The following is a 57,671-nucleotide window of genomic DNA, read 5'->3' as shown; positions in this document are numbered from 1 at the left end:
CATTCGGAGTCTCGAGCCGCGCCGCGGCGATTGACGATATCGCCGGCGCCGTAGCAAAAAGCGCCGGCGCCCCGCTCTATCCCGCGAGTCTGCGCCAAATGCCCGAACCGCACGCATGATCGACCTGCGCCGCCACTTCAAACGCCTTCTGACAGCGCCGGCGGCTGTCGGCGGCCTCGCCGCGTTGATCTTCACAGCACTCTCGGCGACCGATCTCGGCGGCGTCGCGAGCGTGCTGCGCGAGCGCGCGATCGACGCGATTCAGCGGGTCGCGCCGCGCGCGACAGAGGGCGCCGGCGTATTGGTCGTCGATATCGACTCGGCCAGCGTCGCCCGCGCCGGCGGCTGGCCGCTCCCGCGCGAGGACATGGCGCGGCTCGCGGCGCGTATTCTCGAAGGGCGCCCGACGGCGCTCGCTTTCGATATTTTCTTCGATGGACCCGATCGACATTCGCTGCGCGCCCATCTCGAGGGCGCGTCCGATCCACGGCTGCGCGTCGCGCTCGCGCCTTTTCTCGCCGAGGCGCCCGATCCAGACCATGCCTTCGGGGAGACGCTCGAACGCGGCCAGACGATTCTGGCTGCGCTGGCCGGCGGCGAGGCGCGCCCCGCCGCGTTCAACTTTGTGCGCGCCGAAGGACAAACCGGCGCGGACATGGCGCGGCCGATCTCCGGCGCGCTCGCGCCTTATGAGCCGCTCGCGGCCGAGGCTCTAGCCCTCGGCGTGTCATCGCTGTTCGGCGAGGACGGCGGGGTGGTGCGCAAGGCGCCGCTGCTGCTCTCGATCCGCGGTCAGCTCGTTCCGGGTCTCGCGCTGGAGGCGACGCGCGTCGCGGAAAATATCGCCATGCTCGCCGTCGACGCGAGCGGCCGCCTCGAGACGGGAACGCGCAGCCTGCCGCTGAGCGAAGGCGGGGCGCTGCGCCTGCGCTGGTCCGACTCCGCCCATTGGGCGCTGCGCACGCTTTCCGCCGCCGACCTTCTCGAGGGGCGCGTCGCGCCCGAGCGTTTTGCGGGACGCGTGGTCATCGTCGGTGCCAGCGCGCCGCAGGCTGGAGCGCTGCGGCCGACCTCGCTCGGCCCGCTGACCCCGACCGTGCAGATCCACGCCGAAGCAGCCGAGCAGATCCTCGCCGGAACCGCGCCGCTGCGCCCGCAATATGCGCTTCCGGTCGAAGTCGGCGCGGCCCTCATCCTAGCCGGCGCGGCCGCCGCCGTCGCCGCGCGCGTCGGGCCCACGGCCGCCTTCGCCGTGCAACTGGCGTTGTCCGCGCTCTGGATCGCCCTCGCCGCGGCGGCGCTGATCTCGCGCGATCTCGTCCTCGATCCCGCCGGACCGCCGCTCATCGTCTTGCTCTCCGGCAATATGGCCGCAGCGGCGGCCTTCGCCCGCACGCGCCAGATGAAGGCGTTCATCTCGCGTAAATTCGAGCAATATCTGTCCGTCGATGTCGTGCGCGAGATCATCGCCCACCCCGAGCGTCTGCGGCGCGAGGGCGAGATGCGCGTCATCACGGCGCTCTTCACCGACATCGAGAATTTCACCCCCATGACGCGACGCCTCGCGCCGCGCGACCTCATCGCCCTGCTCGACATCTATCTCGGCGGTCTCGAGCGCATCGTCACCGATCACGGCGGCATGGTGGACGGCGTGACCGGCGACGCCATTCACGCCTTTTTCAACGTGCCGCTGGAGCGCGCCGATCACGCCGACGCGGCCATCGCCTGCGCCGCGGCGATCGTCGAATTTTCGGAAAGCTTCCGCAAAGAGCCGCTGGCGGCGCAGGCGGGCTTCGGACGCACGCGAGTCGGCGTCGAGACGGGGCCGGCGATCGTCGGCGATGTCGGCGGCGCGCGTCGATTGAACTACACTGCCTATGGCGACGCGGTGATCGTCGCAGCGCGGCTGGAGCAGGCGAACAAGCAGTTCGATTCGCAAATCTGCATCGGACCGGGCGCGGCGGCGGTGGCGCGGCGCGATTTGGCGCCGCTCGGCATGTTACGGCTCAAAGGCCTGCCAGAAGACACGATGATCTTCACGCTCGAGGGCGACTGATGCGGCGCGTCAGCGGACGGAGCCGAGCGCCTCCGCGATGCGCTCTGCGCCCCATTTTTTCACCGGACCCTGCTCCGGCGGACCACTGTCGAGCAGTCCGGGCAGGACGATCACGCGAGGCGGCGCGAAATCGACGCCCTCCCCGGCCATCAGCCGCACGGACCCTGTCCGCGTGACGACGTCGACGACGCCTTTTTGGACGAAAACGCCGAATGTCCCGCGGCTGGGGCCGGCGAAAAACACGGTGCCGCGCGCCGACAAAAGCCCGTACGGCGTCTCGAGCTCGAAGCTTTTTTCGGCCCCCTTGGAGCGGTCGATCAGAACTGCGCCCTCTTCCAGCGTCGATCGGGCGGAAAGTTTCGCGACGAATTTGTCGACTTTCAGCGACGCATTGGCGCCGAGCCGCAGTCGCGTCGCGGCGCCGAGCTTGAGATCGAGCCGCGACGCCTCCCCGGTCGTGGCGCGATCGTTCAGCAGGACTGCCGCGCCCGCCTCCGCCGACGAACGCCCGTCGGCGCGCTCCAGTGCGGCTTCCCCACGCGACGCGACCACCGAGCCGACCGGCTCCGCGCGCGCAGACCCGAGGCAACCGACGGTGGCGACGACCGCGGCGACGATAGCGAAGTGACGGTTGGACATGACGCAGCTTCCCTTTCGCCGCACTTTGCTGCGGTGACGGGCGAGGCGCAAGCCCTCCGGCGGAGGCGGGGCGCCGTTCCGAAGTCCATCGAAGGGTTGCTGTGCTATTTTTTCCGGATCGCCGCGCGTTGGGGTCCGACATTTCGTTGGGATCAGGCAGCGAGCACCGCACTCCAGATTTTAGGCGCAGTTGTCCCAACGGCTCCAAATTTGCTCAGTGCAAATTGACCCTTCCTGATGCGATGCATGAGTTCGACGCAGGCGATGGCGATCGCCGCATGCCGGAATCGCTTGAACTCGAGCATAGGTCGCAGACGAGCGGCCCTTGATATTGACGTAAGTCTCCTCGACGCGCGATCCGCCGACTCGGCGCGCGAAGCGGTTCCACCGCTTTTCGAACTCGGGAACGTAGCGCTGAACCCAGCGCATGATGGTCGTGTGGGATAAAGGTTTGCATCAGAACCGTCGTGGCGAACTATGCTCCGCAGGAGGGACACCGAAACTCGAACTCTCGTTATCGCGTCGACGCATCTAACGCCGGCTCGACAATGTCCATTGGCGCGCCGCTCCGGTGACGGGGAGAACGCGCGCCCCGCATAAATCGCATTCTAAGCCGATCGACGAAAAGAAAGACGACCGGCGTCGTGTAAAGAGTCAAAATTTGGCTGACCAGCAAGCCGCCGACGATGGCGATGCCGAGGGGCCGGCGCGTCTCCGCGCCTTCGCCGGCGCCGAGCGCCAGCGGCAACGCGCCGAACAGCGCAGCCAAGGTCGTGATGAGAATTGGACGAAACCGCGCAACGCAAGCCTCACGTATCGCTTCATGGGAAGCGAGCCCGCGCCGCCCCGCCTCGAGCGCGAAGTCGACCAGAATGATCGCATTCTTCTTGACGACGCCGATGAGCAGAAGCACGCCGATCATGGCGATGATGCTGAGCTCGGTTCCGCAGGCGAGAAGCGCTAAAAAGGCGCCGACGCCGGCCGACGGCAGCGTCGAGAGTATGGTGAGAGGGTGTAAGAAGCTCTCATAGAGGATTCCGAGCACGATATAGACGGCGGCAAGCGCCGCGGCGATCATCAGCGGCTGATTGGCGAGCGCATCCTGATAGCCGGCGGCATTGCCGGCGAAGACGCCTTGCAGCGTCGCCGGTGCGCCGGTCTTCGCCATCGCGTCCTTTATCGCCTCCGCCGCATCTCCGAGCGACTTGCCGTCGGTGAGATTGAATGAAATCGTGACTGCCGCAAAATGGCCCTGGTGATTGACTTGCAAAGGCGTGACCCCGTCGCCGAATCTCGCGAAGGTCGAGAATGGAATCATCGGCGACGCGGCGGCGCTCACCGCATTCGCGACGCTCGTGACGTCCCGCGGCGAGTAGGGGCGCGGCGCTGAGCCCGCGCCGCCGCTTATATAGAGGTCGTCGAGCGCGTTAGGCGTCTCGCGAAAGCGCGGCTCTGTCTCCATCACCACATGATATTGGTTCAACGGCTCGTAGATCGTGGAGACCTGTCGTTGTCCGAAAGCGTCATAGAGCGTATTGTCGATCATGCTCGCGGTCAGTCCGAGGCGTGAAGCTTTCGCGCGATCGATGATGACATCGCTACGTAAGCCGTTGTCCTGTTGGTCCGAACTGACGTCGACAAGGGTTCCGCCGCGGCGCAGAGCCTCGATTATCCGCGGCGCATAGGCGCGCAGCGCCTCGAGATCGTCGCACAGCAGCGTATATTGAAACATGGCGGCGCCGGTGCGCCCGCCCATGCGGATGTCCTGCACCGATTGCAGGAACAGGCTCGCCCCGGAAACACGCGCGAATTTGGGGCGTAGCCGCGCCATGATCTCATTCGCGGAAGCCTTGCGTTCGGCGAGCGGCTTCAAGGTGACGAGGAGATCGGCGACATTGATCGAGCCGCCGGGACTGAAGCTCCCCCCGATCGCTCCTGTGGCGGTCTCGATGCCGGGATCGGCTTGCAAAATCGCGATGAACTGCGCGAGCTTCTCCTTCATCACAGGGAAGGAGACGCTCTGATCGGCGATTATGGCGCCGCGCATGCGGCCCGAATCCTGGACCGGGAAAAATCCCTTCGGCACGAGCGCGAACAGATAGAAGTTGAGCGCTATCGTCGCGAGCAGCACGCCGAGCGTGATCCCCGGCCAGCGTAGCGCCGAGTCGAGCGTGCGCACATAGGCGCCGTGTAACGCGGAAAATCCCGCCTCGCTCCAGCGAAGCAGGAAAAACCGCGGCGGTCCGGCATGGCTGCGCAGAACGCGCGAGCACAGCATGGGCGTCGCCGTGAGCGACAAAATAAGCGAAACGAGGATCGCCACCGATAACGTCATCGCGAATTCCCGCATCATTCTCCCGACGATCCCGCCCATGAAAAGAATAGGCAAAAACACGGCGACCAGCGAGAGGCTCATGGAAACGACCGTCGACGCGACCTCGCGCGCGCCCGTGAGCGCCGCGGAACGAGCTCCTTCTCCGGCTTCCATGCGCCGCGTTATATTCTCTACGACGACGATGGCGTCGTCCACGATGAAGCCGGTGGCGATGGTGAGCGCCATCAGCGACAGATTGTTCAGACTGTAATCGAGGAGATACATGGCGCCGACGGCGCCGATCAGCGAGACAGGCACTGCGATGCTCGGGGCGATCGTCGCGCGCGCGTCCTTCAGCGACAGATAGACGATGAGCACGACGAGAAGAACGGTGACGAGAAGCGTCGTCTCGATCTCCACGAGCGAGGAGCGAATCGTCAATGTGCGATCCTGCACGATACGCATTTCGGCGTCCGCGGGCAGGGCTGCCGCGAGCGGCGTCATCAGCGCCTTGATGCGGTCGACGACCTCGATGAAATTGGCTCCGGGCTGGCGGAAAATCTGTATCTGCACGGCGGTGCGGGAATTGCTCATTCCATAATTGCGCGTGTCCTCGACCGAGTCGACGACATTGGCGATGTCGCGCAATCGGATCGGAGCGCCGTCGCGATAGGCGATGACGAGGCCCTCATAGTCGGCGGCTCGGCGCGACTGATCATTAGCGTAGAGCGTGAGGCGACGCTCGCCTTCCTCTATCGCGCCCTTCGGGCTGTTGAAATTAGTTGCAGCGAGCGCGGCGCGCACATCCTCGAGGGCGAGGCCATGAGAAAACAGCGCGTGCGGATCGAGCTCGATGCGCACCGCGGGAAGCGAGGAGCCACCGACGAGCACCTGTCCGACGCCCTCGAGCTGCGCGAATTTCTGCTGCAAGACATTGGAGGCGATCTCGTATAACCGCCCCGGCGTCATGCGTTGTGAGAAGAGAGCGATAATGACGACCGGCACTTCGGCGGGATTGGAGGTGCGAAATGTCGGATTATTGCGCAGCGACGCGGGGAGATCGGCGCGCGCGGCGGCGATCGCCGCTTGAATGTCGCGCTGCGCTCCGTCGATGTTGCGATCGAGATCGAATTGCATCGATATGCGCGTCGCGCCGAGAGAGCTCGACGAGGTCATTTCCGTGACGCCGGCAATTTGTCCCAATCGACGCTCGAGCGGCGTCGCGACAGAGGCGGCCATCGTCTCCGGGCTCGCGCCCGGCATTGTCGCGGACACAGAGATGACGGGATAGTCGATATTGGGAACCGGAGCCCTCGGGAGTAGGAGAAGCGCCGCCAATCCTGCGAGCGCGAGCCCCAGCATCAAAAGGCTCGTCGCCACGGGGCGCTCGATCGCTCTCGCCGTGACGTTCATGCGGCCTCGCGTTCTCGGATCTCAGCTGTCCGTAGGCGTAAGGATTTGGCTAGCGCATCGAAGGCGAGATAGATGACGGGCGTCGTGTAGAGCGTGAGAATCTGACTGAAGATCAGCCCGCCGACGATCGCGACGCCGAGCGGGCGGCGCAGCTCTGCCCCTTCGCCGGAGCCGAGCATCAGCGGCAGCGCGCCGAGCAGCGCCGCGAGCGTCGTCATCAATATGGGACGAAACCGCAATATGCACGCTTCATAGATCGCTTCGCGCGGAGAGAGGCTCCCGTCGCGCTGCGCTTGAAGAGCGAAGTCGATCATCATGATCGCGTTCTTCTTGACGATGCCGATGAGGAGAATGACGCCTATGACGCCTATGACGCCGAAATCCTCGCCCGCCATCATCAAGGAGAGCAGAGCCCCTATGCCGGCGGATGGCAAGGTGGAGAGGATCGTCAACGGATGGACATAGCTCTCATAGAGCACGCCGAGCACGATATAGACGGTGACGATCGCGGCCAGGATCAAGAGCAGCGTCGAGACGGATGAAGCCTGGAAGGCGGCGGTTGCGCCCTGGAACACGGTAATGACGCTCGCGGGCGTCTCGAGCTCCTTTTGTGCGGCAGCGATCGCATCCATCGCCGAGCCGAGCGAGTGGGATGGCGCCAGATTGAAGGAGATCGTCGTCGCCGGAAATTGTGCGAGATGGTCGATGGAAAGCGGCGCGGAGATCTCTTTTACTTTCACGATCGAGGCGAGCGGCGCCTCTCGTCCGCTATTGGTGGGAATACGCAGATCGGCGAGCGTTTCGCGCCCGGAACGGTCACGCGCCGCAGTCTCGAGAATGACGCGATACTGATTGGTCTGCGTGAACAAGGTCGAGACGATGCGCTGGCCGAATGCGTCATAGAGAATATTGTCGATCGTCGCGACGGAAATGCCGTAGCGCGCAGACGCGTCGCGATCGATCTCGACATAGAGCGCGCGTCCGCCGTCTTGCGCGCTGCTCGACACGTCGCGAAATTGCGGCGCGTTGGACAATTTGTCGACGAGGCGGCGTGCGTAATCGGCGAGCGTCGCCGGATCGGCGTCCTGCAATGCGAAATAATATTCGCCGCGCGCGACGCCCGCGTCGATGGAGAGGTCTTGCGCCGGCTGCAAGAAAAGCGAGCCGATCGCGCTATGGCGCGCCGTGTCTTGCAGCCGGCGCGTGACGGCTGAGATCGTCTCGGCGCGCTCCGATTTCGGCCTCAGCCGGATGAGCAGCCTGCCGCTGTTGAGCGTACGATTGACTCCGTCCACGCCGAGATAGGACGAAACGCTCACGACGGCCGGGTCGCCGAGCAGGATTTCGACCAGCGCGAGCTGCTTGCGTCGCATCGCCTCATAATTCAGCGATTGCTCGCCCTCGAAGAAGCCCTGCACCAGCCCCGTGTCCTGCACGGGGAAGAAGCCCTTGCCGATGGCGGCGTAGAGGGCGCCGGTGATCGCGAGCGTCGCGACGAAGCTCGCGAGCGTCGCACGAGAATGAGCGAGCACGAAGCGCAGCGTGACGCCATAGGCGTCGATGATGCGGTCGAACCAATCCCGGGCGCCCTTCGATTCATGCGTATGAGCGTCCTGCGCCCGCAGGAGCTTGGCGCAGAGCATAGGCGCGAGCGTTAGCGAGACGACGGCGGAGATCACGATCGTCACAGCGAGCGTCACCGCGAATTCGCGAAACAGGCGGCCGACGACGTCACTCATGAAGAGGAGCGGAATGAGCACTGCGATGAGCGAGATGGTCAGCGAGACGATGGTGAAGCCGATCTCGCGCGCGCCTTTGAGGGCTGCGGAAAGCGGCGTCTCGCCGCGTTCGATGTGGCGGGCTATGTTCTCGATCATCACGATCGCATCGTCGACGACGAAGCCGGTGGCGATGGTGAGCGCCATCAGCGTCAGATTATTGAGGCTGTAGCCGAGCAAATACATCGCCGCCAGCGCTCCGACGAGCGAGAGAGGCACGGCCACGCTCGGAATGATCGTCGCGCGCGGGCTGCGCAGAAAGAGAAAAATCACCGCGACAACGAGGCCTATGGAAAAGAGCAGCTCGATCTCGACGTCGTGGATGGAGGCGCGGATTGCTGTCGTGCGGTCGGTGAGCACGGCGAGATCGACAGCCGCGGGCAGCGATGCGACGAGCGCCGGCATCAACGTCTTGATCTGATCGACGACGGCAATGACATTGGCGCCCGGCTGACGTTGCACATTCACGATGATGGCCGGTTCGAGGTCGGTCCAGGCGCCGAGCTCGCGATTTTCTGAACCGTTCATCACTGCGGCGACATCGAATACCCGCACGGGTCCGCCGTTACGATAGGCGACGACGAGCCCTTCATAATCGGCGGCGTTGCGCAGCTGATCATTAGCGTCGATCGCGAATTGCTGCGCGCGACCGTCTATATTGCCCTTGGGTAGATTGACGTTGGCGTTGGAGATGACGGCGCGCAGATCTTCGAGCGACAGTGAATGGGCCGCGAGTTTGGCCGGATCGGCGCGCACCACCACCGCCGGCCTATTGCCGCCGGCGACGCTGACGAGACCGACGCCGGAGAGCTGAGATATCTTTTGGGCGATACGGCTGTCTGCGAGGTCCTGAATCTCGGTGAGCGGCAGCGTCTGAGAACGCAGCGCAAGTGTCAGAACCGGGGCGTCGGCAGGATTGATCTTGGCGTAGATTGGCGGGGCCGGAAGATCGTTCGGCAGAAAGCTCGTAGCGGCGTTGATCGCCGCCTGGACTTGCTGCTCAGCGAAATCGAGCGATAGCTTCAAGCTGAATTGCAAGGTGATGATCGATGCGCCGCCGGAGCTCGTCGAGGCGATTTGCGTAAGACCCGGCATTTGCCCGAGCTGGCGCTCGAGTGGCGCGGTGACCGTCGCCGCCATCACTTCCGGACTGGCGCCAGGATAGAAAGTGCGCACCTCGATCGTCGGATAGTCGATCTGCGGAAGAGCCGAGACCGGCAGCAGGCGAAAGCCGATGGCGCCGGCGAGAAAGATCGCCGCCATCAGAAGAGTGGTGGCCACTGGGCGTTCGATGAATGGGCGCGAGATATCGACGGCGCTCACGGGATCGGGCTCACTGCGTCGCGGCCTTTATTGGCCGCGCTGCGCTGCTCGGTGGAAACGCCCTTGTTGGCGTCCTTCTTTTGCGTCGGATCGGCTCCGCGCGCGAGCGTGATCTTCGCGCCATCGCGCAATTTATCGACGCCTTCGACGACGACGCGCTGGCCGGGTTCGACGCCATCCTCGATCACCATGCGCTCTCCGTCGCCAGGGCCGAGCCGAACGGGCCGGACGACGACTTTGTCGTCGGAGTCGATCGCATAGACGAAGGGTCCCTTCGCTCCGCGCTGGATCGCCGTGGCGGGCGCGAGAACGACGCCTTTCAACGTCTCCACCGTCAATTCGGCGTTGACGAATTGATTGGGATAGAGTGTCTCGCCTTCATTGCGAAATTCCGCACGCAACTTCACCGTGCCCGTGGTCGGGTCGATCTGATTGTCTATCGCATAGAGAAGGCCGCGCGCCGGCTCGTCCGAATGTTCCCGATCATAGGCGAGGACCGCGAGTTTCTCGCCCGAGCGGAAGCGGCGAAGCACGCTTCGCAGCTTCACCTCGGGGAGGGTAAAGATCACGGTGATCGGCGCGACTTGCGTGACCACGGCTATGCCGTTTGCGTCATTGGTCTGCACGATGTTTCCGGGGTCGACAATTCGAAGGCCGATGCGGCCGTCGATCGGCGCGGCGACGCGCGTGTAGCTCAGATTCAATTCGGCCTGGCCGAGCAGGGCCCGATCCATTTCCACCGCTGCGCGATATTGGCCGATCAGCGAGCGCTGTGTATCGATCTGTTGCGCGGAGACGCCGTCTTTGACTTTGGTTCGCAGCGCCTCGTAGCGGGAAAGGTCGCGTTCTGCGTTCTGGAGCAATGCGTCGTCCTTTTGGAACTGCGCCTTCGCCTGCGCGACGGCGAGGTCGAAGGGCCGCGGATCGATCTCGGCGAGTATGTCTCCGGCTTTTACTGTCTGTCCTTCCGTATATTTCACTTGCAAGAGCGGTCCAGAAACTTGCGCTTTCACCACAGAAGTGGCGAGTGGGGTGACCGTGCCCAGGCCAGTGAAGATAACGGGAAAATCGCCGCGGACGATCTCCGCCGCCGCAACAGCGGTCGCTGTTCCGCGTCCGGCGCCGGGAGGTGGCGTCGGCCCTCCCGCGCGATACCACCAGGCGGCGATCGCGAGCGCGCCAATGAGCGCTGCCGTGATCCATCTGGCGAGATTGCGGCGCGGCAAAAATCGCCTGGCCGCTCCGAGGAAGGGAGGGGCGGCTTCGGTAATGTCGGAACTCATCGGATGAAACTCCGCGCGGATCGCTGGTCGCGACGCGCAACGGTCGCGTCGTCGGCCGATTGTCGAAAACGTCGTCATTTGCCGGCGCGCTGCGACAACAGATAATTAAATATATAATATAACTAGGAATAAGCAACGGCTGTTTCGATGGGCTGGACGCCTGCCGCGATCAGCGGGGGACGCAGTCCAGGTCGATGAGATGGCCGGCCTTGTCGCGTTTGGCCGCCAAATAGCGGAGATTATGGGTGTTCCTGCGGCCGAGAATGCGCTCGGCCTCGACGGCTTCGAGCCCCGCCTCCGCGAGCGCTCTGATCTTCTCGGGATTGTTGGTCAGCAATCGCACATGGCGCGCGCCGAGCGCCTTCAGCATCTCTGCGGCGAAGGCGAAGCGACGCTGATCGGGGCCGAATCCGAGCGTTTCGTCAGCATGGTAGGTGTCCAATCCTTGCGCCTGGAGATCGTAGGCGCGGATTTTGTTGGCGAGCCCGTTGCCGCGGCCCTCCTGATCCAGATAGAGCAGAACGCCGCCGCCGCTCTCGGCCATGTGACGCACGGCATAGCGCAGCTGATCCCCGCAATCGCATTTGAGGCTGCCGAAGAGATCGCCGGTGAGGCAGGCCGAGTGCAGCCGGACCGGGACAGGGGCCGCGAAGTCCGGAGCGCCGATGACGATCGCGACTTGATCGCGGAGCCCCTCGCCGCCGCGGAACACCACGAATTCGCTGTCCGGCGCGCCTTCGAGCGGAACGCGCGCGCGCGACACGATGCGCAAGGAGGCGTGCCGGGCGAGAGAAAAAGACTGCACATCGTCGAGAGCCACGCCGAGCAGATTGGGAAAAATCGCCTTCGCGCCATCGCCGCGCCCGACGATGGCCGCAGGCAGCACCTGCGCCAGCCGCATCAGCTCGAGCGCTCCCTCTTCGAGAGGGGCGATCAGCGCCACGGGCGCGTCGAGTCGCGCCGCTGGATCGAAAGCGAGCCCCTGCGCGCGCGCAATGTCGACAACGGGCAGCACGATGGCGCCGGCGTCGCGGCGATCCGCGCCGAGACACCGCAGCCGAGGCGCGGGCAGCGCCAGCCGCGCTTCGCCGCGCGCCAGAAGGTCGAAGCGGGCGGCGAGATCGCCGTCGAGCGCCTCGCAAGCGAGAGCGACGATTGGCTCTGCTCCGTCACGAAGAATGATCGGCCGCCCGCTCCGGATTTCGGCGATCGCGCGCTCCACGTCGACGGCGCCGGGCGCATCGCGAAAGCCCGGCCGCAAGGAAGAAATCGTCACAAAGCCTCCGACGCTCTCATCAGCACAAACTCGACAGATATAGTTCTTTTATTCGATCCGACAACAGAATTATTGCGCCGGGGCGGCGGCGGCTCGCGGGCGCCGAGGCCTGCACGGCCTGGCGGCCGCGAAGGACAAAGTCATCCAAAGTTCGTGATTTTAGAATGATCGCTTCTGTCGCAGCGTCGAACCGGGCAAGTTCGTCCTTATGTGCAGAATCTGACCTTTTTGCCATTTATCATAGCGATAAAGTATGAATATAATGGCGCCATCGCAGCGTGACGGGAGCGTCCGATGGCAGATTCGACGCATCGATTTCCACTCCGAATCCATATGAGAGCGGCTGTTTCGTCCGGTGTTCTCGTCGCCGCGGCGCTCTCGGCGACGGCGATTTGCGCGGTCGCCGAGCCCAGCGTCTATCCGACCGGGACGACGATCTATGATCCGGCGCGGGCGCAGAATTCCTTCGTCCTCTTTCCCGGCGGCGACGATGTCACGCGGCTCGTCGATCTCACCGGCAAGGTCGTGCGTGAATGGAAATATACGGGCCAGCCGGTCTCCTTCATCGATCCGGCGCTCGCAGGCGGCGCGCGCGGACATATTTTCGTCACGCTGGAAAGCGGCGAGGGCAAGGGCTCCGATCTGACGCCCGGCCGCGTTCAGACGCGCGTCCGCAAGATCGTCGGCGAAGTCGATTGGGACGGCAAGCCCCTGTGGACCTTCGGCCCCGCCGCGCCGGGCGGCGTCGCGCGCCAGCATCACGACATTTCGCGCCTACCCAATGGCAATACGTTGCTGCTCGCCAATATCTCCTACCCGCTGCCAGGCTTCGCCGCGCCGCAAGTGCTGGACGACGTCGCTTATGAAGTGAATCCCGACGGCGAGATCGTCTGGACTTGGGCGGCCTCGGACCATCTCGACGAGATCGGCTTCACCGCGGACGAATTGAGGCTCATCAAAGGCTCGAAGAATCCGGACTATCTCCACGTCAACGACCTGAAGCCTGTCGGCCCCAATCATTGGTATGACGAAGGCGATCAGCGATTTGCGCCCGACAATCTGATCTTCGATTCGCGCAACGGCAATTTCATCGCCATCATCGACCGCAAGACGCGCAAGATCGTCTGGACGCTCGGGCCGCATTTCCCACCCGTGTCCGAGGATGGGTCGACGACCGCGCGCAAGGTTCCGCGGCCGGTCGATCAGATCTCCGGCCAGCATGACGCACAGATCATTCCCAAGGGCCTGCCGGGCGCCGGCAATCTACTCGTCTTCGACAATCAGGGGGAGGCCGGCTATCCGCGCGCTTCCGTCACTTACACGGGCGGCTCGCGCGTGCTGGAGATCGATCCGGTGAAGAAGGAGATCGTCTGGCAATATACCGGCGCGAGCTCGGGCAATCCCGGCTGGACCTTCCGCAGCACGCATATCAGCAATGCGCGCCGCCTGCCCAATGGCAACACTTTCATCGACGAAGGGCAGATCGGGCGCTTCTTCCAGGTCACGCCGGAGGGCGACATCGTCTGGGAATATCTCAATCCCTATCCGCGCCGCGGCAAGGACGCCGAGACCGGAAGGCCGACGATCAATTACAGCGTTTATCGAGCCGAACTGGTCCCTTACGACTGGGCGCCGGAGGGAACGCCGCACTCCGAGACGGCGGTCGCGCCGCCGGAGAGCGCGGCCTTTCGGCTGACCTCCAAATGACGCCCCGCATCGTCTGGCAGAATCCCGTGACGCCCCTCATCAGCGCAACTCGCTTCGCTCGCATTATCGTCGAAGGCCGCGTGCAGAATGTCGGCTATCGGGTCTTCGTCGCTCGCGAGGCGGGACGGCTGCAACTTTCCGGCTGGGTACGCAACCGCGGCGACGGTTCCGTCGAGACGGTGGTCGCCGGGCCGGTCGCCATCGTCGAGGAATTTCTCGCGCTGGCGGCGAAAGGTCCGGCGACGGCGCGCATCGATTCTTATCGCGTCGACGAGGCCGATGCTCGCGCCCTCGCGGAAGGCGGCGGCGAGAGCGGTTTCGTCGCCGCGCCGGCGGTGTGAACGCCGCTTATGCCCGCGGACGAGAGACGCGGTCTTCCTCCCGAAAATCGGCGCGTCTTTCACGCGCCGTCGAATAACTGCTTTGATCCACGGAAGAGAGGTTGTCATGTCGATACGCAGTTTCAAGACGATCGCTGGCCTGGGCCTGACGGCCTCGGTCTTCGCGGGAGCGGCGCAGGCCGCCTCGCTGCAGGAGGCGGCGACGCTCGCTTCCGCCGCCAGCGTCAAGACGCTTGAAATCGCAGGCTCCGGCCACTGGTTTCAGTTCGGCCAGGCGCCCGTTCCGGGCGGCGATTGGCCGAAATTCGACGTCTCCGCCTATAGCGCGGCGATCGATTTCGACAAAGCCGCCGAGCGCGTGCTGATCACGCGTTCGCAGACGCCGGACGGCCGTCCGCGGCCGGCCCCCACCGAGCAGAAGCTCGAATGGTTCATCGCCGGCGACAAGGCCTGGAACGTCGCTCCGCCGCAGGGCGCGGCTCCCGGCGCCGCTCCGGTCGCGACGCCGGCGCCGGCCGCCGTCGACGAGCGCGTCGCCGAAATCTGGACGACGCCGCAGGGCTTCTTGAAAGCCGCGCTCGCCAATAACGCCAAGTCGGAGACGGTCGGCGCGGGAGTCGAAGTCTCCTTCGCCATCGGCGCTCGCCGCTTCGTCGGAACGATCGGCGCCGATAATCATGTCGCGCAGATCAAGACCTGGATCGACACGCCGGTGCTGGGCGATACTCTCATCGAGACGCATTTCTCGGGCTATAAGGATTTCGGCGGGCTGCATTTCCCGGCAGAGATTCATCGCAGCGAAGGCGGCCATGAAATTCTGCATGTCGCCGTCGCCTCGGCCAAGGCCAATGGCGCGGTCGATATCGCCGTTCCGGCCAATGTCGCGAGCGCGCCTGCGCCCGTCGTCACTGTCGCGTCCGAGAAGCTGGCCGACGGCGTCTATTATCTCACCGGCGGCACGCATCACAGCGTCGCCGTGGAAGAGAAGGATCATGTGGTGCTGATCGAGGGGCCGCTGAGCGAAGAGCGTTCGATCGCTCTGATCCAGAAGGTCGGCGAGATCATACCCGGCAAGCCGATCAAATATGTGGTCAACAGCCATGTGCATTTCGATCACTCGGGCGGTTTGCGCACTTTCGTCGACGCCGACGCGACCATTGTGACGCAGGACATCAGCAAGGCCTATTACGAAAAAGCCTGGGCGGCGCCGCATACGCTGCGTCCTGATCGCCTCGCAGCCTCTAAGAAGGCGGCGAAATTCGAGACCTATGATCATAAGCACGCGCTCGGCGACGCTCACGCGATCGAGATTCATCACATCGCCGGCAGCGGCCATTCGGATGATCTCGCGCTCGTCTATCTGCCGAAGGAAAAGCTCGTGATCGAGGCCGACGCCTATACGCCGGCCGCGGTCGGCGCGCCGCCGCCGGCGACGCCGAATCCCTTCTCGGTCAATCTCTACGACAATATTCAAAAGCTCGGACTCGACGTCGAGCGCATCGCGGGCCTGCATGGCCGCGTCGCCACTATCGACGAGTTGCGCGCGGCGATCGGATTGAAGAAGGCGGCTGCCAACTGAGCGAGGCCGGCCGTGGGCCCAGCCCACAATATGGACTGCAGCCGACGACGCCTCTGCGCCGTCGGCTTCAATCTCGCCAGGGCTATGGTGCAAATTTCATGAACGGCTATGAAGTTGGTTTCGGGCGTTGTTTGGATCAGGCGGCAACTGGGGATCGTTGGGACTCGCGAAGTCGAAGGCCGTGGTGAGGTCGCCCGAAATGGCGCGATGCTAGGGGCTGATGGCGTCCACCTTGATGCCGAAGCGCTTCTCGAGGAATCGACCGACCGACGTGTGGTCGAAAACCCGCGAATTGATCCAGCCGCCGGCTGTTCAGGACATTGCCGACGGTGTTGGAGAAATACTCATCGGCGAGCGGCAGCGTGGCCTTGCCCATCAGGTTGCCGGCGATGTCATACGACGGCGCCGCCGACGGCGGCAGGTGGTCGAAGAAGCCGTCGTTCTCGTCGAAGGTCAGGAGGAAGACGGTCTGGCTCCAAACCTCGGGGTTGGCGGTCAATGCTTGCAGCACCTGCTCGGTGAAATTGCAGGCGCGGGTCGGGCTTGCGATTGCTAGAGAGCTGATGGATCGACAGGGTGGTCGGATGTGGTGGAGGATACGCAGGGCGGCGGCCGACCGAACGCGGGACCGATTTGCGGAAAACGTAGTTTGAAGGTCGCACCCGCGCGATCGAGCAGTTACGCAACGCCAATCCAGGTCCCGGCGCGCCAAGTCCCGGCACATGCGCGTCCACCACCCCGCTCTTGTGGTTTCCACCGCCATGATGAGCATGGCGTCATAATCCACGGCACCCGCCGGCGATGCTGATGACATTGTCTTTCCGATGAGACGGTGTTCCCTGATGCTGTTGCGGCTAGCAGGATCCCCATCCCCTCCCGGCCACCGCTACGCCCTCATCGGGTCTGGGTAAACGTCGGGGCTGCCGCCGACATGTTAGCAACGTCGAAATTCTCGATGTCAAAGAAAAATATTGAGCGTCCTTGTGTTTTTGACAAGTTCGGCCTATGTTAATCCTGTCGATGAACGGCCGGATGATTTGGCCTTGTGCCGAGAAATACTCGCGCCGAGCTGACATTCTCCTCTCCTGAAAATGCGATTTCGACGGCTCACGGATTGGTGGGCAAGCAGAAACCTATGCTTACGAAAGGATTCTCCTCATGGCGACGGGAATCGTGAAATGGTTCAACGCCCAGAAGGGCTTCGGCTTCATCGCTCCGGATAATGGCGGCAGCGACGCCTTCGTCCACATCAGCGCGGTCGAACGCGCGGGGCTCAATGATTTGCGCGAAGGTCAGAAGGTGGGCTTCGAGCTCGTCGCTGATCGCAAGAGCGGCAAAATGTCGGCCGACAAGCTCGAGGTTCTGGTCTGATCGCGGCGCCGGCGTCCGTGGGTTCCATGGGCCGGCCAATGTCGATCGGCACAGTCGACCACGAATGTGCGGGCGACTTGAAACGAGCGATGCGGCAGAGCGTTCTGCCCGAGGTGGCGCCCGGCGCCGTTCCGGCCCCGCGCCCCATCGGGCGGCGGGGCCTTCTATTTCTCGCATCCATCGATCGACACGGCAGATCGGATCGGTCCAGGAGGACGTCATGGTCAAGGAACAGAGGCGCGGCAATCGGGAAACCAAGAAGCCGAAGAAGAAGCAGGAGCCTGCGACGGCGCCGATCGGGTTGATGACCAAAGGCTTGTCGGCTTCGATCGGAGCTCCGACGAAGAAGAAGTGAGGCGCCAGCGCATGATGGTCGGCGCCGAAGAAACGACGGTCCCGCTCGAACGCTTATTCGAGCCGGACTCTATCGACGGACCACAACTGGCGAGAATCTATAGGCAGTCGATCGACGAGGAGAAAAACCTCGGTCCTTCGTTTCTCGCGCGCCGACATTCAGCGACGGATGAGCGTTCGTAACGTCAGTCTCTCCCACACGAGAAATGGGGTAGACATGCTGGCGGCGGCGTTCCCGAGTCGGTCGCCTGCCGCCGACTTCCGAGGCGCGCCGGGAGAGCGTCCTCATACAAAACCTCCTCGAGTCCAGCTTCGCTCGCGTCGGCGGCCTTTCGAGAGCCGACATTGGCCGGAAAGGCCGCATGAACCCTTTTCTTCGCTTTGCTTTCAGGCGCCGCGGCGCCTCGTCTCTGTGGAGCGACAAGGCGCCGGTGAGGGAGGAGCTGTTCGGCGCCGAACGGCTGGAGCAGCATGCCGAAAGCCTCGCCGCCGCACAGCCGGTGACGACGAGACCGCCTGTCGTTCTCTCTCTGCACACACGTCTCGACGACAATGCCGCGGTCCTGCTCGCCGCCTATCGAGCGAGCGCCGCCAAGCTGGCGAACGGTCGGGGCGTGGTTCCCGCCGCAGAATGGCTGCTCGACAGCTATCATCTCGTCGAAGAGCAAATCCGCGAGATTCGTGACGATTTGCCCCCCGGCTATTATCGGCAGCTGCCGAAGCTGGCCGAGGGGCCCTTCGCCGGCTATCCGAGAGTATTCGGCCTCGCCTGGGCCTTCGTCGCCCACACCGACAGTCACTTCGATCCCGACATTCTGCGTCGATTCATCGTCGCCTATCAGCGCGTCCAGCCGCTCACGATCGGCGAATTATGGGCCGTCGCGATCACGCTGCGCATCGTTCTCGTCGAGAATCTGCGCCGGCTCGCCGACCAGATCACGGCCGGACGCCGCGCGCGCGAGGACGCGGATGCGCTCGCGAGCCGGCTGCTCGTCGCGGGATTCGCCCGATCCGCGCTCGAGACCGATATCGCCACGCGCTCGCCTTCGCCTTTGTCTGAGCTGTTCGCGGCGCAGCTCGCGCGGCGGCTGAGGGATCAGGACCCTAAGACGACGCCGACGCTCGCCTGGCTCGAGGAGCGGCTCGCGCGTCAAGGCGCTTCGATCGACGAAGTCGTGCAGCATGCCCAGCAGCGACAGGGCGCCTCCAATGTCAGCGTGCGCAACGTCATCACCAGCATGCGGCTGATTTCCGATATCGACTGGGTGGGGCTGTTCGAGAGCGTGAGCCTCGTCGACGAACGGCTGCGCGCAATGAGCAATTTCGCCGCGATGGATTTTTCGACGCGCAATCTCTATCGAAGCGCGATCGAGCAATTGGCGCGAGGATCGTCCTCCTCGGAGCTCGAGATCGCCGATCATGCGCTGGAGGCGGCGCGCGCGGCGGCGGCGGCGACGGATGATGCGGCGGAGGCGGCGCGCGTCGGCGATCCCGGCTACCATCTGATCGCCAAGGGTCGGCGCGCGCTCGAGCGGACGATCGCATTCAGGCCGTCTCCGCAACTGCAATTCAGCCGCTTCAACATCCGTCTCGGCATCGGCGGCTATGTCGGCGCCATTCTGCTCGTCGCCATGCTGCTGCTGGGCGCGGGGCTGTGGGCGCTGCCGATTCTCGGGCTCGACGCCGGCGCGCTGACGCTATTCGCCCTCATCGGATTTCTGCCGACGACGGGCGTCGCCATCGCGCTCGTCGATCGCGCCGTCACCTCGAGCTTCGGCGCGCGGACGCTGCCGGGACTGGAGCTCACGGCAGGCGTTCCGCAATCGCTGCGCACGCTCGTCGCCGTGCCGACGCTGCTGACCAGCAAAGCCGACCTGCTGGAGCAGGTCGAACGTCTCGAGATCCATCATCTCGCCGGCGCCGGAGGCGATCTTTATTTTGTCCTTTTGTCGGACGGGGTCGATGCGGATCAGGAGACGCTGGAGAGCGACGCCGGTCTGCTCGGCGCGGCCGCCGCGGCGATCGAAGAGCTCAATCGCCGTCATCCGCCTGGCCTCGGCGGGGACCGCTTTCTACTGCTGCACCGCCGCCGCCTCTTCAACGCCGGCGAGAACAAATGGATGGGATGGGAGCGCAAGCGCGGCAAGCTGCATGAGCTCAACCGTCTGCTGCGCGGCGCCACGGACACGACCTTCATGCCCGTCTGTGGGCGCACGCCGACCGCGCCCGCGGACGTGCGTTACGTCATCACGCTCGACGCCGACACGAAGCTGCCGCGCGATGCGGCGCTCCGGCTGATCGGCAAGATGGCGCATCCGCTCAATCGGCCGAAATTCAGCGATATCGAGCAGCGCATCGTCGACGGCTACGCCATTCTCCAACCGCGCGTCACGCCGTCCCTGCCGGTCGGCCATGAGGGCTCTCTCTATCAGAGGGTTTTTTCCGGCCCCGGCGGTTTGGACCCTTATGCGGCGGCCGTCTCCGACGTCTATCAGGACCTTTTCGACGAGGGCTCCTTCACGGGAAAGGGCATCTACGACGTCGACGCCATGGGCATGGCGCTCGCCGGACGCATCCCGGAAAACTCCATGCTCAGCCATGACCTCTTCGAGGGCGTGTTCGCACGCGCGGGCCTCGCCTCCGATGTCGAGGTCGTCGAGGAGTTTCCGTCTCGCTACGACGTCGTCGCCAAGCGCCAGCATCGCTGGACGCGCGGCGACTGGCAGCTTCTTCCCTTCATACTCGCGCTCGGAATGGGGCGTCGCGCCATCCCATGGGTCGGCCGCTGGAAAATGCTCGACAATCTGCGGCGCTCGCTGCTGGCGCCGTTCATCTTGATGAGCTTCGGCCTGTGTTGGACCCTCGCGCCTGCGAGCACGGACGCGATTTTGCTCGTTCTTGCCGCCATCGCGACTCCGGCGTTCCTTCCAACCCTGTTTTCCGTGCTGCCGCGTCGCGCCGGCATGCGCTTTCGCAATCACATCGGCGCGCTCGCCGCCGATGTGCGGCTCGCGGCCATGCAGAGCTTTCTTTCGGTCGCTTTCCTGCCCGATCAGGCTTTTCGAAACGGCGACGCCATCGCGCGAACGCTGGCGCGCGTCTTCGTCACGCGCCGGCGTCTTCTCGAATGGACGACAGCCGCGCAATCCAAGGGAAGTCCCAGGCTCGATATCGCCGGCTTCTACCGCTCGATGGCGGGCGGCGCAGCGCTCGCGCTGGTCATGACGATCGCTGCGGTCGCATGGGCGCCATCGTCCTGGCGACAGGTCTTGCCTTTTGCGTTGCTTTGGGGAATGGCGCCGGCGCTGGCCTTGTGGGTCAGCAGATCGCCGACGCTGGCGCGGCGGCTCGCGGTTTCAGAGCAGGATGCGCGCGACTTGCGGCTCACCGCGCGTCGCAACTGGCGCTATTTCGAGACATTCGTGACGCCGGCCGATAATATGCTGCCGCCCGACAATTTCCAGGAGACTCCGACGCCGGCGCTCGCGCATCGGACGTCGCCGACGAATATGGGCCTCTATCTGCTCTCCGCGACCGCGGCTCGCGACTTCGGCTGGGCGGGAACGCTGGAGACCGTCGAGCGATTGGAAGCCACGTTCGGCGCCATGCAGAAGCTACAACGGTTCAAGGGACATTTCTTCAATTGGTACGGGACGCAGGATCTTCGCGTGCTCGATCCCGCCTATGTCTCATCCGTCGACAGCGGCAATCTCGCCGGTCATCTGATCGCGCTCGCCAATGCTTGCGAAGAATGGATGGACCTCGCTGTTTCGTCGAACGTGCAGCTCGGTATGACAGACCATCTCCGGCTCGCCCGCGAAGCCATGGACGCCCTTCCCGCCGCGAGCAGCGAGCGCAGACGTCACCTCTCCTCCGTCCTCGAGGAGATCGAAACGCAATTGACTGGCGCTCGAGGAATAGAGGCGCTGCCCGCGACGCTGAAGCGGCTGACCGAGAAGGCCGCCAGAGCTGCTCATGAGCTCGCGCTCCCGGTCGGAGACGATCGCTCTCCAGATCTCGCGTTCTGGATCGAGGCGCTGAGGACGGCCATGATCGAAAATGGCCGCGACCGGCTTCAGATCGCCGATGCGCCGCTGATTCTGAAAGGCCGATTGAAGGCGCTCGCCGATACGGCGCGGGCGATGGCTCTGGAGATGGACTTTGCTTTTCTTCTCGATCCGGAGCGGAAGCTGCTGTCGATCGGATACAGCCTCGTCGACAACAGCCTCGACGCCAATTGCTACGATCTGCTCGCCTCGGAAGCACGGCTCGCCAGCCTGTTCGCCATCGCCAAGGGCGACGTCGAGACGCGGCACTGGTTTCGTCTCGGCCGGACGGCCGTTCCCCTCGGGAGCGGATCGGCGCTGATCTCCTGGTCCGGATCGATGTTCGAATATCTGATGCCGTCGCTGGTGATGCGCGCGCCGGCCGGCAGCCTGCTCGAGCAGACCAATGGCTTCGTGGTCGATCGGCAGCAATTCTACGGACGTTCGCTCGGCGTCCCATGGGGCGTTTCGGAATCCGCCTATAATGCGCGCGACCTCGAGCTCACCTATCAATATTCCAATTTCGGCGTTCCCGGTCTCGGCTTGAAGCGCGGGCTCTCGGACAATGTGGTGATCGCGCCTTATGCGACCGGCCTCGCCACGATGGTGGATCCGCATGGCGCGCAGCAGAACTACGCGCGTCTCGGCCAGATCGGCGCAAAAGGCCGCTACGGCTTTTACGAAGCGCTCGATTTCACCCGCTCGCGACTTCAGGACGATGAGGATGTGGCGATCGTGCGCAGCTACATGGCCCATCACCAGGGCATGACCATTGTCGCCATCGCCAACGCTCTGCATCATGGCCAGATGCGCGAAAGGTTTCATCGCGAGCCGATGATACAGGCCAGCGAGCTCCTGCTTCAGGAGCGCACGCCGAGGGACGTCGCGGTGGTGCGCCCGCGGGTCGAGGAGGCGAGAGCCTCGGCGCCCGTGGCCATTACCGAAGGCCCGACAGTGCGCCGTCTCTCCGCCTCCGCAGCCGGCGCTCCGGTGACGCATCTGCTGTCCAACGGACGCTATTCTTTGATGTTGACCGCATCAGGGTCGGGCTACAGCCGCTGGCGCGATATCGCCGTGACGCGCTGGCGGGAGGATGCGACCTGCGACGACTGGGGCTCCTTCGTGTTTCTGCGCGACACGCAGAGCGGAGCCGTCTGGTCCGCCGCGGCGCAGCCTGTCGGAAGCGGCGCGGAATATGACGAAATCATCTTCGGCGAGGATCGCGCCGAATTCATCCGCCGCGACGGCGCATTGACCACCACCATGGATGTTCTCGTCTCCGGCGAGGACGACGGCGAGGTTCGCCGCATATCATTGACCAATAGCGGACGCCGTCCGCGCGAGATCGAGCTCACCTCCTACGCCGAGATCGTGCTGACGACGCCAGCCGCCGACAATGCGCATCCGGCTTTTACCAAAATGTTCGTGCAAACGGAATATCTCGGCGAATTCGGCGCGCTCGTCGCGACACGCCGTCGGCGTTCGCACGACGAGCCGCAAGTCTGGGCCGCTCATTTCGCGGTCGTCGAACGCGAGATCGTCGCCGATCCGCAATATGAATCGGATCGGGCGCGCTTCATCGGCCGCGGCCGCTCCGTCGGCGCGGCGCTCGCCATGGAGAATGGGCGACGGCTTTCCAACACGGTCGGGACCGTGCTCGACCCGATCTTCTCGCTCCGGCATCGCGTGACGATCCCGCCGGGAAAGATCGCGCGGGTCGCCTTCTGGACCGTCGTCGCGTCATCGCGCGACGAGCTCCTCGATCTCATCGACACGCATCATGACCGCAACGCGTTCAACCGGGCGAAGACCCTGGCGTGGACGCAGGCCCAAGTGCAGCTTCGTCATCTCGACGCGACGACGGAGGAGGCCGCGGATTTCCAACGCCTCGCGGCGCCGATCCTCTATTCCGACCGACGCTTCAGGGCGCCGTCCGCAGCGATCATCGGCGGCGCGGGCCCTCAGTCGGGCCTGTGGCCCTACGCCATCTCCGGCGATCTGCCGATCGTCCTTCTGCAGATCGAAGACATAGAGGATATCGCGCAGGTTCGCCAGATTCTGCGCGCTCACGAATATTGGCGCATGAAGCGCCTCGGCGTCGATCTCGTCATCGTCAACGAGCACGCGTCTTCCTACATGCAGGACCTTCAAGTCGCGATCGAGACCGCCGTGCGCAGCAGCCAATCGCGACCGCGACTCGGCGACGAGGCCGGACAAGGCGCTGTCTATGCGCTTCGCGCCGACCTGATGAGCGCCGATGGTCGAGCCTTGCTGCAATCGGTCGCCCGTGTCGTTCTGCTCGCCCGCCGCGGGCTCATCGCCGACCAGCTCGCTCGTTTGCCCCGGTCGCCGAATCGAACGTCGCCGACGCGGCGTCAAAAGCCTCCGTCGCCCGCGCCGAGGCAATCGCCGGCGTCTCGCGACCTCGAATTCTTCAACGGGCTCGGCGGGTTCGACAAGGATGGCCGGGAATATGTGACCATCCTCGATGCGGACCATGCGACGCCGGCGCCGTGGATCAATGTGATCGCCAATCCGGGCTTCGGCTTTCAGGTGGCAGCCGAAGGCAGCGGCTACAGTTGGGCTGACAGCAGTCGCGAGAACCAGCTCACGCCCTGGTCCAACGATCCGGTCGCCGACCCGACAGGCGAGGCGATCTATGTTCGCGACGAGACGACCGGCGATCTATGGGGCGCGACGGCCCAACCGATCCACGACGGCGGAACATATGTCGCGCGCCATGGTCACGGCTATAGCCGTTTCGAACACCAAGCGAACGGCGTCGCGCTCGAATTGCTGCAATATGTCCCGCTCGCCGACCCGATCAAGATTTCACGCCTGACCATCGAGAACCTCTCCGGGACGCCGCGCCGTCTATCGGTCACGGCCTATGCGGAATTGGCGCTCGGCGTTTCTCGCGGCGCTTCGGGGCCGTTCGTCATGACAGAGATCGATGAGGCCACCGGCGCGATGCTCGCTCGCAATCCGTGGAGCGTCGCCTTCTCCGATCGCGTCGCCTTTGCCGATCTTTGCGGCCGACAGACGGCCTGGACGGCCGACCGCACCGAGTTTCTCGGCCGCAACGGCAATCTCGCGGCGCCTGCGGCGCTCATCGGAACGACCCCTTTGAGCGGAACGACCGGCGCGGGGCTCGACCCCTGCGCGGCCTTGCAGCGCGTCGTGGAGCTCGGCGTGGGCGAGACGATCGAGGTCGTCTGGTCGATGGGACAATGCAGGTCGCCCGAAGAGGCGCGGGAGCTCATCGCGCGCTATCGCGAAGCCGACCTCGACGCCGTTCTCGAGGAGGTGACGGACCATTGGGACACATTGCTCGGAACGATTCGGGTGAAGACGCCGGACCGCGCGATGGACATCATGCTGAACGGCTGGCTGCTGTATCAGACGCTCGCCTGCCGCATCTTTGCACGCTCGGCCTTCTATCAGGCGAGTGGCGCCTATGGCTTCCGCGATCAGCTTCAGGACGGCATGGCGCTGACCTTGGCCGCGCCAGACGAAACGCGGCGCCATCTTCTGCGCGCCGCCGCCAGACAATTCGTCGAAGGCGACGTGCAGCATTGGTGGCTGCCGCACTCTGGGCAAGGCGTGCGAACGCGAATATCGGACGATCGCGTCTGGCTCGCCTTCGCGACCGCGACCTATGTCGCCAGCTCGGGCGACGCCGCCATATTGAATGAGATCGTGCCGTTTCTCGAAGGTCCGCGCTTGCGGCGCGAGGAGCATGAGGCCTTTTTCCCCGCGCAGATCGCAGAACAATCGGCTTCACTGTTCGAGCATTGCGCCCGCGGCCTCGACCAATGCCTGGAGTTGACCGGCGGACATGGATTGCCGCTGATCGGCGGCGGCGATTGGAACGACGGCATGAACCGGGTCGGCGAAGGCGGCGCCGGCGAAAGCGTGTGGCTCGGCTGGCTGCTGGTGCGAACCATCGCGCTGTTCTCGCCGCTGGCCGACGAACGCGACTCAGACCGCGCGCGCCGCTGGCGCGCACATGCGGACAAGCTGCGCGAGGCGCTCGAGCGCGAAGCGTGGGATGGCGAATGGTATCGCCGCGCGACGTTCGACGATGGGACCTGGCTCGGCTCCAAAGAGAGCGAAGAATGCCGGATTGATTCGATCGCTCAATCCTGGGCGGTCTTGTCGGGCGCCGCCGATCCCGCGCGCGCGTCCGTGGCGATGGCGTCCCTGCACGAGCGCCTGATCCGCGAAGACGACGGCCTGGCTCTGCTGTTCTCGCCGCCCTTCGAAAAGACCGCGCTCGATCCGGGCTACATCAAGGGCTACCCTCCCGGCCTGCGCGAGAACGGCGGCCAATACAGCCACGCCGCCATGTGGGCGATCCTGGCCTATGCGCAGATCGGCGACGGCGAGACAGCCAGCGAGCTCTTCGCCATGCTCAACCCGATCAATCATGCGCGCACTTCCGAGGAGGCCGCGCTCTACAAGATCGAGCCCTATGTCGTCGCGGCAGACGTCTACTCCGTCGCGCCCCACGTCGGGCGTGGGGGCTGGAGCTGGTACACGGGCTCGGCGGCGTGGATGTATCGCGCCGGCGTCGAAGGCATTCTGGGCATCCGCCGCGAGGGGGCCGTTCTCGTCGTCGACCCGTGCTTGCCAACCGCATGGCCGGGATTCGACGCCACTGTCGAAGTGGGAGCGACCCGTTACGATATCCGCGTGGAAATCGCATCGAATCGCCGTCGCGGCGTCTCGCGAGCGCTCCTCGACGGCGTGCCGACGCCTTGTGTCGAAGGACGTGCTCGCGTCGATCTGGACGGGCGAGCGCATCGGCTGCGGATCATCATATAGAAGCTTCGAGCCGGCCGGATTCGGGACGCTCTCTCATATAACAGCCCAAGTTTCGCGCTGCAGCTTCTCGGCGCCGTGGCGGAATTGGAGCGCGCCCTGATCCAGGAGCGCACCAAAGACGATTTGAACGCCGCCAAGAAGCGCGGCCGCGTCGGCGGCAATCCCAAATCGCGCGCCGGCACGCGCTCGTCGCTGGAATTGCTGCTGCGCGCGCTCGACCACGCCGCCCGAGACAAAGTCGGCGCTCACACGGCTGCGCCGTGGCGGGAGCTGTTCGCCCGGCGACGCATGAAGGAAGAGGCCGATCGAAAATAGACGGCTCTATAGGCGGCGCGTTCCTACAACAGCCGCCTCAGCTGTCGACAAGCGGCCGGTTTCCACCCCTGCCGAGCGCAGAAATCAACGGATCTGGACGCCAATCGGCGTCGAGACCCAGCGCCAGTTCACAGCCGAAATCGAATACCCATTCCACCCGCCGGGGGTTGGTCAGAGTGGGGCCGATTATCGATGCGTCGCCGCCCTTGTGGAGGCCGATCCTTATAATATAGTAACCATATCGAAATTATTAATATATAGGTTATCAACGGGCGCGACGGAGCACCAACAATGCATTTTTTGCAGTCCGCCATAGCGCGAGAGTTGTCTTCGACGGTCGCGCTCGGGGCCTTCGCCCTCGGCGTCGCGACCCTCTCCCCGAGCTCAACGTGCGCCCAGGACGCCCACCTGGAAGACGCTCATGTCGGCACTCGCGGCCGCGCTCGATGCCGCTAACGTCGAGTCGATCCCGGAGAACGGCGGCGGGGCGGGTGTGCGGTCGAGGAGGCGAGAGGATGATTGATATGGCGATCAGCGTAGGATTCAGGTCTATCGAAAGCGGGGCTGTCGCCAATGGCGGCGATGACATTGTTCTTCACGCCAAGGCCGATGACGCCGACGCGAACATCTTTCTCCCGGTCGACGAGGCGCCGCGCCTCGCTATCCTTCTCCTGCAATTGTCGCAGATCGCCCGCGACGTGCGCTCTCACAATGGGCCGATCGACATCCCTATCTTAGAGGGAGAGGCGCTCGAGGTCGTTGCGGAACCGACCTCGCATCGGAAAGTCCTTCAAGTCCGTCTCGCGTCGGACTCGGCGGCACAGGGCTCGAATGCAGCGATTCTACGTCTATCCCTGCCGCCAGACGTGCTGATTAGCTTCGCAGAGACAATTCTTCGATCGTTGCAAAAAGAAGAGCCCGTTCTATGAGCGGTGCGCGCTCGTCCGGCTCCACATGGTCGAGGAGACTGTACCGCGTTGCCTCAATTCGGCTCTGTTTCAAGCGGTCGCATCCTCGACGAATCTGGTTCGAGCGCCTGTAACGGCGAAGCTGGAAGAACCGTCGCATCGGCTGGGACTGGTTCGCGGAAGTGACGGCGCGGCCGCCCTCCGGGGGGAACTGGGCCGTGGCAAAGCCGCATGCCCGGATCTGTGAGGGCGAAGCCGAATGGCGGAGCTATTCGACCATGATCTACACCGAGAGTAAAACAGAGCCATATATTGGTCGATAATGCTTCGCGCTCGTCCTCGCCTCGGCTTGCCGAATCGGCGGGAGCCGGAAGCGTCGGGCGTGCATTTTCCCCGGCGACCCGTGTCGCTCGCTTCAACGGAGAGAGTCGATGGCCCGAATATCTCTCGCAGCGCTGGCGAGCATCGTCTTCCTCGCGAGCGCTTCGGCCGAAACTTTGAAGGATACGCTCCCGCATATTTCCGTGACAGGAGAGGCGTCGGAGGATGAGCTTCCCGATAAGGCGACCCTCTTCCTGGATGTCGTGACAGAAAGGCCGACCGCGGTCGAAGCCGTGAACGAGAACGCGCAGAAGACGCAAGCCTTGTTGGACGATCTTGTCCGCCAGGGGGTACAAACCGAGAATTTTAGCGCCGCAGGTTCGACGCTCGTCTCCATCATGTCGGACGACTCCGCCGTGCGTGGCTCGCATGGACGGCGCGTCTCCAGGGGCTTCCGAGCGCGAAACGAGTTGAGCATTCTCGTGAATTCGCTCGACAAGGCCGGGGCGCTCATCCTGCGCGCCATCGACGCCGGCTCCAATGAAGTTCGGGGCGTAGAATTCGTCATCGGCGACGAGACGGCGCGTCTCGAACGACTGCGGATCGCGGCGCTCAAAAATGCGGAACAGCGCGCGAGAAGCTATGTCGAGGCCTTGGGCGCGAAGCTCGGGCGCATCATTGAAATCGATCACGAAAAGGTGATTCCCTCCGACGAGATCCAACGCGAATCGCCGCCTACGGCCACCGTGTCGGCGAACGGCGCGATCAACCTGCCTCTGCGGCCCGGCGCGCGACGGCTCACGGCAAAAGTCTCGGTGACATGGGCGCTTTCGCGTTAGCGTGCTTTGTCTGCGTGTATGATCTAAAGCTCCGAGCTCGAGCTCGGCCTGAAAGTCGAAACGAATGCACGAAACGCCTTTTTCTCCCGCAACCGCGGCGCGACATGGAACGGTCTCCGCGGTTCGGGGAGCGGTGATCGACGTGCGTTTCGAAGAAGGCGAGTTGCCGGAGATCGAGGAAGCGTTGATCGTCGAGAAGAACGGCGGCGGAGAAATCTACGTAGAGGTCCAGGCGCATCTCGACCGCAACAGCATACGGGCCATCGCTTTGCAATCGACCGTCGGATTGTCGCGTGGACGCAGGGTCAGGGCGACCGGCGGCCCGATCGCGATCGCTGTCGGCGACGCGACTCTCGGACGGCTGATCGACGTAACGGGAGGCGTCGGCGACAATGGGCCGCCCCTGCCCGCAGACGCGCCACGCCGGCCGATCCATCGCGCGCCGCCGCCGCTCGCCGAGCGGCCGCGAGGCGCCGAGATTTTCGCGACGGGGATCAAGATCATCGACCTGCTGACCCCCATCGCGCAAGGCGGCAAGGCCGCGATGTTCGGTGGGGCGGGCGTCGGCAAGACCGTGCTCGTGATGGAGCTCATTCACGCAATGGTCTCGGGCTATCGGGGCGTGTCGGTGTTCGCCGGCGTCGGCGAGCGCTCGCGCGAAGGTCATGAGCTGCTGCTCGACATGGGCCACTCGGGCGTCCTCGACCGCACCGTGCTGGTCTACGGCCAGATGAACGAGCCTCCCGGAGCCCGCTGGCGCGTGCCGCTCACCGCTTTGACCATCGCGGAATATTTCCGCGATGAGAAGCGCCAGAACGTGCTGTTGTTGATGGATAATATCTTCCGTTTCGTCCAGGCCGGGGCGGAGGTCTCGGGCCTGCTCGGGCGATTGCCGTCGCGCGTCGGCTATCAGCCGACTCTCGCGAGCGAGGTGGCGGCGCTGCACGAGCGGATCGCCTCTGTCGGCGGCGTCGGAGTAACGGCGATCGAGGCGGTCTATGTCCCTGCGGATGATTTCACCGACCCGGCGGTGACGACGATCGCGACGCATATCGACAGCATGATCGTATTGTCGCGGCAGATGGCGGCGGAGGGCATGTATCCGGCGATCGATCCGATCGCCTCGTCCTCCGTGCTGCTCGACCCGCTGGTCGTCGGCGAGGAGCACGCCAATGTCGCGGAGGAAGTCCGCCGCGTGATCGAGCATTACCTCGAATTGCAGGATGTGATCGCTCTGCTCGGCGTCGAGGAGCTCGGGGCCGAGGACCGCAGGCTCGTCGGGCGCGCGCGCCGGCTGCAGCGCTTCCTTACGCAACCTTTTGCCGTGACCGAGGCCTTCACCGGCGCGCCGGGGCGATCAGTCCCGCTCGCCGACACGCTCGCGGGCTGCCGCGCGATTCTCTCCGGCGCCTGCGACGACTGGCGTGAAAGCTCCTTCTATATGGTCGGAGCGCTCGGAGAGGCGGAGCTGAAGGAAAAGGCCGCGGCTCTCCGGGACGCCGAGACGAAGGGAGGACGGGCATGAGCAGAGTATTACGGCTCACCATCACGACGCCGAACGTCGTCCTCCTCGATGAGACCGGCGTGCGCTCCGTTCGAGCCGAGGACAAGAGCGGCGGATTCGGACTCCTGCCCGGACACGCCGATCTTCTGACAGTGCTGCCGCCGTCGGTCGTGCGCTGGCGAGCCTCCGACGAGACCGAGCGCTATTGCGCGATCCGAGGCGGCGTGATGACCGTCCGAAAAGGAGAGAGCGTGTCGATCGCATGCCGACAAGGCGTTCTGGGCGGCGATTTGCGAAAGCTGGAAGCCGAGGTCGAATCGGCGCGGGCGGCGGAGAAGGACGCGTCGGCGCGCGCTCGCGTCGAGGAGACGCGGCTGCACGCCAGCGCCGTGCGTCAGCTCGTCCGCTATCTGCATCCTTCGAGCGTTTCGGAATTGTTCGGCGACGGAAAGGAAGCGCCATGAGCGAGCCCGGCCCCGAACGAGAGCGCGACCCTATGGCGGAAGCTTCGCGCCTGGCCGCCGAGCGCCGCGAGCTGTTGCGCGAGCAGGCCGAGCCCTCGCTCGGACGACGGCTCGGGCAGATCGGCGCGCTCGGCTGGACTATCGTTCTTCCGGCGCTCGCCGGACTGTTCCTCGGCCGCTGGCTCGACAGGACCTACGCCACGGGCGTGTTCTTCTCGGCTCCCCTCGTCATGATCGGGGCCGGCGCCGGCTTATGGCTCGCCTGGAAATGGATGTCGCGCCAATGACCGCTCCGTCCGCCGCCTCTCTCGTCTTCCAACTCGCGCTCGGCGCGGGGGCGGGCCTCGCCGCGGGCTTCGCCTATTTCATCGCCTTGCGCTGGAACGTCGATCTCTTCGAGCGGGGTGCGACGCCCAAGGCCATACTCCTGCTCATGACGCGCTTCGGCGCCCTCGCCCTGGCGTTGACGGCGCTCGCGAAAATCGGAGCTGTCGCCCTGCTCTCCGGCGCTCTGGGATTGCTCGTCGCGAGGCGCGCCGTTCTGCGTCGATTGGGAGGCCTTTGATGAAATCCTCGCCGCTCGCGCTCGAGCCTGGCTTTCAGCTCGGACCTGCGCCGATCAGCAAGCCCGTCGTCGTCACATGGTTTCTGATGGCAGCGCTCACACTCGCGAGCGTCCTCGTGACGCGGCGACTCTCGCTGCGGCCGGGGACCTGGCAATCCGCGCTCGAGCTCTTTGTCGAGACGCTCGACGGGCAGATAAGGGACACTTTGGGCGCGGATCCGGCGCCCTACCGCGCGCTGCTGGGAACGATCTTCCTATTCGTGCTCATCGCCAATTGGTCGTCGCTCATTCCCGGCGTCGAGCCGCCCACCGCGCGGCTGGAGACGGACGCCGCGCTCGCTCTCATCGTCTTTTGCGCGACCATCTATCACGGCCTGCGTACGCGCGGCCCGCTCGGCTATCTCGCGACTTTCGCCGAGCCGAGCATCGTCATGATCCCGCTCAACCTCGTCGAGCAGATCACGCGGACCTTCTCGCTGATCGTTCGCCTATTCGGGAACATAATGAGCGGCGTGTTCGTCATCGGCGTCGTCCTCTCGCTCGCCGGTCTGCTCGTGCCGATACCGCTGATGGCGCTCGATTTGCTGACCGGCGCGGTCCAGGCGTACATTTTCGCGACGCTCGCCATGGTGTTCATCGCCGCGGCGGTCGAGGAGCGCGACTCTCGAGCGCGCGAAGGTCGATAGCGGAGGAAGTCGCGAAATGGACGATATTCAATATATCAGCGTGATCGCCGCCGCCGTGGCCGTATCCTTCGGCGCGATCGGCCCGGCGCTCGCGGAAGGCAAGGCGGTCGCCGCGGCCATGGATGCGATCGCGCGCCAACCGGAGGCCGCCGGCGTCCTGTCGCGCACATTGTTCGTCGGCCTCGCGATGATCGAGACCATGGCGATCTATTGTCTCGTGATCGCGCTGCTGCTTCTCTTCGCCAATCCTTTCATCAAATAAGGCGCGCGCACGCATGCAGATCGACTGGTGGACATTCGGTTTGCAGACCGTCAATGCGCTCGTGCTGATCTGGCTGCTCTCCCGTTTTCTCTTTCGTCCGATCGCGTCGATCCTCGCCGATCGCAAGGCCGAGGCGCAGCGTCTCCTCGACTCGGCAGCCGCCGCCGAAGCCTCGGCTCGAACATTGGAAGAGAAAGCGCGGGCCGCCGTCGAGGAGATCGAGTCGAAGCGCGCGGGGACGATCCGCGCCGCCACGGAGGAGGCGAAGGCGGCGAGCCGGGAGCTGCTCGACGCCGCCGAGGCCGACGCCGATCGCATGCGGGCCGACATGCGCGCCGAGATCGAGCGCCTCGAAAAATCGGAGCGTCGCGTCGAAGCCGAGCGCGCGAGCCTCCTTTCCGTCGACATCGCCCGGCGCCTGCTCGACAGGCTGCCGCAGGAGTCGCGCGTCGCAGGCTTCGTCGAGGGTCTCGCCGAGGCGATCGCCGCTCTGCCGGAGCCGGAACGCGTGGATTTTCGTCTGCGCGGCGAAGCGACGCTGACCGCGCCGCGCCCGCTGACCGCGGAGGAGGATTCGCTCTGCCGGAGCGCATTTGAGCGCGCTCTCGAGCGCCCGTTGGAATTCACCCTTCGCGTCGATCCGACATTGCTCGCCGGCCTCGAATTGGAGAACAATCACACGAGCATCCGCAACAGCCTGCGCGCCGATCTCGAGCGCATTTCCGCAACCTTGCTGACGGAGCGGGAAAATGCCGGATGACTCGTCGACCTCCAGCGAATGGCTCGAGCGTGGCCGCGCGGCGATCGCCGAGATCGATCTCGGGCCGAAAGTCGAGACTGTCGGTCGCGTCGAGAGCTTCACCGACGGAATCGCCTTCGTCTCCGGCCTGCCGCAGGTCGAGCTCAATGAATTGCTGCGTTTCGAGAGCGGCCAACTAGGCTTTGCGCTCGCACTCGAAGCGGACCGTATCGGCGTCGTGCTTCTCGATTCGGGCGAATCGATCGAGGCCGGCGCGCGCGTCTTCGGCACGGGCGAGGTCGCACGCGCCCCGGTCGGCGATGGGCTTCTCGGCCGCGTCGTCGATCCGCTGGGGCGCCCTCTCGACGGCGGCGAGCCGATCTCCGCCGCCGCGTTTCATCCGGTCGAGCGCGAGGCCCCGAGCATCATCGCGCGCGATCTCGTGACCGAGCCGGTCGAGACCGGCATATTGGTCGTCGACTCGATGTTCGCTCTGGGGCGCGGCCAACGTGAGCTCATCATCGGCGATCGCGCCACCGGCAAGACATCGATCGCCATCGACGCCATCATCAACCAGCGTCATTCGGACCTCGTCTGCGTCTATGTCGCCGTCGGGCAACGGATGACGGCGGTGGAGCGCGCGATCGAAGCGGTGAGGAAGCGAGGCGCACCGGAGCGCACGATCTTCGTCGTCGCCTCGGCCGCCGCGCCTCCCGGCCTGCAATGGATCGCGCCTTTCGCGGGCGTCACCATGGCGGAGTTCTTCCGCGATCGCGGCGGTCACGCGCTCGTCGTCATCGACGATTTGAGCAAGCACGCGGTCACCCATCGCGAGCTCGCTCTGCTGACGCATGAGCCGCCGGGACGGGAAGCCTATCCCGGGGACATCTTCTATGTCCATGCGCGGCTGCTGGAGCGCGCCGCCAAATTGTCGAAGGAGCTCGGCGGCGGCTCACTGACCGCGCTCCCGATCGCCGAAACCGATTCCGGCAATCTCTCGGCCTATATTCCGACCAATCTCATCTCCATCACCGACGGCCAGATCGTGCTCGACCGCCGCTTGTTCGCCGCCAGTCGCCGTCCGGCCGTCGACGTCGGTCTCTCGGTCAGCCGCGTCGGCGGCCGCGCACAGCCGGAGGCGCTGCGAGACGTCTCGGGAAAGTTGCGATTACAATACTCGCAGTTTCTCGAGCTCGAAATGTTCACGCGCTTCGGTGGCATGTCGAACGCGCGGATCGAGCGCGACATGATCCGCGGCGAACGCATTCGCGCGCTACTGACACAGCCGCGTTTCGCGCCTCTGCGCCTCGCCGATCAGGTCGCTCTGCTCGCCGCCTTGGACGCGGGGATTCTCGACTCCCTGCCAGTCGCGGCCATTCCACTGCTGACGGCGAGACTTCCCGCGCATCTCGATTCCGTCGCCGCGCAAAGCGTCGCCGCGCTCGCGCATGGCGCGCCGCTCGATGCGGCGAAGCGCGCAGATCTGGCGGCGAAAGTGCGAGACCTCGCGACAGAGATCGGAGCGCCAACGTCATGACCGAGCGCTCGAGCGACATAAAGTCGCATATTGTCGCGACCCGTCAGCTCGAAAGCGTTGTTACGGCGATGCGCGGCGTGGCCGCGGTTCGAGCGCGCGAGGCCCAATCGCGTCTCGATGGCGTGCGCGCTTATGCGGCGGCCTTGGGCGAAGCGATCGGCGCAGCGCTCGCTTTGATGGCGGAAACGCCACATCTGCGCAACACGGCCAATCATCGGCCCGCTTCCGGCCACATCATCCTGGCCTTTTGCTCGGGACGCGGGTTCGTCGGCGCGTTCAACGAGCGCATTCTCACGGCAGCGACTCGGCTCGCCGCGGGCGCTGGCAAAGAGCGCGCGAGCGTTTTCATCGTCGGAGAGCGTGGCGCGACCCTCGCCCACGAAAGAGGCTTGCGAGTCGACTGGACGCTGCCGATGGCCTCACGCGTCGACGACGCGCCGTCGCTCGCCGAGCGGACCGCCGACGCGCTGTATCGGAGACTCGGCGAACATAGCGCGGATCGCGTGACGCTCATTCACGGAACGCCGAGCGCCGCCAGCGTCGAAATCATCGAGCGATCGCTGATTCCTCTCGATCTCGCCCGCTTTCCACCGGCGCCGCGTCTCGTCCCGCCACTCGTCACCCTACCGCCCGAAGCGCTCATCGACAGTCTGGCGCAAGAATATGTCTTCGCCGAATTATGCGAGGCGGTGGTGCTGTCCTTCGCCGCAGAAAACGAAGCGCGAATGCGCGCGATGATCGAAGCCCGCAACAATGTGCGAAAGACTCTCGAGGAGCTGGAGGCGCGGCATCGCCAAAAGCGGCAGGAGGAAATCACCGAAGAGATCGTCGAGCTCGTAAGGCCCACCTCCGAGGGAGCCCGCGCCAACTTTTTGCGGCGCTACTCTAGGGCCTGTTGGGATTCACCGTGAGCTTATCACGGCGGCGGCGAGATGGATCATGGCGCCGAAGCTCTGATCTGTCTTGTCGGCTCGCATCGCGATGCGTTTGAACTCTTTGAGCTTGCCGAAGAAATTTTCGATCAGATGCCGCCATTTATATATTTCCAGATCGATTTTGCGCGGCTGACTGCGGCGTGGGTGTTGTGAAATCACGACCTTGGCGCCGCGCTCGTCGAGGTCGGCGATGATGGCGTTGCTGTCGAAGGCCTTGTCGGCGATCAGCGCCGCGAAAGACAATCCTTCGATCAACGGCGGCACATCGACAGCGTCGAAACGCTGCCCCGGCATCAGACGAAAGCGCACGAGATTGCCGAGCGCATCGGTGAGCGCCAGAATTTTCGTGGTCATGCCGCCTTTGGATTTGCCTATGGCCTGGCTCGAAGTCCTCCTTTTGCGCCCTGGCCATGGCGGTGGACCTTCACGATCGTCGCATCGACCATAACGTATTCCATGTCGGGCTCATCGGAGACGGCGTCGAACATTCGCTGCCAGACATCAGCCTTCACCCAGTCACGAAAACGCGTGTATGCGGTGCTCCAGTTACCGAAAAGCGCTGGCAGATCGCGCCAGGGGCTTCCTGTGCGAGCGATCCACAACACCGCCTCCACAAAAAGTCGGTTGTCCCTCCCGCTGCGGCCGGGATCGCTGGCCTTGCCGAGGCAAAGCGGCTCCATCTTCGCCCATTGGGCGTCCGTCAATGCGAATCGATCCATCCAAAGCTTGAATCACGCCGAGCTAAAAATGGGAATTCCTGAATCCCAACAGACCCTAATGGACGTGATCGAGAGATCGGGACACGACTATTATTGCATGGCGCATGACTATTCTTCGATCTGTCATCGCTCGAATCTCGTCACTTCCGACGGCCGATATTGCGGTGCGCCGGCCGTCGAGGTCTGCGCGGATTGCCTCACCTTCGATCAGGAGAGCCGTCAATGTGCGCCTCCGCAAGCGCGGCGCGCGGCCTATCACGCTTTCTTCGGCCGGGCGAAGCGAGTTTTCACGCCCTCCGCAGACACGGCCATACGATTGAGTCAGCTCATTCCGGGAGTTGAATTTTTGGTCCGGCCGCATGAAAATGATTTTCCCCCGCCGAAACGCTGTGCGCTCGCGCCGGAGGCGTCTCGCCCCTTGCAAGTCGCGGTGCTTGGCGCGCTCGGCCCGCATAAAGGAAGCGGGGTTCTGCATGCTCTCGCGCTAGACGCGGAAATCCGACGGTTGCCGATCAAATTCACGGTGATCGGCTATACGAACGTCGAGGTAATGATGGAAAGCGTCGGGGTAACGCAGACCGGAGAATATAATGGCGACGAAGCGGCGGTCGAAAAGCTGATCGAGCTGGGTCCACATCTGGCGTTGTTCCCTTCGATCTGGCCGGAAACATTTTGCTATACGCTTTCGCTGGCGTTGCTCGCCGGAGTTCCGCCAATCGTGTTCGATATCGGGGCGCCCGCGGAGCGCTTACGCGCCCTTGGCGTTGGTCATATTCTCGATCTCGCGCTCGTGGACGACCCGCCTCGGGTGAATGATGCTTTGCTGGGATTGGATATCGATCGGCTCTGGGCGAGCGCGCCGACTCTCGCGCCGCACGTCTATCGCTCGCTCTCCGCCGACTATTACGGGCGGCGGAGCGAATTGGTTTCTGAGGATGCATTGAACGGTTCCGGCGTAAATTTTACCTGATGGGCGGCCGGCAACATTTTTGCCGATCTCGGCGAGGAGCAGATTTATCGCATAGGTGTCAAAGGCCCACCCGCGCGGGCCGCCATCGGGAAGCGCCTGTCGCCGCGGAATCGCGCGCGGCGTTGCGCCTCTTCCCCTGGCTCTTCCGCCGCTGGTTACCTGAGCCCGGCTGAGCCGGCGCTCGCTTTCCGCAGCGCCCTGCCCTGCCTCGCCCCGCCTGGGCAGCACGTGGTTCTTGCTGTGCCCCGCGTGATGACGAATCGTCGGGAGAAGTTCGTAGGGCTGCTTCGAGGCTTTGGAGGCGAGCAATCCGCCCGCTAGGAGTCGCCTACAGTCTTTTCGGACGCTCGCTGTGGATCATGAGGATTTGCAGCCTTCGAATTTTCTCGACGAACTCGCCGTCCCTGGCTACCGTCCCCTGCCCACGTTGGGCGTTGCGTCTCGCGCGCACCCGCTGGGCCTTCGGTAAGCTCGAGTGAGAGCGCGCCATGTGCGGAGATGCTCGCGCCGCAATCGGAAGTGGGGCAAATCGAGGCTCTTAGGCCGAGGGCGCGTAGAGCCTCGATATGAGATGCCGGCCCCCTGCCGCGGCGACAATAAAGAGCTCTCCGGTCGCGGAGTCGTTTCGGAAAGCCGCCGCTGTCTTGCCTCGCGGCGTGAACGATCGCCTCGGTCGCGGTGGAAGCTCATTGGCGGCGACGCGATGTCGATCAAAGTCGATTGCCGTGGTTCCGAGCTCGGAACTCTTGTTTGGAGCAGATGCGCTTCAAAGGCGGGGCGAGCGAACATGCTGACCGGGTCATTCAGAACGGCAGGGCGGCGAGGAGAAGGGTTCCGAGCTCGGAACTTTTGGCCTCACGCGGCGCGATTTGGAATCGTCCAGCCGACGATTCGATCGCCTGCCGCGACATGCCCGTAATAGATGAACATTGAATCCGATCAACGATTCGTTAACGAAAAATGGCGCCGCACCAGGCTTGCTGTTTAATGCGAATCGGCGGATGTTCGCTACGATCAAATCCGATGGACATGGAAAAATCGTAGCTAGCATGAGCCTGCCCACCCCACACATTACGCTCGCTGACGAAGGCGACACCCTCATGGTGGAGCTCGGGGAGATTTTGTCGAATAATCTCCAGGAGCTGAGGAGCAAGCTTTTCCCTCCGAATTCACAAAAGGGGCTTCGATCCTTCAGTTGCGCGGAAGCGGCAAAGCTCATCGGCGTGAGCGATGCCTATCTTCGCCAAATATCTTTGGACGGTAAGGGCCCGGAGCTGGAAACGACTCCGACTGGCCGCCGCCTCTACACGCTTCGACAGATCAATGAAATTCGGGAGCTTCTGGACGTCGGGGGTGGCGCGCGGCGCTACGTCAAACGCCGACGCGACGGCGAAAAGCTGCAAGTGATCGCCGTCTCCGGGTTTAAGGGCGGGATCGGAAAAACCATCCATAGCGCCCATTTGGCCCAATACCTCGCTCTTCAAGGATATCGCGTTCTAGCAATCGATCTCGATCCGCAAGGCAGTCTCAGCACCATGTTCGGATATCACACCGAAACCGAGGTGCAGCCGAATGAATCGCTATATGGGGCGCTTCGTTATGATGGTGAGCGCGTCCAAATCGAAGAGGTCATACGCGAATCGTATTTCGATGGAGTGTTCTTCGTCCCTTCATCGATCCATTTGATGGAGTTCGAACACGCCACTGCGGTTAATCGAGGGGTCAAGGGCAAGACGCCATTCTACAAAGCTCTCAGAGTGATGCTCGACCGGGTGGAAGAGAATTTCGACTTTGTGATCTTCGATTGCCCGCCGCAGCTCGGCTACCTCACGCTCTCTGCGTTATGTGCGGCGACGACCGTCGTCATTCCCTGTCATCCGCAGATGTTGGATGTCTCATCGACTTCCCAATATCTGCTGATGGCAGGGGATCTTTTGGCTGTGTTCCGGGATTTCGGGCTCGTTTTGAAATATGACACCTTTCGTTTTCTCGTGACGCGTTTCGAGCCCACGGATTTGCCGCAACAGCAAATGGACACTCTGATGCGCCGACTCTGCGGGGAGCATGTCCTGAAGAATGCAATGCTAAAAACAACGGCGATCTCCGACTCGTCTTTGTCGAAGCAGACTCTCTATGAAGTGGAGCGCACGAGTTTCAGTCGGAGCACATATGATCGAGCGATTGCAGCAATGAACGCCGTAAACTCTGAAATCGAGGAGCTTCTCCTCGCTGTATGGGGACGCAAGGCATGAGCAGGCGGGACACGTTGAAAAGCTTGCTGGCGGGAGGCCCTGACGCGGGCGTCGCTGATGACAGTTCGATTCCATCGACGCCGGCGCACTCTGGTCGCCCGCGAGGAGCGAATTTGAGGGTCAAGACCGGTCCCATTCTGCATCTTGCGTCGGATCTTCGGGCCGAGAGTGGCGACCCTGTGATCGAGGTCGATCCGACTTTGATCGATTCGTCATTCATCAAAGATCGAATTGACGGCTTCGACAGCGAGCATAGCGAGCTCGTGGAGTCGATACGTGATCACGGACAGCAAGTTCCCGTGCTTTTGCGTCCGCACCCCGATAATAGCGCTCGATATCAAGTGGTGTATGGCCATCGTCGGGTGCGGGCATGTCAGTCATTGGGGCGCGCGGTTCGCGCAGTCGTGAAGACGCTGACGGATGCGCAGTTGGTGGTTGCCCAAGGACAAGAAAATTCCGCGAGAAAGGCCCTGAGTTACATTGAGCGCGCGTATTTCGCGATACGGCTCAGCGACAGTGGGTTTGAACGCGACGTGATCATGGCCGCGCTGAGCCTGTCGAAATCGCACTTGTCGACGCTTATTTCGGTCGCTCGACGAATTCCCGCCACCATTATTCAGGCCATTGGCCCAGCTCCAAAGACAGGCGAGCCGAGATGGGTGGCGCTTGCAGATCGACTTGAAATGCGTGGAGCGGAGGTCGCCGCTGTGTTTATCGGAACGGAAGCGTTCGGCCGCGGCGATAGCGACGAGCGCTTTCTCACCCTGTTCAACGCGTTGCAGCCTCAAATCGAAAGGCCCACACACGAGTCGAAGTCATGGTCGATGGATGGCGGCCGACCTATCGCGACGTTCCGCGAGAAGGGGAAGAAGGCTTCGTTGATCGTCGATCAAAAGGAGGCGCCGGAGTTCGGGCGCTTTCTTTTCGCGCAGCTTCCCGAGCTCTACAGGGATTTCCTAAGAGCCAAGGAGGCTTCTGCCGAGACGTCGGCGAAATGAAATTATGCCCATGCTTGCGTTTTTTGTGAGAGCGTCACCAACCTCACCGAGGAGATAGTCGCAAAAGAAAGAGGCCCCCGATCGTTGCCGAACGGAAGCCCCTGTGTGTCTTAAGCAACCACAAGGTCTCACTTCCGCGAATCACTGTCAAGAGTCGGCGCCGTTTTGGTGAGCGGATTTCTTTTGCCTGAACGAGGCAAAGGATCATGCAGACACGTCCAACGACGCCCTTCGGGCGGCGGCCGTTGTCGCTCGCCATGCTGGCGAGCCAGACCGCGACCGAGAGTTTCGCCGCCAAGCCGGGCGCATCCGAGACCGTCGTCCATAAATGGCGATTGTTTCGGGCGCTCACCGAAGCCAAAGAGCCCCTCGGCGTCACCGAGCGCGCGCTATCCGTTTTGCACGCGCTGCTGAGCTTCCATCAGGAGACAGCGCTCACTTTGCCGGCGAATGATTCGACGTCGGCGGAAACGCGTTCTGCTGGCGGCGGCATCGTCGTGTTTCCCTCGAACAAGGAGCTATCGATCCGCGCCCATGGCATGGCGCCGGCGACTTTGCGCCGACATCTCGCTTGCCTCGTCGACGCTGGCTTGATCATCCGCCGCGATTCTCCGAACGGCAAACGCTTCGCCCGGAAAGGGCAGGGGGGAGCCATAGAGGAGGCTTTCGGCTTCGATCTCGCGCCGCTCGTGGCGCGCGCCATCGAAATCGAGAATCTCGCCGAGGAGGTGCGGGCCGAGAACCGCGCGATCGCTCTGCTGCGCGAGAAGATCACGCTCACCCGCCGCGACATCGTCAAGATGATCGAGACCGGTGTGGAAGAGGCCGTTTCCGGCGACTGGGAGAGCTTTCACCTGCGCTACGCGGAACTCTCCGGCCGCTACGCGCGCCGACTTTCCCGCCGTGATCTGGAGGCTTTGGCCGGCGAGCTGGCCGCGCTGGCGGCCGAAATTCACAAGCTGTTGGAGGCGCACATAAAAGCTCGAAATATAAGCGGCAATGAGTCTCAAGCTGAGCGTCACATACAGAATCAAACCACAAATATTTCTGATCTTGAACCTGACCTTCGAAAAGGCAGGGCCGATCCGTCCGAGCCAAATCTCGAAGCGACGAGCGCTCCGATCGAAAGGAGCGCCGAACCAACGCTGCGGAATTCTCGCAGCGTCGATCCCAAACCTCTGATGCGCGCCTATCCGTTGGGGATGGTGCTGGAGGCCTGTCCCGACATCGTCGATTACGGTAGGGGCGGCGAAATTTCCTCTTGGCGTGATCTGGCGGGCGCCGCGGCGACGGTGCGCTCGGCGCTGGGCGTGTCTCCGGACGCCTGGACGCAGGCCCTGGACGTTTTGGGCGAGCATGACGCCGCGATCGTCATCGCGGCGATCCTGCAACGCGGCGAGGTAATCAAGAGCGCCGGGGGCTATCTCCGCGTCTTGACCGAAAAGGCCAGGGCAGGGGAGTTCTCGCTGGGGCCGGTGCTGATGGCGCTGTTGCGCGGCAAGGCCGCAAAGGCGTCACGAGAACGCAAGAGGACGGGGTGACGCGGGACGAGTTTTCGGACGAGCCTCCGCAATGCGCTCGATCACGATGTTTCGGCGTCGATCAACCGGGAGCTTTTCCGCGCGGTCGAGCAGGCTTTTGACGGAAGAGCGACCAGCGGGATCGCCTGATGTCGAATTGCGGCCGCCCCGCGCCCAAATGGCTCAATTCTTGCCTGTTAATTCACAATAGGAGCCGGGCGTCGCGCTCGACGCTTCAAAAACGCGTAGCCTCGCCGTCGAACAGCGGAACATGTCAGGCGCATCGTCAGATTCGGCCAAGGAGCCCAATGACCAGATCGAGCCCGTCATCGCCAGCGACGGGTCTGCGGTCACGAGTGCGCTCGATTTTTCAGGTTCGTCGCTCGGCTTTCCGGAGAATTCCGCGGGATCGGCGGAGCCGCTCGATGCGCCATTTCGCACGCGGGAATCGGCGCTGGAGGTCGCCGACCTCTCCGACGCGCTCTGCGCCAAAATCGCGCCCGTTTCTTTTGGCGATCGCGTCTTCTTGTTTCAGTCAGAGGCCGAGGCTTGGCGCTATGCAGTCGAGACGATCCGGCGTCACCATCGGATCGTCGGCCGCCCAAAGCGGCGCCGGCTCATCGTCTGCGCCGGAGCTTCGGATGGAGCGGGAGGCTTGCCGCCTGGCTTGGAAGGCGATGGCGACGTCATGCTGCTCCAAACCGACGATCCGGGCGCATTGGCCACGGAAATCGACAATCGGACCGCTGGAATTCTGATCGCTCCGGTAAGGACGAAAACCGGTTTCGAAATTGTCCCGGGAGGGTTGCTCGCTCGACTGCGCGAGACCGCGGACGAATATGGACTCGTCCTCGCTTACGACGAAAGCTCTTGTGGCCTCGGTCGCTCGGGTATGCTGTGGGCGCATGAATGGACGGGCGTGACCCCGGATGTGATGGTCGTCCTTCACCGGCATGGAAACGCCCCGCCGCTGGCCGCGCTGGTCGTCATGCAAAGGTTGGCGCGTGGGGCGCCGGGCCGCCCGCGCCTCGTCGATCGGGCGGCGCTTCTGACTGGGCACGCCCTCGTGGATGCGCTGACGGCTCCCGGCTTTCTGGAGCGCGTGCAGAATCGAGGCTGGCGTCTCGAAGACCGGCTCGTAGAGTTGTTCTATAAGCGCCGTGGAGCGTTCACGGCGCTGGGCGGCATTGGCCTGATACAGGGCCTGCAATGCTCCGGCGAGGCGGAGCCGATGCGCGCCATGCTGGCCGAACGCGGGCTCCTCACCCGCGCCATGGGATCGTTCCTCGGCCTATTTCCGCGGCTCACGGTCGAGGAAAGCGAAATCGACGCGGCGGTATCCATCATCGATGCGGTTTGCGCGCGGGAAATGCAATGAGAGCCGCGAGGCGTTCGTCGGCGCGCAAAGCCGACGGACGCCGATTTCTGCTTCGCCCTATATCCCGGGGCGAGCAAAGTCGGCGGAGCGACGCCTGATCGGGGTGACGGCGAGAATCGAGCGGCGGACGCCCGCCGGCGGCGTCTCGGTCGATGGCCGAGACTATCGGGAATGCGCTGCGGCTGGCGCCGACCGCGACCGGCTCATCGGGCCGATGATGGGGAAAGCGCTCGAATAGGTCCGAGCAGGGCGCGTAATCCGAGCCGGGCGGCCAATTTCACGAATGTCCCCGAAAAGCTTCGACGCGCCAGCGGCGCGTGGCCTGGCCGGTTGCCGGGAAGTCTGCCGATCGAGCCGGAGGGCCGGACGAAAAAACGACAGCTGGGAACGCTGTCCGCTCATTGAATCGGAGTGACGCGCCCGGAAAACCGGGGCCGTCGACTCATGTCCGATAAGCGCACATTATCGGACATCGAACGCGCCAGACGGGCGCGGCGCATGCCCCCCCGAAACAAGGTGACAAACCGCCGCTATCGGTTACGATTCCGCCATGCGCCGATTCGACCCAGAAGGCCCGCTCGCCACCGCGCCGCCGACCACCCGTCGACGCGCGGCTCGCGTCGACGCCGCGCCGCCGTCCAATGCGCTGATCTTCAACGCGTATCCGTCATGGGCGCGACTGCCGACGCTGGCTGACGCGGCTTTCTCCGCCGGCGCTGGGCTGGCGCTATTCGACCAGATCGTCCGCGCCGAGCCTCCTTTCGCCGGCGCGTTGGGCCAGCGCCTGGCGTTGCGCGCTGCCGCGGCCGCGGCAATGGCGCTGCGCTTGCGCGAGGACGAAGCCGCTTTGCGCGACGCGGAGCATCTGGCCTCTGGCGGCGGGCAGACGAGCCCCGCCGGCCGCCTTCACCGGCTGTGGCGCGCCTTTGCCGATCGCCCGGCGAAGCTGGACGCCGCCGCCCTTTGCGCGGCCGCCGAATGCATCGAGCTGCCGCGCGATCTGGATTGGGCGACGCTGGCCGCGAAGGTGAGCGCCGCGGCGGCCGGATGCGATCAGCCGCTCGCCGCGGCGGCGGCGGCCGGCGCAGTCCTGACGCGGGCGCTGCCCGCGGCCGCGGGCGCCGAGGCGGAGCTGCTGGCCTGGTGGGCGGCCGATGTCGCGCTCGCCGAACGTTTGGCGTGGGAGCGGCCGGTCGCGCTCGTCGCCACGACGATGCTGCGCCCGGCGCTGCGCGCCGCGCCCAACGGCCGGCGGCTGCGGCCGAGCGATCCGCAGTGGCCGGACGCCGTCGCCCTCGCCGTCGCGCTGGCGACGAGCGAGGCGCTGGCGCTCGCCGGCGAGCTGGCGCGGCGCGCGGACCGGCTGCTCGCGGTCGCGCCGAAGCTGCGCGCCAAGGGCGCGGGCCGCGTCGTCGAGATGCTGCTCGCCGACGATGCGGTGTCGCCGGCGCGCGCGGCGCGGATGGCGGGACTCTCCGATCGCGCCGCGCGCCGGCTGTTCGATCGGCTGGTCGCGCTCGGCGCCGTGCGCGAATTGTCGGGCCGCCCGAATTTTCGTCTCTACGGCCTCTAGAGGCTTTTGTTTTGACACATTGCCAACGCCGAACCGGGTCCACTTCGGCTGGAAACGCCAGGAAGCGCCGATGAGTCGACCCCGGAAAGCCGATCCAGAGGCCTCCTTCGACGCGAAGCTCGCCGATTTGCCCGCGCCCATGCGCTGGCGCGAGTGGATGGGCCGTGTCGAGGCGGTGATTTTTTCCGCGCGCGATCCGGTGCCGCGCGAGACGCTGGCGCGACTGGTCGGACCGCAATGCAATCTCGACGATCTCATCGACGACATTGTCGACGAGCTGCGCGGGCGCCCCTACGACCTCGTCTTCGTCGCCGGCGGCTGGCAATTTCGCACGCGCCCGCATTTCGCCGGCGCGATCCGCGCGGCGCGCGTGGCCGCGTTGCGCGACGCCGGCGCGCCCGAGCTGACGCCGACCGAATTGCTGGCGCTGACCGCCATCGCCTATCTGCAGCCGGCGACGCGGGCGGAGCTTTCGCGCCTCGCCGGCAAGGAGATCAGCCGCGACGTGATCGGCCGGCTGAAGCGTCTCGATCTCATCGACGGAGCCCTGCGCGCGCCCGAGCCCGGCGCGCCCTTCGCCTATGTGACGACGCGGACCTTCCTACAGGCGTTCGGTCTCGCCAGCCTGCGCGATCTGCCCGATCTCGAGCGGCTGGAGGACGAGGGATTGTTGCAGCCGCCCAAATCGGTCGCTGATCTCGACAGCGTTTTGGCGGTGGGAGAAGAAGACCCGGAGTTCCCGGACGAATCGGGGGACGACGATTGGGAGGGCGCCGGCCGCGAACCGGCAAAATAGAGCGTCGGGGTCGCCACGGCGCAGGCCTGCTCCCGCGTCCGAGCTGCGTCCGTTCAGCCATATTTTGTTCTGGGCGCTCGATGCCTTAAGGGTCTGCGACGCAATGCAACAAACCAAGTCAGCGAGGACGTGACGGAATGGCTATTTTTAAGAACGCCGATTTTGACGAGCGCCGAAGCGCCGCCGAAGCGGCGAAAAAATCAAAGCTGGAAAAATTCCGCGCCTTGACGGCCCAGATCAACGAGGGCGCGGCCGAGCGGCTGGCGGCCCGGCAGGCGATTATCGCCGCGCGCGACGTGCGAGCCGCAGAGCGCGAAGCCGTCCGGCTCGCCGCCGAAGCCCGTGCGGCGGAAGACCGAGCCGCGCATGAAACGGTTCTGAAGGCGGAGCAGGCGGAACGCGACGCACGAGCCGCCGAACAGGCCGAGCGTGAATTGGCGTCCGCGGCCGAACGCAAGGCGGCCAGAGACGCCCGCTATGCCGCCCGCAAGGCCCGAAAATAGCGACGACCGGCGCCAGATCGGCGATCGGCGTCGTAAATCGTCGAACCTCCTGTCTCCCGGAGGAGACGAAGTCGAGCGATTGTTTCACATTCGAAAAGGGCCGCGAACGGAAACGGCCCGAGACAGTCGCTCATTCGACGCTCGTCTTCGCATATGCCCGGAGGCGCCGATCGCCAGCCGGAGACATGTCCGTTTGTCGCGCAACGGCCGGCCGCGAGATCGATATGAACGCCCGCCGCCGGGATAAAACGCATCACCTCGACAGTCGACCCTCGTCATCGATCAATGTCAGGCATGATGGAGGGGCCTCTCCTCCTGGCCAGATCACGAGATTGAGATCGTCCTCGCTCGTTCCAGGGGCAAAGCTCCGAACCAAGAGGCCCTGATATCCGCCAGCGATCAGCCGTCGGGCGAAGCTCTGCGTTCGCGCTTCGCCGCTCGTCCTCATTTCATCGCGCCATGTCGACGCCGCGAGCGCGGCCCCGTCCATGCCTTCGCTCGCGAGAGCCCGCGCGTCCCGCGCATCGAATACTCTCTCGACCTCAGCGTCATATGACACGAGCGTGACGGGTTGAAGATTGCCCGCCTGATTGGCTTCCCGGATGGCGGTCATTACGGACAGGCAGCAGTAGAGCGCGGGAACGCCCTTGGGATTGAATCGGCCGCCATAGAGCGCTGCGCCGCGACCCGACATCGGCTCGCGCGCATAGACCGGATTGAGCGCTCGATAGAGCTTGCCCCTATAGGAGAAGGGCGCGATCAGGCGTGGACGCCTGCGTCGACGGCGTCGATGTATTCGAGCACCTCGTCTGCCCGACCGCTCTTGACGAGCTGCATTGCGGTGTGTCCGGAAAAGCCGGAGAGCGGTTCCGAACGATACCAGGCATAGGCCAGAAGCGCCGACCCGAAGCGCGGCTCGACCTTGTTGAGGACTTCGACCATCTCGCGCAGGCGGCGCTGCGTCTTGTCGGAGCGAAGCCGGCTGGCGCGTTGAACGGCGTCCTTGCCCAACCCGGCCGTTCGAGCGATTTCCTCACTCGTCGTGCGGAGGATGTCGGCAATTTTGCGCGGGGCGAAAATCCCGTCGTCGGCATATCGAGCCAAACCCATCGTTCCGCCTCCGCCGGTCACCGAGATATATGACGCTATATAGCGTCAAAACTCAAGATATTCAATCGCGGATATTTCGGCTCGCCCCCTCCCGCCCCCTGGCCAATGGTGCAGCTTCCGGTGCGGCTGAGCGCGCCCGATGGTTCGCATCGTTCTCTAATCCCGCCTCCGCCAGCGTCGGCCGCGTGGCGAAAAACTTTTCGTGAAAAGCGGGGAAACGACCTCCCGAGCGAAGATGTTTTCGCGAGTCAAAACTTATAAATTTAGGGAATACAAATAGTTGCTAATGGCACGGTTGTTGAAAACCTTCTGTTCGCCGCGGCGCATTTTTCGGCGCGGCTCGGCAGCAGGAGAAGAGAACCATGTCGCATCTCGAGCAAGAGGCTTTCGAATACGCCCCGGAGCTGGAAGCGTCCAATTACGAATACGAAGCCTATGAAGCGGAGTACGAATAGGAATTCGCTCGCGAGGCGGAAGTGTTCAGCGAGGCCGAGCTGCATGGCCGATGTGACCGACAGCCGCGATGCGGCGACGCGCTATCTGCAACCCTCCGTGCTGCTGAAGAACCGGCTGACGCAACAGCGGGCGGCGCAGAACCCGCCGGCGCGCTTGGTCGGCCGGGGGGGCGCGGCTCACCATGATCCCGGCTCCGCAGTAAACGCGTCTGATCGGCGTCCGCGGCTCGGAATGATGCTGGACTTCACTTCGGCGCTCTATCTCGGGCTGTGCCACGCCCATGGCGAGCTCGAGCCATGGCCGGCGCTGACCACGGGACGCCCCGCCGCCGCGGGCGTCCCGCGACACGCGGCCGAGACGGCCGCGGAGCTCGCGAAGCTCATGGGCCGCGCCTGCGGGCTTCTCGCGCCCTCGACGCTGCATCTGTTCTTCGACGTCTTCGATGTTCTGGCCAGGGAGCCGATCGCGATCTTCGCCGAACGCGGACTCTATCCAGTGATGCGCTGGGGCGTCGAACGCGCGGCGGCGAAAGGCGCGCGGGTCGTCGGCTTTCCGGCCGGAGGCGCAGCCGCGCTGGCGCGGTCGATGCGGAGCGCCTCTCGCGGTCGCCTCATCGTGGTCGCCGACGGGCTGCGCCCGGCGCGCGGCGCGACGCCGCCACTCGGCGATTACGTCGATCTGGCGCGAGCGGGCAGGGGCTTGGTCGTCGTCGACGACACGCAGGGATTGGGCGTCATCGGACGCCGCCCCACCGCCGCGCATCCCTATGGGCGCGGCGGCGACGGAATCGGCGCCCGCTTCGGGCTCGATGCGCCGGAATTGATCATCGGCGCCTCGCTCGCCACAGGTTTCGGCGCGCCTCTGGCGGCTCTGGCCGGCGCCGCGGAGACCATCGGCCTCTTCGAGCGGGAGGGCATGACGCGGGTTCATTGCAGCCCGCCGTCGCTCGCCGCTGTCGCCGCGGCGGCCCATGCTCTCGATCTCAATCGCCGACGCGGCGATGCGCTGCGTCGACGTCTCGGCCTGTTCCGCGCCTCCTTGCGTCGCATCGGCGTCGCCGTCGCGGGCGGTCTGCTTCCCGTCCAGACGCTGCTCGGCCTTCGCGATCCGCTGCGTCTTCACGAGCGGCTGGCGCAGCGCGGAGTCGCCTGCGTGCAGCATCGGGCGGGTCGCGGCGCCGGCGCGGCTCTGAGCTTTCTGATCACCGCTCGCCATACGATCGATGACATTTTCGCCTGCGTCGAGGCGATCGCGCAGGTCTCGGCGTCGGACGCCGGCCTTCCCCACATTATAGGAGCCGAGTCATGAGCAGTCTGTTGAGCTTCGATCCGGAACCATTCGACACGGAATTTCTCGAGCAGGCCGAAGGCTTCGAAACAGAGCTCGAAAGCGAGGTTCGTCGCCGAGGGCGCGGCCATCGCGCCGCGCGGCCCCTGCTGCGGCCGCGGCGCAGAGTCCATTTCGGCGCCGGCGTGGCGGCTGCGCCGGTCGCCACATGGGTCCAGCGCCTTGCGCCGATCTTGAAGCGCGCCGCGCCGGAGATTCCGCTCGAATTCCTGCTCGGCTGGATCGCCGTGGAGTCGGGCGGCAATATCGCCGATCTGACGCGCGTCGACGAGCGCGGCTATTTCCAGATTCATCCCGAGGAATCGCGCGCTCTGCGACTCGATCACAAGAGGCTGAGCGTCGATCCGGTCTATTCGGTCGACTTGGGCGTCGCGCTCGTGCGCCACTATGCGAAGCGCGCGCAGACGCTGGGCTTTGCGCCCGGCGGCGAACTGTTTTGGCGCATCGTGAAATTGCTGCATTGGCTGCCCAAGGGCGTGGCGGTCACTTTGGCGCATATGAAGCGGAACGGTTTCCGCCCGTCGAGCTGGGCGGATTTTCGCGGCTATATGCTGACGCATCGCGACGAGCTGCTGTCGCTGCTCACGGCCAAGGCCGGCACGGGCTGGGACCCCGCCTCCGGCATTCGCAATGTCGAGGCGCTCCTTGCGCGCGGACGCGCCGGAGGCGGATCACATCGCATGGGTGGACATTGCGTGACCCGGCGCCGACGAGACGTCCTATTCACGCCTATTCACAATTATCGACGCCCTCTACCGAGACGCGAAGTTGCGCGCCGCGACAGTGCTGTCTTGCGGAATCGCGCGTCGACGTCGAACGAACTCCCCGCGTTTGTCGGTCTCTGCGCCGCGACGACACCGCGCTCTCGGAGCAATTCGGCGCGAAGCAATTCGCGACATACGCACATTAGGTAGTTTTCCGAGCGAGCGTGCCGATGAATTGTATCGTATCAACGGCGCCGGAGCTAATCCGGCGCAAGTGCGCCTTTCAGATGTGTCTCAATTCGCATTTTCGTGACCAGCGAAGTTTCTACGATCCGAGGCTGCATTGATGCGACCACCACTTTTGCGCCTCGTCGACCTCCCTCTGGTCCCTATGGATTCCGCATCGGCGCACGTTCAACGTGACAACTTCGACATTTCCGCTGAGAGAACAATGAATCTCGCCCCATATGTTCTCTGCACGCTCACATCCGCGACGGCGACGCTGCCGGCGTTCGGTGTGTGGCGGTCCATCGGGCAGCTCACGATGATGTCGGATTGCCTTCGTATTTGGGCGGCAATCGCATTGGTGATTGGCGCAGTCATGCTCACCTTCCTGTTCAATCGAATGGCCGGGATCGCGCGCGCTCGTCCGATCATCCAGGAGCGACGCGTGCTTTTCAGCCTCACCGGTCCGCGCGTCACGAAGCGCCTATCGCAAGACTCGCTCAAAATCCCGACTCGCATCCGAGGCGCGGGCCGTCGAGGCGGTAGCGTAGCGAAGCCTGCCGGCAAGGCGATCGCGTAGCGACGCCCTGTCGTAGAAAGTGAACACGAAGAAGCGGGTGACGTGTTTCACCCGAAGTGCGGTAGCGTGGAAAGAACGCCTCATCCACGATTACGTCTCCTCCCGGCGGGTAGCCCGCCATTCAGAAACGAGCGCCGCGCTGTTCTTCGATCCGCGCGTGAAAATTCACCCTCGCATGGAGGGCATTGCAATCCGGCGACCGGGGAGCGAATGCGTCCGAGCGAAAGCGGCGATGCGGCCGCCAATCGATTTCACACGCATTTGCATCCAAAAAAATGAAGAAGAGGTTCGATCATGGCGGCCAGTGGACCGAGGCTTCGACAGATACTGGCGGCGCCTTGCATATTACTGCCGCTCGGCGGCTGCACCGGGCCCGTCAATCGTGCCGAGGATACGACTGCGTCATTTGTTCACGACAACCGCTCCACCGGACCGTCTGCATCATTGCGCTATGCAACGGATCCGAATCAAATGGAGTCCGATTATCGAATCCAGCCGCTCGATGTTCTCGAAATCACCGTCTTCCAGGTCAAAGACCTCGATGGGACAAGGCAAGTCTCCCGGACGGGATATATCTCCATGCCATTGATCGGAGAATTGCAGGTGAAGGGAAAGAGCGTCAAGGAGCTCGAAGTGGCGATCGCCGATCGCCTCGGATCGAGATATCTGCGCGCGCCAGACGTGCATGTTTCCGTGAAGGATTACACGAGCCAACGCTACACGATCGAAGGCGAGGTCGGGGGGCCTGGCATCTATTCATTGACGGGGGGCACGACTCTATTGCAGGCGATTGCGCAGGCCAAAGGCCTGACAAAAGTAGCCGATCAGAATGTTGTTGTTTTTCGTGAAGTGAATAATACGCGCGTCGCGACGACATACGACATTTCGGCCATTCGCTCGGGTGAGCGCGAGGATCCGCCTCTCATCGCTGGAGATTTCGTCGTGGTCGGCGAGTCCGCCATCAGATCCGTGTGGACAGAGTTCAAAGATATATTCGGCGTCGGCATACAGGGGGTGGGGCTCGCCAGTCGCTTTGTCCCTTAGGTCCGATTTTTCCTGCACAAAGGCGACTACACCAGTTTCTGATCCTTTTTGATCGGATTCTGGCCTGAGTTTTCGTCTGGAACGAGTTCTTGCCGCTCGAACGACTCCGTTGGCGCTGAAAGCGCTTTGAGCTCCATCGTCCCATGGGCGCGAACGCGCGCCATCCTTTCTGCGGCGTGTTGCAGGCCCAATCACCTATGGGACCGCGCAACCATTGGCGCTCGTCTTTCGACCGACGTTCTGTGCAGTCGGATTCGCGAACAATTTCCGCCCATGTGGCGGGTCGTCACATGACACTCTAACGGTCTAGCAGGCAATTGGAATGACTTTCGAGAATGGAAACCGGTTCGACCAGTCGGGGCTGCCGAGCGTAAGCCAGGACAGCGGCGCGACGCGCGACGTTCACGGACTTCAGCTGCTTGCCGCCAATCTGACGGGTTCCGGACCGACCGGCGATTTCGATTTAGGGGCCTACCAGCGCCTATTGGTCAAACACATTAAATTGATCGCGGGCATTGCCGCGGCGTTTATCCTCGTCGCCGTGTTCGTCACGCTGACCGCGACTCCCCTCTACCGCGCAACCGCCGTTATACAGATCGAACGACACGAATCACGCTTCACGCAACAGCAAGGCTTTGAAAGCGCCGAAGAAGGAGGACGAAGCGACGCCGAGTTTTTTACGACCCAATATGATCTCTTGCAAAGTCGCTCGCTCGCCGAGCAGGTCGCCGTGCGACTCGGGCTGCTCGACGACGCCAATTTCGTCCCTTCAAAGTCCCAAGGACTCTTGTCTTCCATCCGAAATATGTTTTCCGCGGGAGAGGCATTACCCGAAGTCGACGCGTTGACGCGTCGACGCGCGGCGGTGCTCAAATTCACCGGTAATCTGGTTATCGAACCCAAACGAGGATCGCGTTTGGTCATGATCCACTATTCCGATGTCGACCCCGGCGTAGCGCAGCTGATCGTCAATGGAGTCGCAGATGTGTTCACCAACCGAAATTTGGAGCGCCGCTTCGAAGCCTCCTCTTATGCGCGCAATTATTTGGACGAGCGCCTTCGAGAATTGAAAGCGAGACTGGAAAAAAGCGAGGCCGAGGTCGTTGCTTACCGGACCCGCGAGCAGATCATCAGCGCGGGGCCGGACAATAAATCAACGCTTGCGGCCGTCAACCTCGTAGCTGCAAACGCGAGCCTCGGAAGCGCCAAAATCGAGAGAACGAAGCTCGAGCAGCTTTGGGCCATGGCGCAGACCGACAATGTCTACGGATTGCCGCAGGTGCTGGAAAATAGAGGGATGTCTGCGAATCGTGACAAGCGCGCCAGCCTGGCGGCTGACTACCAACAAAAGCTCACGCTTTTCAAACCCGACTACCCTGAAATGGTCGCGATCAAGACACAGATGGACGAGCTTGATCGTCAAGCGTCGAAAATCATAACGGTCGTGAAAGATTCCATTCGAACGCAGTATCTCAGTTCGAAAAATCAAGAAGCCGAGCTAGAGAGGCAGTTGACGCAACTCAAATCCGAACTTTCGAACGAACAAGCCCGCAGCATCCAATATGACATGCTCCAGCATGAGGTCGCGACCAATCGCATACTGTATGAACAAATGTTACAGCGAACCAAGGAAATCAGCGTTCTCGGAGCGCTGGATTCGAACAATATTTCGGTCGTCGATCCGGCCGATAGGCCGAGCGGGCCTTATTCCCCGCGGCCGATGCGGAATCTCGCGATCGGCGCGATCGCCGGCCTTCTATGCGGCGTAGCCGTCGCTTTCGTCATCGAATATCTCGATAATACGATCAAGTCGCCTCGAGACATCGAGGCCAGTTTCCGGCTCCCGGTGCTCGGCGTGGTTCCGGCAGTCGAAGATGCGGCGGCCATGAAGATCGCTCTTCGAGATCTGCGATCCAATGTCTCGGAAGCTCTGCGATCGTTGAAGACCGCGCTGCAGTTCTCTACCCCCACGGGCTTGCCGAGAAGCATTGCAATTACGAGCGCCAAGCCGGGAGAGGGCAAGAGCACGATCTCGTCCGCCCTCGCGAGAATCTGCGCGGAACAGGGAATGCGCGTGCTCCTGATTGACGCCGATCTTCGAAAGCCCTCTCTCCATGTGCATTTCGAGGTGCCGAACTCGGTTGGGTTGAGCAGCTATCTCTCTGGGATCATGCAAGCCTCGGAGGTCGTGCAGCGAACCGAGGTCGAGACGTTGTTTGTGATCGCCTCCGGCCCTTTGCCGCCCAACCCCGCCGACCTGCTCAGCGGCGCGAAATTTTCGTCGCTGCTCTCGCTCGGCGGCGAATTTTTCGATCTGATTATCGTCGACGCACCTCCCATTCTGGGCCTCGCCGACGCTCCCCTGATCGCGAATGCGATCAGCGAGACAGTGCTCGTCATATCGGCTGGAGAGACTCGTCGGGATGTCATTGGAATTGCGCTCAAGCGCCTGAACATGGCTCGTGGCCATGTGCTCGGCGGGATTCTTAACCGCTTCCGATTCGACAACGGATCTTACGGCTATCACCCGGGATATGATTACGGCTACGGAATCTTCGCGGAAGAGGATGAATCGCCACAGATCGGCTCGAAGCAATCTTCGGCGACAACCATAGAGTGCTGAGTGACCGCACATACCATTCGGATTGCCTTGCAGCTGGCGCAAATGCCGCGGCTCGCACGGGAATTGAGGCGTCAGCCACCGCCGGACGACATTCTCGACCTGATCAAGGTGGCAGCGGGCTGCCCCGAGACCTGTCGAACTTTAGAGAATTCGACAGGGCGACGCCCCGATGTCGTTCGCGCAGCAGCGATTCATTATCTGCATCTGGCATTGCTTTTCCCGGGCGCGCCCTCGGCGCGCATCCTCGGTCTGCGCGGTTCGGAGACGCACGAGGTCATGCTTCGACACAAGCATTGGCTAATCAAATGGCTCCATCCAGATCTCAATGGAAATGGCTGGGAATCGGCACATTTGACAAGAGTCCTGGCGGCTTGGAGCGATGTGACGGCGGATGCTGCGTCATCCGACATCGGGACTTTCGACTCCTTGTTGGAGAAATGCGCGACGCGACCTTCTGCTGGCTCGTGGCAACTCGATCCCTGTATCGCCACTCCGCCCGATCGGGCGAGGCCACCGCCACGATCCGAGGGACGATCGCGGGCTGCCAGAAATGTGAGGATCGGCCTGACACTCGCCTCTGCGCTGGCGATTACGGGAATTGCAATTCTCCTGGCGGCATTACAGAGCGGCGCATTCGATGTTCACGCTCTCGATATGAGGACATGGCGCATGAGCATCACTCCGGTCCTGTTGAACCGTGGGGCGCAGGAACAGTGCGCGAAAGAATCTCTGGCAGTTTGCAGCAATGAAATCGTCGAGCAGTGAATTGATGAGCGGACGACTGATTCAGAGACGATGGGCGGTCATCGTCGAATGTGGGGTCGGCTTCGGCGTGGCGCTCGTCGCGGTCCCGATCGCGTGGCTCATATTGACGACGTCGATCGCAGATCATGCCGGAGTCGTCGACGCCAAGATCGCGCTCGCTTGGAGATCCTCCGATTCCGAGGCTCTGCTGTCGCTGGCCGAAGATTATTTCGTAAGGGGGACCGGGGCGGCGCATGAACGACGGACACAGAGCATTCTATTTCGGCCTCTGAAGCGTGGCGAATTGGTACTGAACGCAGATCAGGCCGAGCAGGATTTGATGGGCCCGGCGACGCTCTTGATGGAGAGGGCCGCGCGGCCGATCATAGGTGACCTGGGCTCGATGGCGAGATGGATCGATTTGCAGGTCAGCAAGACCTACTACGCCAGGGCGACGGCGATCGTCGCCGCCGTCGATGTGCGAAATGATCTGGAGGGTGTTTACGCGTGGACGGCCATGGCGCGCCATTTGTCACCCGTGGCCACTCATTATGCGCTCGATCATCCGGACGCGAGCTTCTTCGAGAAAGATCTCGCGCTTGCGAGAATGTTCGCGCAGCGCAGCTTGATTTCCAATCCTTTGCAACAAAGAGCGCTTGTTTTGCTTTCGGACATAGCCGCGCGCTCGGGGGACCGCGCTCGAGCTGCCGCTCTCCTTCGTCTCGCCGCAGGTCGGTCCTTGAGAGAGATCATCTCGCAAACGCGATTGATGGAATTTCAAATAAGCCAATCCGACTACCGCGGCGCAATTGCGACGGCCGACGGGATGATGCGTCACGGCGGCAATATGCCTTATCTGGTAGGAGAGTTCCTCGTGAGCGCGGCGATCGACACGAGGGGCTATTCCGCGTTGAGCGAAGTTCTCGCCACGGGGCCTTCTTGGCGCCCATGGGTTTTCCAGAAACTGGCCGCGTATCAGGACGCAGATTCCGGGCTACGATTGCTTTCCGAGCTCACCAGAAAGCAGAACGCTCTTCGCGCGCTCGATCTTGAACCAATTCTCCAATTGATGATGAGGCAGGATCGAACCATAGAAGCGTATCTCGCTTGGATACAATTTCTCCCGGAGGCGAAAAGGCCAAAGGCGAGACTTCTCTTCGACGGCGGCTTCACTGAAGATCCATCCAATATTCCTTTTGAGTGGAACGTCATCTCGGCGCCGAGAGGCAGCGTCGGATTTATCGGGAACTCGAAATCGGAAAGTGGCCGTGCCATTCGCGTCCAGTTCGTCGGCGAGCGCGTTCCACGGCTTTCCGTGCATCAATTCGTATCTTTGTCGCCCGGTCGCTATATGCTTAAGATGGAGGCGATGGCGGATAGCTTGCGCGCGATGCAGGGCGTGGTTTGGCGGATATCTTGCATGCAAGGCCACGAGCGCATTCTCGCCGAGACGGAGCCCCTGCGCGGCTCGACTCCCTGGCGGGAGCTATCGGTCGATTTCGAGATGCCGGCCGAGGGCTGCGACTTTCCGGTGCTGCGACTTGTGCTCAAGGCGAAATCCGCGCCTGAGCAGATTGCTAATGGGACGGCGCTTTTTCGAAATTTGGAATTGATCCACAGGCAGACGCGGAGTGGAGATTCGACGATTGCGTCGCAAACGCGTCGAATCGACATTCTGCAGGATTCACATTTGCATGGCGGATCCCCGGATTGACCCCACCTCAGCAACCGGCGCCGCAAAGGCCTTGAGGTTCAGCCCGCCGCTGGGCCGCCGAACGAAGCTTTTCATGGCTCGGTCGCTGCGGAAGGTTGGCCGACGACTTCAAAAAGGCTCAATCGTAAGGCGTCGGCGTTTCTCCACCTCGCCTCCATCCGCCTAATGCTCAGAAGACATTGTAGTCAAGCACGAAGTTCACGGACAGACTCTAAGACACAGGCGACCGTTCGACGGTTGGGCGTTGTCTGTCGAATTCAGTGGTTGCTTTGGAAGTGGCGTTTTCAAACCTGTCGATGAAGCGGCGACGTTCGAAAGCGATAGACGCTCGGCTCGATCATTCGACTCCATTCAGCAATTTTGTAGAATTGAGACTTCCTATGAGCATCATCAAGAGTCTTTCGGACGTTAGCCTCGCCATCATAGGCCTCGGCTACGTTGGCTTGCCGCTCGCCGTCGAATTCGGCAAGCGAGGAAAGGTCATAGGCTTCGATATAAATGCGACACGCATCGCCGCGCTCGAGGCCGGCCACGATTCTACGTTCGAAGTCGACGACGAAGAACTGCGAGACGCGATCGGACTACGTTACACCACCAATGTGGCCGACATTTCTGCATGCAACGTCTACATTGTGACCGTGCCGACGCCGATCGACGAGCACAAACAGCCTGACCTTTCGCCCCTGATCAAGGCGTCGGGAACCATTGGCAAGGTGCTCGAGAGGGGCGATATCGTCATCTATGAATCCACGGTGTATCCGGGGGCCACGGAAGAAGACTGCGTGCCGGTGCTGGAAGCGGTGTCCGGTCTTAGGTTCAACATCGATTTTTACGCTGGCTACAGTCCAGAGCGCATCAATCCAGGTGACAAGCTGCATCGCGTCTCGACGATCAAGAAGGTAACAGCCGGCTCCACGCCGGAGGTCGCCGAGTTGGTCGACCAACTCTACAAGCAGATCATTGTCGCCGGCACTCATAAGGCGCCGAGCATCCGCGTGGCGGAAGCCGCTAAGGTCATCGAGAACACGCAGCG

Annotated in this window: 43 protein-coding genes and 5 pseudogenes (1 of these 48 only partly in view); 37 read left to right on the top strand and 11 right to left on the bottom strand. The window is 63.5% G+C overall.

The window, feature by feature from the left end; genetic code table 11:
• Positions 1 to 115: 115 nt before the first annotated feature.
• A complete protein-coding gene (locus tag AC6IY7_RS19350; protein ID WP_497782929.1) occupies positions 116 to 2,056 on the top strand; it encodes a CHASE2 domain-containing protein in 1,941 nt (646 codons plus the stop codon).
• Between the two features lie 9 nt (positions 2,057 to 2,065).
• On the opposite strand, the gene AC6IY7_RS19345 is transcribed toward AC6IY7_RS19350, so the two are convergent.
• The 6 genes and pseudogenes from AC6IY7_RS19345 to ribA all read right to left on the bottom strand — a co-directional run bounded on the left by AC6IY7_RS19345 (position 2,066) and on the right by ribA (position 12,082).
• A complete protein-coding gene (locus tag AC6IY7_RS19345; RefSeq protein ID WP_497782928.1) occupies positions 2,066 to 2,695 on the bottom strand; it encodes a FecR domain-containing protein in 630 nt (209 codons plus the stop codon).
• 152 nt (positions 2,696 to 2,847) lie between these two features.
• Positions 2,848 to 3,142 (bottom strand): annotated as a pseudogene (locus AC6IY7_RS19340) (IS6 family transposase); the annotation flags it as partial.
• 67 nt (positions 3,143 to 3,209) lie between these two features.
• A complete protein-coding gene (locus AC6IY7_RS19335) occupies positions 3,210 to 6,422 on the bottom strand; it encodes an efflux RND transporter permease subunit (RefSeq protein WP_497782927.1) in 3,213 nt (1,070 codons plus the stop codon).
• On the bottom strand, positions 6,419 to 9,463 hold the full coding sequence (locus AC6IY7_RS19330) for an efflux RND transporter permease subunit (protein ID WP_497782993.1): 3,045 nt from the start codon (positions 9,461 to 9,463) through the stop codon (positions 6,419 to 6,421). Before AC6IY7_RS19330 ends, AC6IY7_RS19335 begins: the two co-directional genes overlap by 4 nt.
• 56 nt (positions 9,464 to 9,519) lie before the next feature.
• Positions 9,520 to 10,806, bottom strand: a complete 1,287-nt coding sequence (locus tag AC6IY7_RS19325; RefSeq protein WP_497782926.1) for an efflux RND transporter periplasmic adaptor subunit — start codon at positions 10,804 to 10,806, stop codon at positions 9,520 to 9,522.
• Positions 10,807 to 10,975: 169 nt separating this feature from the next.
• Entirely contained in the window at positions 10,976 to 12,082 is a 1,107-nt protein-coding gene (gene ribA / locus AC6IY7_RS19320) for a GTP cyclohydrolase II RibA (RefSeq protein WP_497782925.1), read from the bottom strand.
• Between the two features lie 333 nt (positions 12,083 to 12,415).
• Here ribA and AC6IY7_RS19315 point away from each other — a divergent pair, with 333 nt between their 5' ends.
• From AC6IY7_RS19315 to AC6IY7_RS19305, 3 genes are all read left to right on the top strand, one after another.
• Positions 12,416 to 13,789 (top strand): aryl-sulfate sulfotransferase, encoded by a 1,374-nt coding sequence (locus AC6IY7_RS19315; RefSeq protein ID WP_497782924.1) that lies wholly within the window; start codon positions 12,416 to 12,418, stop codon positions 13,787 to 13,789.
• Complete coding sequence (locus AC6IY7_RS19310; RefSeq protein ID WP_497782923.1) at positions 13,786 to 14,130, top strand: acylphosphatase; 345 nt, start codon at positions 13,786 to 13,788, stop codon at positions 14,128 to 14,130. The genes AC6IY7_RS19315 and AC6IY7_RS19310 overlap by 4 nt, the downstream gene beginning before the upstream one ends.
• Before the next feature lie 106 nt (positions 14,131 to 14,236).
• On the top strand, positions 14,237 to 15,709 hold the full coding sequence (locus tag AC6IY7_RS19305) for an MBL fold metallo-hydrolase (protein WP_497782922.1): 1,473 nt from the start codon (positions 14,237 to 14,239) through the stop codon (positions 15,707 to 15,709).
• Positions 15,710 to 15,835: 126 nt separating this feature from the next.
• Here the strand turns inward: AC6IY7_RS19305 and AC6IY7_RS19300 are convergent.
• Positions 15,836 to 16,253, bottom strand: a pseudogene (locus AC6IY7_RS19300) (alkaline phosphatase family protein); the annotation flags it as partial.
• A 614-nt stretch (positions 16,254 to 16,867) separates the two neighbouring features.
• Here AC6IY7_RS19300 and AC6IY7_RS19295 point away from each other — a divergent pair.
• From AC6IY7_RS19295 to AC6IY7_RS19220, 16 genes and pseudogenes are all read left to right on the top strand, one after another.
• On the top strand, positions 16,868 to 17,080 hold the full coding sequence (locus AC6IY7_RS19295; protein WP_196408339.1) for a cold-shock protein: 213 nt from the start codon (positions 16,868 to 16,870) through the stop codon (positions 17,078 to 17,080).
• Between the two features lie 220 nt (positions 17,081 to 17,300).
• Positions 17,301 to 17,435, top strand: coding sequence for a hypothetical protein (locus tag AC6IY7_RS19290; protein ID WP_497782921.1), 135 nt, complete (start codon positions 17,301 to 17,303; stop codon positions 17,433 to 17,435).
• A gap of 11 nt (positions 17,436 to 17,446) precedes the next feature.
• Positions 17,447 to 17,617: a hypothetical protein gene (locus AC6IY7_RS19285; RefSeq protein ID WP_497782920.1), complete on the top strand. Its 171-nt coding sequence runs from the start codon at positions 17,447 to 17,449 to the stop codon at positions 17,615 to 17,617.
• A 179-nt stretch (positions 17,618 to 17,796) separates the two neighbouring features.
• Entirely contained in the window at positions 17,797 to 26,307 is an 8,511-nt protein-coding gene (locus AC6IY7_RS19280; RefSeq protein ID WP_497782919.1) for a GH36-type glycosyl hydrolase domain-containing protein, read from the top strand.
• 51 nt (positions 26,308 to 26,358) lie between these two features.
• Positions 26,359 to 26,482: pseudogene (locus AC6IY7_RS19275) on the top strand (recombinase family protein); the annotation flags it as partial.
• Between the two features lie 655 nt (positions 26,483 to 27,137).
• Positions 27,138 to 27,551, top strand: a complete 414-nt coding sequence (locus AC6IY7_RS19270; protein ID WP_497782918.1) for a hypothetical protein — start codon at positions 27,138 to 27,140, stop codon at positions 27,549 to 27,551.
• Positions 27,552 to 27,961: 410 nt separating this feature from the next.
• The gene (locus AC6IY7_RS19265) at positions 27,962 to 28,690 is read left to right on the top strand and encodes an SIMPL domain-containing protein (protein WP_497782917.1); all 729 of its coding nucleotides are present in this window, start codon (positions 27,962 to 27,964) and stop codon (positions 28,688 to 28,690) included.
• Positions 28,691 to 28,754: 64 nt separating this feature from the next.
• Positions 28,755 to 30,215: a F0F1 ATP synthase subunit beta gene (gene atpD / locus AC6IY7_RS19260; RefSeq protein WP_497782916.1), complete on the top strand. Its 1,461-nt coding sequence runs from the start codon at positions 28,755 to 28,757 to the stop codon at positions 30,213 to 30,215.
• A pseudogene (locus tag AC6IY7_RS19255) lies at positions 30,212 to 30,574 on the top strand (F0F1 ATP synthase subunit epsilon); the annotation flags it as partial. The gene atpD and the pseudogene AC6IY7_RS19255, both read left to right, overlap by 4 nt.
• The gene (locus AC6IY7_RS19250) at positions 30,511 to 30,945 is read left to right on the top strand and encodes an AtpZ/AtpI family protein (RefSeq protein WP_497782992.1); all 435 of its coding nucleotides are present in this window, start codon (positions 30,511 to 30,513) and stop codon (positions 30,943 to 30,945) included. The pseudogene AC6IY7_RS19255 and the gene AC6IY7_RS19250, both read left to right, overlap by 64 nt.
• Positions 30,942 to 31,223, top strand: coding sequence for an N-ATPase subunit AtpR (locus tag AC6IY7_RS19245; protein WP_497782915.1), 282 nt, complete (start codon positions 30,942 to 30,944; stop codon positions 31,221 to 31,223). The genes AC6IY7_RS19250 and AC6IY7_RS19245 overlap by 4 nt, the downstream gene beginning before the upstream one ends.
• Positions 31,223 to 31,909 (top strand): F0F1 ATP synthase subunit A, encoded by a 687-nt coding sequence (locus AC6IY7_RS19240; RefSeq protein WP_497782914.1) that lies wholly within the window; start codon positions 31,223 to 31,225, stop codon positions 31,907 to 31,909. Before AC6IY7_RS19245 ends, AC6IY7_RS19240 begins: the two co-directional genes overlap by 1 nt.
• Before the next feature lie 16 nt (positions 31,910 to 31,925).
• Positions 31,926 to 32,171, top strand: a complete 246-nt coding sequence (locus tag AC6IY7_RS19235; RefSeq protein WP_026191715.1) for a F0F1 ATP synthase subunit C — start codon at positions 31,926 to 31,928, stop codon at positions 32,169 to 32,171.
• A 13-nt stretch (positions 32,172 to 32,184) separates the two neighbouring features.
• Positions 32,185 to 32,931: a F0F1 ATP synthase subunit delta gene (locus AC6IY7_RS19230; protein ID WP_497782913.1), complete on the top strand. Its 747-nt coding sequence runs from the start codon at positions 32,185 to 32,187 to the stop codon at positions 32,929 to 32,931.
• Positions 32,921 to 34,447, top strand: coding sequence for a F0F1 ATP synthase subunit alpha (locus AC6IY7_RS19225; protein ID WP_497782912.1), 1,527 nt, complete (start codon positions 32,921 to 32,923; stop codon positions 34,445 to 34,447). The genes AC6IY7_RS19230 and AC6IY7_RS19225 overlap by 11 nt, the downstream gene beginning before the upstream one ends.
• Positions 34,444 to 35,358 carry a F0F1 ATP synthase subunit gamma gene (locus AC6IY7_RS19220; RefSeq protein ID WP_497782911.1) on the top strand — a complete coding sequence of 305 codons (915 nt, stop codon included), beginning with the start codon at positions 34,444 to 34,446 and terminating at the stop codon, positions 35,356 to 35,358. Before AC6IY7_RS19225 ends, AC6IY7_RS19220 begins: the two co-directional genes overlap by 4 nt.
• Here AC6IY7_RS19220 and AC6IY7_RS19215 read toward each other — a convergent pair.
• Positions 35,350 to 36,101 (bottom strand): IS5 family transposase gene (locus AC6IY7_RS19215; RefSeq protein ID WP_497782910.1). Its coding sequence is split into 2 segments (ribosomal slippage): positions 35,350 to 35,771 and positions 35,771 to 36,101, totalling 753 coding nucleotides; the frame shifts between segments, so codons are not numbered across the junction. The genes AC6IY7_RS19220 and AC6IY7_RS19215 overlap by 9 nt on opposite strands.
• 28 nt (positions 36,102 to 36,129) lie before the next feature.
• On the opposite strand from AC6IY7_RS19215, the gene AC6IY7_RS19210 reads away from it, so the two are divergent.
• The 4 genes from AC6IY7_RS19210 (at position 36,130) to repC (ending at position 41,862) form a co-directional block, all read left to right on the top strand.
• On the top strand, positions 36,130 to 37,071 hold the full coding sequence (locus tag AC6IY7_RS19210) for a glycosyltransferase family protein (RefSeq protein WP_497782909.1): 942 nt from the start codon (positions 36,130 to 36,132) through the stop codon (positions 37,069 to 37,071).
• Between the two features lie 1,001 nt (positions 37,072 to 38,072).
• The gene (gene repA, locus AC6IY7_RS19205) at positions 38,073 to 39,323 is read left to right on the top strand and encodes a plasmid partitioning protein RepA (protein ID WP_497782991.1); all 1,251 of its coding nucleotides are present in this window, start codon (positions 38,073 to 38,075) and stop codon (positions 39,321 to 39,323) included.
• A gap of 113 nt (positions 39,324 to 39,436) precedes the next feature.
• A complete protein-coding gene (repB, locus tag AC6IY7_RS19200; RefSeq protein WP_497782908.1) occupies positions 39,437 to 40,321 on the top strand; it encodes a plasmid partitioning protein RepB in 885 nt (294 codons plus the stop codon).
• 206 nt (positions 40,322 to 40,527) lie between these two features.
• Positions 40,528 to 41,862, top strand: a complete 1,335-nt coding sequence (gene repC, locus AC6IY7_RS19195) for a plasmid replication protein RepC (RefSeq protein ID WP_497782907.1) — start codon at positions 40,528 to 40,530, stop codon at positions 41,860 to 41,862.
• Positions 41,863 to 42,024: 162 nt separating this feature from the next.
• Here repC and AC6IY7_RS19190 read toward each other — a convergent pair whose 3' ends face one another.
• The gene (locus tag AC6IY7_RS19190) at positions 42,025 to 42,333 is read right to left on the bottom strand and encodes a hypothetical protein (RefSeq protein WP_497782906.1); all 309 of its coding nucleotides are present in this window, start codon (positions 42,331 to 42,333) and stop codon (positions 42,025 to 42,027) included.
• Between the two features lie 196 nt (positions 42,334 to 42,529).
• Between AC6IY7_RS19190 and AC6IY7_RS19185 the strand changes: the two genes are divergently transcribed.
• From AC6IY7_RS19185 to AC6IY7_RS19170, 4 genes are all read left to right on the top strand, one after another.
• Complete coding sequence (locus AC6IY7_RS19185; RefSeq protein ID WP_497782905.1) at positions 42,530 to 43,219, top strand: aminotransferase class III-fold pyridoxal phosphate-dependent enzyme; 690 nt, start codon at positions 42,530 to 42,532, stop codon at positions 43,217 to 43,219.
• A gap of 550 nt (positions 43,220 to 43,769) precedes the next feature.
• Positions 43,770 to 44,792, top strand: a complete 1,023-nt coding sequence (locus tag AC6IY7_RS19180; protein WP_497782904.1) for a DUF1403 family protein — start codon at positions 43,770 to 43,772, stop codon at positions 44,790 to 44,792.
• A 70-nt stretch (positions 44,793 to 44,862) separates the two neighbouring features.
• On the top strand, positions 44,863 to 45,588 hold the full coding sequence (gene scpB, locus AC6IY7_RS19175; protein WP_497782903.1) for an SMC-Scp complex subunit ScpB: 726 nt from the start codon (positions 44,863 to 44,865) through the stop codon (positions 45,586 to 45,588).
• A 137-nt stretch (positions 45,589 to 45,725) separates the two neighbouring features.
• On the top strand, positions 45,726 to 46,091 hold the full coding sequence (locus tag AC6IY7_RS19170) for a DUF6481 family protein (protein ID WP_497782902.1): 366 nt from the start codon (positions 45,726 to 45,728) through the stop codon (positions 46,089 to 46,091).
• A 253-nt stretch (positions 46,092 to 46,344) separates the two neighbouring features.
• Here the strand turns inward: AC6IY7_RS19170 and AC6IY7_RS19165 are convergent, their stop codons facing one another.
• Both AC6IY7_RS19165 and AC6IY7_RS19160 read right to left on the bottom strand, forming a co-directional pair.
• Positions 46,345 to 46,851 carry an RES family NAD+ phosphorylase gene (locus AC6IY7_RS19165; protein WP_497782990.1) on the bottom strand — a complete coding sequence of 169 codons (507 nt, stop codon included), beginning with the start codon at positions 46,849 to 46,851 and terminating at the stop codon, positions 46,345 to 46,347.
• The gene (locus AC6IY7_RS19160) at positions 46,851 to 47,201 is read right to left on the bottom strand and encodes an antitoxin Xre/MbcA/ParS toxin-binding domain-containing protein (protein WP_497782901.1); all 351 of its coding nucleotides are present in this window, start codon (positions 47,199 to 47,201) and stop codon (positions 46,851 to 46,853) included. Before AC6IY7_RS19160 ends, AC6IY7_RS19165 begins: the two co-directional genes overlap by 1 nt.
• Positions 47,202 to 47,699: 498 nt before the next feature.
• Between AC6IY7_RS19160 and AC6IY7_RS19155 the strand changes: the two genes are divergently transcribed.
• The 9 genes and pseudogenes from AC6IY7_RS19155 to tviB form a co-directional block, all read left to right on the top strand.
• Positions 47,700 to 48,965, top strand: coding sequence for a PLP-dependent aminotransferase family protein (locus AC6IY7_RS19155; protein ID WP_497782900.1), 1,266 nt, complete (start codon positions 47,700 to 47,702; stop codon positions 48,963 to 48,965).
• Positions 48,962 to 49,918: a lysozyme family protein gene (locus tag AC6IY7_RS19150; RefSeq protein ID WP_497782899.1), complete on the top strand. Its 957-nt coding sequence runs from the start codon at positions 48,962 to 48,964 to the stop codon at positions 49,916 to 49,918. The genes AC6IY7_RS19155 and AC6IY7_RS19150 overlap by 4 nt, the downstream gene beginning before the upstream one ends.
• Before the next feature lie 241 nt (positions 49,919 to 50,159).
• A complete protein-coding gene (locus tag AC6IY7_RS19145) occupies positions 50,160 to 50,513 on the top strand; it encodes a hypothetical protein (protein ID WP_497782898.1) in 354 nt (117 codons plus the stop codon).
• Positions 50,514 to 50,807: 294 nt separating this feature from the next.
• The gene (locus tag AC6IY7_RS19140) at positions 50,808 to 51,557 is read left to right on the top strand and encodes a polysaccharide biosynthesis/export family protein (RefSeq protein ID WP_497782897.1); all 750 of its coding nucleotides are present in this window, start codon (positions 50,808 to 50,810) and stop codon (positions 51,555 to 51,557) included.
• Positions 51,558 to 51,879: 322 nt separating this feature from the next.
• Positions 51,880 to 54,180 (top strand): GumC family protein, encoded by a 2,301-nt coding sequence (locus AC6IY7_RS19135; RefSeq protein ID WP_497782896.1) that lies wholly within the window; start codon positions 51,880 to 51,882, stop codon positions 54,178 to 54,180.
• Positions 54,181 to 54,945 (top strand): hypothetical protein, encoded by a 765-nt coding sequence (locus AC6IY7_RS19130; RefSeq protein ID WP_497782987.1) that lies wholly within the window; start codon positions 54,181 to 54,183, stop codon positions 54,943 to 54,945.
• Between the two features lie 4 nt (positions 54,946 to 54,949).
• Entirely contained in the window at positions 54,950 to 56,638 is a 1,689-nt protein-coding gene (locus AC6IY7_RS19125) for a hypothetical protein (RefSeq protein ID WP_497782986.1), read from the top strand.
• 44 nt (positions 56,639 to 56,682) lie between these two features.
• A pseudogene (locus AC6IY7_RS19120) lies at positions 56,683 to 56,830 on the top strand (IS5/IS1182 family transposase); the annotation flags it as partial.
• 188 nt (positions 56,831 to 57,018) lie between these two features.
• Positions 57,019 to 57,671, top strand: partial view of a Vi polysaccharide biosynthesis UDP-N-acetylglucosamine C-6 dehydrogenase TviB gene (gene tviB, locus AC6IY7_RS19115; protein ID WP_497782985.1) — the 5' portion only. The gene runs 634 nt beyond the window's last position; 653 of the gene's 1,287 nt are visible here — the first part of the coding sequence; it begins with the start codon at positions 57,019 to 57,021; its stop codon lies beyond the right edge, outside the window.

This window comes from Methylosinus sp. is20ea (assembly GCF_059718135.1).
Note: the sequence above shows the minus strand (reverse complement) of the source record. Positions and strands in the feature narration are given on the sequence as shown.

Coding starts and splice junctions, on each gene's coding strand:
- AC6IY7_RS19350 (WP_497782929.1), top strand. CDS start 116: ATGATCGACCTGCGCCGCCACTTCAAACGCCTTCTGACAGCGCCGGCG.
- AC6IY7_RS19345 (WP_497782928.1), bottom strand. CDS start 2,695: ATGTCCAACCGTCACTTCGCTATCGTCGCCGCGGTCGTCGCCACCGTC.
- AC6IY7_RS19335 (WP_497782927.1), bottom strand. CDS start 6,422: ATGAACGTCACGGCGAGAGCGATCGAGCGCCCCGTGGCGACGAGCCTT.
- AC6IY7_RS19330 (WP_497782993.1), bottom strand. CDS start 9,463: ATGGCGGCGATCTTTCTCGCCGGCGCCATCGGCTTTCGCCTGCTGCCG.
- AC6IY7_RS19325 (WP_497782926.1), bottom strand. CDS start 10,806: ATGAGTTCCGACATTACCGAAGCCGCCCCTCCCTTCCTCGGAGCGGCC.
- AC6IY7_RS19315 (WP_497782924.1), top strand. CDS start 12,416: ATGAGAGCGGCTGTTTCGTCCGGTGTTCTCGTCGCCGCGGCGCTCTCG.
- AC6IY7_RS19310 (WP_497782923.1), top strand. CDS start 13,786: ATGACGCCCCGCATCGTCTGGCAGAATCCCGTGACGCCCCTCATCAGC.
- AC6IY7_RS19305 (WP_497782922.1), top strand. CDS start 14,237: ATGTCGATACGCAGTTTCAAGACGATCGCTGGCCTGGGCCTGACGGCC.
- AC6IY7_RS19295 (WP_196408339.1), top strand. CDS start 16,868: ATGGCGACGGGAATCGTGAAATGGTTCAACGCCCAGAAGGGCTTCGGC.
- AC6IY7_RS19290 (WP_497782921.1), top strand. CDS start 17,301: ATGGTCAAGGAACAGAGGCGCGGCAATCGGGAAACCAAGAAGCCGAAG.
- AC6IY7_RS19285 (WP_497782920.1), top strand. CDS start 17,447: ATGATGGTCGGCGCCGAAGAAACGACGGTCCCGCTCGAACGCTTATTC.
- AC6IY7_RS19280 (WP_497782919.1), top strand. CDS start 17,797: ATGAACCCTTTTCTTCGCTTTGCTTTCAGGCGCCGCGGCGCCTCGTCT.
- AC6IY7_RS19270 (WP_497782918.1), top strand. CDS start 27,138: ATGATTGATATGGCGATCAGCGTAGGATTCAGGTCTATCGAAAGCGGG.
- AC6IY7_RS19265 (WP_497782917.1), top strand. CDS start 27,962: ATGGCCCGAATATCTCTCGCAGCGCTGGCGAGCATCGTCTTCCTCGCG.
- atpD (WP_497782916.1), top strand. CDS start 28,755: ATGCACGAAACGCCTTTTTCTCCCGCAACCGCGGCGCGACATGGAACG.
- AC6IY7_RS19245 (WP_497782915.1), top strand. CDS start 30,942: ATGACCGCTCCGTCCGCCGCCTCTCTCGTCTTCCAACTCGCGCTCGGC.
- AC6IY7_RS19240 (WP_497782914.1), top strand. CDS start 31,223: ATGAAATCCTCGCCGCTCGCGCTCGAGCCTGGCTTTCAGCTCGGACCT.
- AC6IY7_RS19235 (WP_026191715.1), top strand. CDS start 31,926: ATGGACGATATTCAATATATCAGCGTGATCGCCGCCGCCGTGGCCGTA.
- AC6IY7_RS19230 (WP_497782913.1), top strand. CDS start 32,185: ATGCAGATCGACTGGTGGACATTCGGTTTGCAGACCGTCAATGCGCTC.
- AC6IY7_RS19225 (WP_497782912.1), top strand. CDS start 32,921: ATGCCGGATGACTCGTCGACCTCCAGCGAATGGCTCGAGCGTGGCCGC.
- AC6IY7_RS19220 (WP_497782911.1), top strand. CDS start 34,444: ATGACCGAGCGCTCGAGCGACATAAAGTCGCATATTGTCGCGACCCGT.
- AC6IY7_RS19210 (WP_497782909.1), top strand. CDS start 36,130: ATGGGAATTCCTGAATCCCAACAGACCCTAATGGACGTGATCGAGAGA.
- repA (WP_497782991.1), top strand. CDS start 38,073: ATGTTCGCTACGATCAAATCCGATGGACATGGAAAAATCGTAGCTAGC.
- repC (WP_497782907.1), top strand. CDS start 40,528: ATGCAGACACGTCCAACGACGCCCTTCGGGCGGCGGCCGTTGTCGCTC.
- AC6IY7_RS19185 (WP_497782905.1), top strand. CDS start 42,530: ATGCTGCTCCAAACCGACGATCCGGGCGCATTGGCCACGGAAATCGAC.
- AC6IY7_RS19180 (WP_497782904.1), top strand. CDS start 43,770: ATGCGCCGATTCGACCCAGAAGGCCCGCTCGCCACCGCGCCGCCGACC.
- scpB (WP_497782903.1), top strand. CDS start 44,863: ATGAGTCGACCCCGGAAAGCCGATCCAGAGGCCTCCTTCGACGCGAAG.
- AC6IY7_RS19170 (WP_497782902.1), top strand. CDS start 45,726: ATGGCTATTTTTAAGAACGCCGATTTTGACGAGCGCCGAAGCGCCGCC.
- AC6IY7_RS19160 (WP_497782901.1), bottom strand. CDS start 47,201: ATGGGTTTGGCTCGATATGCCGACGACGGGATTTTCGCCCCGCGCAAA.
- AC6IY7_RS19155 (WP_497782900.1), top strand. CDS start 47,700: ATGGCCGATGTGACCGACAGCCGCGATGCGGCGACGCGCTATCTGCAA.
- AC6IY7_RS19150 (WP_497782899.1), top strand. CDS start 48,962: ATGAGCAGTCTGTTGAGCTTCGATCCGGAACCATTCGACACGGAATTT.
- AC6IY7_RS19145 (WP_497782898.1), top strand. CDS start 50,160: ATGAATCTCGCCCCATATGTTCTCTGCACGCTCACATCCGCGACGGCG.
- AC6IY7_RS19140 (WP_497782897.1), top strand. CDS start 50,808: ATGGCGGCCAGTGGACCGAGGCTTCGACAGATACTGGCGGCGCCTTGC.
- AC6IY7_RS19135 (WP_497782896.1), top strand. CDS start 51,880: ATGACTTTCGAGAATGGAAACCGGTTCGACCAGTCGGGGCTGCCGAGC.
- AC6IY7_RS19125 (WP_497782986.1), top strand. CDS start 54,950: ATGAGCGGACGACTGATTCAGAGACGATGGGCGGTCATCGTCGAATGT.